Below are 55,297 nucleotides of genomic sequence, written 5' to 3'. Positions count from 1 at the left end.
CCGGGCTCGGCCGTGAGCTGGGACGCCAGGGGCTCGATGCCTTCCGCCGCTCGAAGATGGTGATCATCGACCACAAGCCTGCGATCCAGGACTGGTGGTACCCCTATCCCGACAGCTGGTTCCGCGAGACCGGCGGCCGCAGGCACGTGTGAGCGAAGGCGCAGACGGTCGGCGTCGACCTGGTGCTCCAGGGCCACTCCACGGAATCGATCGCCCGGGCCATGTGCATCGTGCCGGGCACGGTAAAGGTCCATCGCCGCAACATCTACCGCAAGCTCAAGATCAAGTCGCAGGCCGGCCCTTTCGCCCGCTTCGTCGAGATTATTGATGCGCGGATAAGATAGTTCACCCTTGTCCGAGCGCTGGCGCCGCCCCTCACCTGCCTGCCGGCATCCTCCCCGTATAGTGACGGGGAGAGGGGCGCTCTCATCGCTGATTTCGCCAATCCCCAATGTCGCAAGAAAAGCGCCGAGGTTGCGACCAGTCCCCTTCTCCCCGTCACTATACGGGGAGAAGTGCCCGGCAGGGCGATGAGGGGCGGCGCCGACTTCGGCAATTGATCGTCTCCGACACAAATTGGAAACTGTCGTTGGTCCGAAGCGATTGCCCATGGCCCTCGATCAGGCCGTCGAACCAGTCTCCCAGACACCGGTCTCGGCCATCCGCTTCAGCAGCGAGGCCGGCTTGAAAACATCCTTGCCGGTCCGCTGATGCCAATACTCAAGCCGCTCGATGATCTTGGCCGCACCTTCGAGACCGGCCCAGAACATCGGGCCGCCCTTGCCGATGGGAAAGCCATAGCCATTGACCCAGACGACATCGATGTCGGAGGCGCGGGCGGCTATCCCCTCCTCCAGGATCTTTGCGCCCTCGTTCACCAGGGGATAGAGCGTGCGCTCGATGATTTCTTCCGCGCCGATGCAGCGCGGTGCGATGCCTTTCTCGGCTGCCTTGTCACGGATCAGCGCCTCGACCTCCGGATCGGGAACGCCCGCCCGCGCGCCGGCCTCGTAGAGATAGAAACCACGGCCGGTCTTCTGGCCGAAACGTCCTTGTTCGCACAGCGTGTCGGCAATGACAGCTGTCAGGCCGCGTGCCTTGCGGTTGCGCCAGCCAATGTCGAGACCGGCGAGATCGCCCATCTGGAACGGTCCCATCGGCCAGCCGAAATCAACAAATGCCTTATCGATCTGGCTGGGGGTCGCGCCCTCCAGCAGCAGCGCCTCGGATTCCGAGCCGCGAGCGGCCAGCATGCGGTTGCCGACAAAGCCGTGGCAGACACCGACGACGACGGCCACCTTGCCGATCCGCCTCGCCATATCGACTGATGTCGCCAGCGCATCGGGCGCAGTCTTCTGCGCCCGCACGATCTCCAGCAGCTTCATGACATTGGCCGGCGAAAAGAAATGCAGGCCGAGCACATCCTGCGGCCGCGAGATCGAGGCGGCGATTTCGTTGATATCGAGATAGGAGGTGTTGGTGGCGAGAATGGCGCCGGGCTTGGCCACAGCGTCGAGCTTGCCGAACACTTCTTTCTTGACCGCCATGTCCTCGAACACCGCCTCGACGATAAGGTCGCAGTCGGCGAGGTCGGCATAACAGGTCGAGCCCTTGAACTGGGCGAGCCGCTCACGCTTGGCGTCTTCGCTCAATGAGCCGCGTGTGACGGACACCGCATAATTCTTTTCGATGGTCGCCAAGCCGCTCTGCAGTGCTTCATGGCTGGTTTCCAGCAAGGTCACGGGATAGCCGCCATTGACAAAGGCCATGGCGATGCCGCCGCCCATCGTGCCGGCGCCGATGACGCCGACGCGGCCGATCCTGCGCTTGACGACATTCTTTCCGGGAAGTTTTGCCGCCTCACGTTCGGCGAAGAACAGATGACGCTGCGCGCGTGATTGGTCGCTGGCGACCAGTTTTGTGAACAGCGCGCGCTCCGCTGCCAGCGCCTCGTCGAACAGCAGCGTGACGGCATTGCGCACCGCTTGCGCGCAGGCGATCGGCGCTTCGAGGCCCCGCGCCTTCCTGCCGAGATCCGCGGCCTCGGCCTCGAAGACCGTGAGGTCGGTTTCCTCAAGGCGGTCATTGCGGTCGCGTACCGGCGTGAAAGGACCGCCCTTGCGCGCGATTTCCCCAGTGAAGTTCACCGCATGCGTGATCAGATCGCCTTCGAAGACGGCATCGACCAGACCCGCTCCGTGCGCCTCATCAGCGCCGATCGGCGTACCCGAGACAATCATCTTCAGCGCTTTCACCGCCCCAACCAGGCGTGGCAGCCGCACCGTGCCGCCGCCACCCGGCAACAGGCCGAGTTTCACCTCCGGCAGGCCGAGCTTGGCGCCCGCATCGGCGACACGGAAATGGCAGCCGAGCGCCAGTTCCAGGCCGCCGCCGAGCGCGGTGCCGTGGATGGCCGCGACTGTCGGCTTGGTGATGGTTTCCAGCAAGGCCACGATGGCGCGCAGCTCAGGCTGCCGCACAGGCTTGCCGAATTCCGTGATGTCGGCCCCGGCGACAAAAGTCCGGCCGGCGCAGGCAATCACGATGGCCGCGACCGAGGCGTCGTCGCGCAAGGCAACCAGCGCCTGCATCAGCGGTTCGCGGACGTGAAAACTCAGCGCGTTGACCGGTGGGTTGTCGATGGTGACCACCGCCACGCCGTTGTCGTTCGCGACGTTGACAGAACTGGACAAGCTGAATCTCCCGAGACCGGCTGCGATCGGGAGGGTTTACTAGGCCGCGCCGCGAATGGGAACCGCGTGTCGCACTGGCACAATGCTTGCCCAGACAGGCTGTAGGGCGGCACGGTGGCGAGTTGCGGTTGAAAAGGAGCTTCGTCCCGGCGAAGCAAGGAGCGCAGCGATGCAGCGCAGACCCGAGGATGACGAAGGCGCGAAATATTACCGAACCGCCTTCTCCCCACCCGCCGCCGTGATCACGCCCACGATGATCAGCCCTGTCAGCAGCAGGCGCACGCCGGCGCTGACGCCGAAGGTGTTGAGCATGGTAAGCAGCAGCACCAGGAACAGCGCCGCGCCCCAGACGCCGGGCACATTGGCCTTGCCGCCGGCAACCGACGTGCCGCCGATGACGACGACGGCGATCGAGGCCAGCAGATATTCATTGCCGATGTCGACATTGGCGCCGCGGAAATAGCCGGCGAGCAACGCGCCGTCGATGCCGCCGAGCGCCCCCGACAGCGTGTAGGTGAGGAAGCGGATGCGGCCGACATTGACGCCGGCGAGCCATGCGGCGCGGATGTTCTGGCCGATCGCCAGCACCGAGCGGCCATAGATCATCCGCTGCAGCGCGACGGCCGCACCGACGGTGAACAGCACGGTCAGCATCGCCAGCACCGGAACGCCCGATATCTGCCAGTTGGCGAAATCGGCGAAGCCCGGCGGCGGCTTGATCTGCAGCCCTCGCCCATAGCTGATGTCGACCGACTGGATGATGAAGCTCGCCGACAGCGTGGCGATGATCGGCGGAATGCGCAGCGCCCAGATCAGCAGGTAGTTGACAATGCCGATCGCAGCGCCGCAAGCGAGTGCCGCCAGCAGGCCGACCACGATCATGGAATCGCTGCCGCCCATCACCTTCATGGCGACGGCGCTGGCCAGCCCGATATTGGCCGGCAGCGACAAGTCGACATTGCCCGGCCCGAGCGTGATGACGAACATCTGGCCGACGCCGACGATGACCGTGAACACCGCGAGCGACAGCGCTGCCGTGACCATGCCGCCGCCTCCGTAGCCGCCGGTGAAGGCGATCGTTGCCAACCATACCAGCAAGGCGCCGACAAACGACCAGATCCAGGGCTTGGCGACCAGCGACTTCATCAATGCCATCGCTTACCTCTCCCTGCGGCTGATCAGCACCCGTGCCGCCAGCACGATGATCAGGATGGCGCCGTTGGCGGCCACCTGCCAGTCGGGCGGAATGTGCATGAAGGTGAGCAGCGGCGAAGCCGCCAGCGCCAGCGTCAGCGCGCCGATCACCGCGCCGATCGGCGACACTCGGCCGCCGACGAATTCGCCGCCGCCGAGAATGACGCCGGCGATCGCCAGCAGCGTGTAGCCATTGCCGATATTGGCGTCGGCCGAAGTGGTGATGCCGATCAGCGCCATGCCGGAGATCACGCCGAACAGGCCGGCCAGCGCAAACAGCACGATCTTGGTCTTGAGCAGCGACCAGCCGGCGCGCCGAAGGGCCGCCGGATTGCCGCCGGAGCCGCGCAGGATCACGCCATAGGAGGTGCGCATCAGGCCGAAATGGACGATGAGCCCGATCAGCAGCGCCGCGATGATCGGGAACGGCACGAAAGGCGGCTTGAAGGACATGATCGCCAGCAACCAGTCCGGCGCCTTGCCGCCCGGCTTGGGCAGCACGAGAATGGCCAATCCCTGCCAGACGAAGCTCATGCCGAGCGTCACCACGATCGAAGGCAAATTGCGCAGATGGATCAGCGCCCCGAGCAGCGCGTAGATGCCGATCGACCCGAGCAGGATGGCGACGCCGACCAGCGGCGCGTCCTTCAGCCAGGTCGCGGTGACGCAGCCGACGAAGCCGACAAAGGTGCCGATCGACAGGTCGAGTTCGTTGCCTGATATGACGAACATCTGCGCGATCGTCGCCAGCGCGATCGGGATCGCCAGGTTCAGCATCAGGCTGAAGCCGAAATAGCTGATGGCGCGCGGGTTGAGCCAGGCGATGGCGAGCAGCACCAGCGCCAGCGACAGCGCCGGCAGCAGCCCGCGCAGCAGGCGGGCGCGTGCCGCGCTACCGCGCGCCGAGGATGCCTTGAGGCTGTTGTCGAGAGTCGCTGCCGTCATCTCAGGCCGCGTCGCCGAAGGAGGATTGGATGATCTTCTCGTCGGTCAGTTCGTCGCGCTTCAGATTGGCGACGATGCGGCCGTTCTTGAAGACGTAGATGTGGTCGCAATTGTCGAGCTCTTCGGTTTCCGTGGTGTACCAGAGGAAGGTGCGGCCGCGGCTCGCCTCTTCGCGCACGAGATCATAGACCTCGAGCTTGGTGCCGATGTCGACGCCGCGCATCGGATCGTCCATCAGCACGATCTGAGCATCCGAGCCGAGCGCGCGGGCGAACAGCGTTTTTTGCTGGTTGCCGCCTGACAGCGAAAAGATGTTGTTGTTCATGTCGGGCGTGCGGATGCCGATCTTCTTCTGCCAGAACTCGGCGAGTTCGGCCTCGCGTTGCGGCGAAATAAGCAGACCGTTGCGCAGGCGTGCCAGCGACCGGATGCCGATGTTTTCGGCTATCGACCATTGCGGGAAGATGCCGTCCGACTGGCGGTCGCCTGCCACCAGCGCCACCGGCGCGGTCACCTCGATGCCTGCCTTGGCGCGCGATGCGGCACCGAAGATCGCCAGCAGCAGGTCGGTCTGGCCATGGCCCGCCAGCCCGGCAAGGCCGATGATCTCGCCGGCACGGGCGACGAGGTCGGTGCCGTCCTTCTGTGTGGCGGGCCGCGCCCGGACCCGCAGCGGACTGGCTCCGGGCTTTGCGGCAGCGGCTTGCGCCGCGATCTTCTGGCGTGCTTCCGCCCCGCCCATCGCCATCACCAGGCGGTCGCGGTCGAAGGCGTTTGCCGCGTCGGCCACAACCACCTTGCCGTCGCGCATCACCACGATGCGGTCGGCGTTGTTCAGCACCTCGCCAAGCACATGCGAGATCAGGATGCAGCTTTTGCCATCGGCGACGAAACGGCGCACGAACGCCAGAAGTTGCCCCGCCGTATGCGCGTCGAGCGACGATGTCGGCTCGTCGAGGATAACGAGGTCGAGCCGGTCCTGCGTCACCGTGAAAGCGCGCGCCACCTCGACCATCTGGCGCCGGCCGATCGACAGGTCACCGACGATATCCGACGCCGAGATGCTGTGGCCGGGAAAGATCTCGTCGAGCTTGGCCGCGATCAGCTCGGCCGCCTTGCGCCTCCAGCCGAAGCCGGTGAGCGAGGCGTGGTTGATGCGCGTGTTCTCGGCGACCGAGAGATTGGGGCACAGCGACAGTTCCTGGAACACGCAGCGTATGCCGAGCTGCTGCGCCCGCGACACCGAGTAGTTGTCCTCGATGCCGCCATGCACGCCGATCTTGCCGCTGTCGGGCGTCAGCGTGCCCGCCACCATGTGCATCAGGGTCGATTTGCCGGCGCCGTTGTGGCCGACCAGGCCGACGCACTCGCCGGGCCCGACATGGAAATCCACCCCGTCGAGCGCGCGAACGGCGCCGAAATGTTTTTCGGCGCCGTTCAGTCTGATGATGTCGACGTTCCCTGCGGGCATGCTCAACGATATCCGGTCGGCCATGCAGGCGGCAACGGGGCAGCCATCACTTGATGTTGGCTTTGATGGCCGCGATGGCTTCTTCCTGCGTGTATTCGTGCGTGGCGACGCCGCCCTCCTTGATCTTCGGCAGCGCGGCCTCGAAATCGTCCTGGGTGAAGGCGAGATAGGGCACCAGGAGATCGTGCGGAATATCCTTGCGGCCGTCGAGCACCTGCTGTGCCACCCAGAAGGCGAGCGTCGACACACCTGGCGCGATCGAGGCCGACCAGGTCTTGTAACCGTCCTTCTCCTTCTGCTCCTTCCACCACTTCAGCTCGTCCTGCCGGTTGCCCATGATGATGGTCGGGCGCGGCTTGTTGGCGGCGGCGAAAGCCTGTGCGGCGCCATAGCCGTCACCGCCCTGGTCGACGATGCCGACGACATCGGGCAGCGACGGCAGGATGGTCGCCACCGCCTTCTGCGCCGTCGTCTGGTCCCAATCACCGGTCACCGAGCCGACGATCTTGAATTCGGGATGGGCGGCGACGCCTTCGAGGATGCCGGCATGGATGGCATCGTCGATCGAGGTGCCGGCAAGGCCGCGGATTTCCAGCAGGTTCCCGCCCTTGGGCTGGAACTTGGCCATCTGCTCGACTTCCTGCTTGCCCATGTCCTTGAAGTCGACGACGACGCGGTAGGCGCAGGGTTCGGTGACGATGCCGTCGAAGGAGACGACGACGATGCCCGCGTCGCAGGCCTGCTTGATGGCACCGTTGAGCGCGTCCGGCGAGGCGGCGTTGATGACGATGGCATCATAACCCTGCAGGATCAGGTTCTGCACCTGCGCCGCCTGGGTCGGCACTTCCTTGTCGGCGGTGGTGAAGACGTCGGCGGCCGCGACAACCTTGTCGTCGACCGCCTTCTTGGTGACGATGCCATAGCTGTCGAGCATCGCCTGCCGCCACGAATTGCCGGCGTAATTGTTGGAGAATGCGATCTTCTTGCCGCTGGTGTCGGCAAGCGCCGTGCCCGAGGCGAGCATCGCGGCAAGGGCGCCCAAGACGAACAGTTTCTTCATGTCATACTCCTCCCAAGAGTTGCTGGTGCTGCTGATTCCGCTGAAATCGTGCCTATGTTCCTGTTTTTTATCTATTGTCAGACAAATGCAGATGGCCGGCAAGCTGTCAACTGCAATCCGTGATCAGCCGCCGATCAACTTGCGGTGCAATGATTGAAATGGCTTCGGTGGATGGGTTAGGCATGCTCACAGGAGGCCAAACAAGCATGCCAGTGACGCCGATCGTTCCCCCGGGCGCACCGGGAATTCCGGCGCGCTGGACGTCGAGCGCCAAGAGCGGCGTCGGCACTTCGCTGTCGCCGGCTGGCCGTGTCTGGTTCACCATCAGCCACGGCATCCTGAACGAGGTGTACTATCCGCGCGCCGACAGCGCCTGCACCCGCGACCTCGGCCTGATCGTCACCGGCCCGAACGGCTATTTCAGCGAAGAAAAGCGCGATGCCGCGCATGCCATCGAACCCTTCGAGGACGGTGTGCCCGCCTATAGGCTGGTCAACACCGCGGATGACGGCGCCTACCGGATCGAGAAGCGCATCCTTGCCGATCCGGCGCGTCCGACCTTGCTGCAAGAGATCACCTTTGTTCAGCTCAAGGGCACTGTCGGCGACTACCGCGTCTACGCGCTTCTGGCGCCGCATCTGGTCAATGCCGGCATGGGCAACACCGCCTGGGTCGGCGACCACAAGGGAACGCCAGTGCTGTTCGCCTCGGGGCGCGGCACCTGCCTGGCGCTGGCCTCGTCGCTGCCCTGGCGAGACTGTTCAGCCGGCTATGTCGGCTTCTCCGATGGCTGGCAGCAGCTCAACCACACCGGCAAGCTCGATCCGGCTTGCCGGCGCGCCGAGGACGGCAATGTCGCGCTGACCGGCGAGATAGGCTTCACATCAGCAAAGACAAAGGCGGTGCTGGCGCTCGGTTTCGGCGCAACATCAAACGAGGCGGCTGAAAATGCCTTCGCCAGCCTGAGGCGAGGTTTTGAGCCGGCAGCGAAGTCCTACGTCCAGAATTGGCGCGAATGGCAGGCGGGGCTTTTGCCTCTGGACCGGCACGCGGCGTCGGGGATCGACAGCTACCGCGCCAGCACCGCCGTTCTGGCGACGCACCGCTCGATCGCCGTGCCGGGCGCGGCGGTCGCCAGCCTGTCCATCCCCTGGGGCTTCAACAAGGGCGACGACGACCTCGGCGGCTATCATCTGGTCTGGCCCCGCGATCTGGTCGAAACGGCGGGCGGCTTCCTCGCCGCCGGCGATGCCGCCTCGGCGCTGCGGATTCTCGAGTATCTGCGCTCGATCCAGCAGCCGGACGGCCACTGGCCGCAGAACGCCTGGCTCGACGGATCGGCCTATTGGCCGGGCATCCAGATGGATGAATGCGCCTTTCCGCTGCTGCTGGCCGACGCCTTGCATCGCGCGGGGCACCTGCCGCGCGCCAGGCTCGCCGGCGTCCTGCCGATGATCGAGCGCGCCGCGGCCTATGTCGTGCGCAACGGACCCGTTACCGGCGAGGACCGCTGGGAAGAGGATGCCGGCTACAGCCCATTCACGCTTGCCGTCGAGATCGCCGCATTGCTTGCCGCCGCCGACCTGCTCGACGCCAGCCGCAAGCCGGACGCGGCAACCTATCTGCGCGAGACCGCGGATGTCTGGAACGACCAGGTCGAGCGCTGGACCTATGTCACCGGCACGGCGATCTGCAAGGCGGCCGGCGTCGACGGCTATTATGTCCGCGTCGCGCCGCCCGACAGCGCCGACGCCGGTTCGCCGAAGGATGGCTATGTCCCGATCAAGAACCGGCCGCCCGGCGACACCGACCGGCCGGCGCAGGAAATCGTCAGTCCGGACGCACTGGCGCTGGTGCGCTTTGGCCTGAGGGCGGCCGACGAGCCGCGCATCGTCGACACGGTCAAGGTCATCGACGCGCAATTGCGCTGCGAATTGCCGCAAGGCCCGCTGTGGTACCGCTATAACAATGACGGCTACGGCGAGCACGAAGACGGCGCACCGTTCGACGGCATCGGCCAGGGTCGTCCGTGGCCGCTGCTCGCCGGCGAACGCGCCCACTACGAACTGGCGGCAGGGCGCAAGGATGCGGCGGTCACCCTGCTGGCGGCGCTGGAAGGCTCAGCCGGGCCGTGCGGCCTGTTGCCGGAGCAAGTCTGGGACGGCGCCGACCTGGCCGAGCGCGAATTGCGGCATGGCCGCCCCTCGGGCAGCGCCATGCCCCTGGTCTGGGCCCATTCGGAGCACATCAAGCTGTTGCGTTCGCTGCGCGACGGCGCCGTCTTCGACATGCCGCCGCAAGGCGTGAAGCGCTACATCGAGGACAAGACCGCGTCGCCATTCAGGACGTGGCGACCCAACAACAAGATCCGCACACTGCCCGAGGGCAAGACGCTGCGTATCGAACTGCTGACGGCGGCGACCGTCCACTGGAGCACCGACGACTGGGCGACCGCCCACGACAGCCATACGGCGCAAAATGCTTTCGGCATCCATCTTGCCGATCTGCCTGTCGCCAGCCTCCCGAAGGGAAGCACGCTCATCTTCACTTTTTTCTGGCCCGGAACCGGTGATTGGGAGAATGTCGACTTCTCCGTCATGTCAGTCGGGCAGGGATAGCCAGTAGATTCATCCTCGATATCCAGCAAATCTCCAGGAAAAACAGGGACGAAACCATGCAGATCGGAATGATGGGACTCGGCCGGATGGGCGCCAACATGGTCCGCCGCCTGATGCGCGACGGCCATGAATGCGTCGTCTACGACATCAACCCCGCCAGTGTCGCGGCCCTGGTCAGCGACGGCGCCTTGGGGGCGGCCTCCCTGACGGAATTCGTCGGCAAGCTCGCCAAGCCGCGCTGTGTCTGGCTGATGCTGCCGGCGGCGATAACCGGCAAGATCATCGATCAGGTCGCCGCCCTGATGGAGCCTGGCGACATCGTCATCGACGGCGGCAATTCCTACTATCACGACGCCGTCGACCAGGCCGCGAAACTGGCCACCAAGGGTATCCACCTTGTCGATGTCGGCACCAGCGGTGGTGTCTGGGGCCTTGAGCGTGGCTACTGCCTGATGATCGGAGGTCCCGACGTGGCGGTGCAGCACCTCGATTCGGTCTTCGCCACGCTGGCACCGGGCGCCGATGCCGGCTCCAATCCGCCCAGGGATGCCGGGACCGCGCCCTTCGGCTACCTGCATTGCGGACCGAGCGGCGCCGGCCACTTCGTCAAGATGGTGCACAATGGCATCGAATACGGCGTCATGGCCGCCTATGCCGAAGGCATGAACATCCTGAAATCGGCCAATGCCGGCAAACGGCAGCGCACCGCGGACGCCGAGACCAGCCCGCTGGAAAACCCGCAATACTACCAGTTCGACATCGACCTTCCCCAGGTGGCCGAGGTCTGGCGGCATGGCAGCGTCATCGGTTCCTGGCTGCTCGATCTCACCGCCGGCGCGCTGAAGGGCGATCCGGGCCTGGCGCAGTTCGGCGGCCGTGTTTCGGATTCCGGCGAAGGCCGCTGGACATTGAAGGCGGCCATCGACACCGGCGTGCCGGCGCCGGTTCTGTCCTCGGCGCTGTTCGACCGCTTCTCCTCGCAAGGCGAATCCGAATTCTCCGACAAGCTGTTGTCCGCGATGCGCTACGCCTTTGGCGGCCATGTCGAAAAAACGAAGGCCGGCAAGTGAGGGCGGCAGGGGAGACGCGCGTGAGCCAGGAACGGTCCGATACGCTGGTGCTCTTCGGAGCGACCGGTGACCTCGCCCACAAGAAGATATTTCCGGCCCTTTACCAGATGGTCGCCAAGGGCACGCTGACGGAACCTGTGATCGGCGTCGCCTTCGACGCCTGGGATTTGAAGCAGTTGCAGGCGCGCGCCCGCGACGGCATCGTCAATGCCATTGGCAAGATCGACGAGAACGTGTTCGCCAAGTTCGCCTCGCTGTTGCGCTATGTCAGCGGCGACTACCGCGATCCGGCCACGTTCGAGAAGCTGAAGACCGCACTTGGCAGCGCCCAGCGGCCGATGCACTACATGGCTGTGCCGCCGACCATGTTCGAGACCGTCGTCCAGGGTCTGGAGCAATCGGGCACCGCGCATGGCGCGCGGCTGATGGTGGAAAAGCCGTTCGGCCACGATTTGCAGTCCGCGCGCTGGCTGAACCGGGTGCTGCACCTGGTGTTCGACGAGCAGTCGATCTTCCGCATCGACCACTATCTCGGCAAGGAAGCGATCCAGAACCTGCTCTATTTCCGCTTCGCCAATTCCCTGCTCGAGCCGATCTGGAACCGCAACTTCGTCGAGAGCGTGCAGATCACCATGGCCGAGGATTTCGGCGTCGAGGGGCGTGGCCGCTTCTATGACGATGTCGGCTGTATCAGGGATGTCATCGAGAACCATCTGCTCAACATCCTCTTGCTTCTGGCCATGGAGCCGCCGGTCGGCCGCTCGGCCGACGATCTGATCGACGAAAAGGTGCAGGTGCTCCGAGCCATCCGCACCCTGACCAAGGACGATGTCGTGCGCGGCCAGTTTACCGGCTATCTCGCCGAGCCCGGCGTGGCGCCGAACTCGCCGGTCGAGACCTTCGCGGCGGTGCGTTTCTTCGTCGACACCTGGCGCTGGCAGGACGTGCCGTTCTTCATCCGCGCCGGCAAGAACATGCCGGTGCATGTCACCGAGGTGGTGGTGCGGCTGAAGCGGCCGCCGCTCGACGTCTTCGACCCGATCAAGCCCGCCGACCAGAATTACGTGCGCTTCCGCATCGACCCGCAGGTGGTGATCGCCATCGGCGCCCAGCGCAAGGCGTCCGGTGACGACATGGTCGGCGAGCAGGTGGAATTGACGGCGCTCGACGACAGCAAGGGCGACATGCCGCCTTACGAAAGGCTGATCGGCGACGCCATGAACGGCAATGGCCAGCTCTTCACGCGCCAGGATGCGGCTGAGCTTGCCTGGCGCATCGTCGGTCCGGTGCTCGGCGACACCACGCCGCCGCACCTTTACGAGCCGAAGACATGGGGACCGGCGGACGCCATGTCCGGCTTCGGGCCGCCCGATGGCTGGATCGACCCGGTGGCATGAGTGGAGGGGACGCGATGGCCAAGGCGGTGAAGCAACCAGCATCGGGCACCGAGAAGATCGTGCTGGCGATCGACATTGGCGGTTCGCACGTCAAGATCCTGACAAGCGACGGGGGCACCGAGCGCCGAGCCGATTCCGGACCGGATCTGACACCACAGCAGATGGTCGACACGGTGAAAAAGCTCGCCGAGGGCCTGTCCTACGACGTCATCTCAATGGGCTATCCGGGCCCGGTGCGCCACAACAAGCCGGTGCTCGACCCCATGAACCTGGGCAAGGGTTGGGCCGGCTTCGATTTCGCCGCGCAGTTCGGCAAGCCGGTCAAGGTGGTCAATGATGCGCTGATGCAGGCCATCGGCAGCTATGAGGGCGGGCGCATGCTGTTCCTGGGCCTCGGAACCGGCCTTGGTGCGGCGATGGTCTTCGACAATGTCGCCCAGCCGATGGAACTCGCCCATCTTCCCTACAGAAAAGGCAGGAGTTTCGAGGACTATGTCGGCGAACGCGGCCTGGAAAAGCGCGGCAAGAAGAAGTGGCGAGGATATGTTTTCGACGTCGTCAACCGGCTGCGCGCCGCCCTGCAGCCGGATTATGTCGTCATTGGCGGCGGCAATGTCGACAAGCTCGACGAACTGCCCGCCGACTCCAGGCGCGGTGACAACACACGCGCCTTCGAAGGCGGATTTCGTCTGTGGCGAGACAAGGCCTTGATCGTCTGATATTATTACAGTTTAGTATAGTTGTTCAAAATAATGTGTGACGCCACGCTAAATCATTGCGTTGTGCAGATTTGCCGACTAGGAATTCCGCCGCACGGCCCGGCGTGCTCCAACGGATACGCTAAAAACGCTTCAGCATTTTGATTTGTGCGTCGTCCTTTCGAAACGATCCCGATTTTCGAGGCCGCGCGCCATAGACGGAGGAAAGATTGACCGACGATAGCAACGACGCTCGCAAAGACATCGACCTTCTCGAGCTGACCGCTCACATCGTGTCCGCTTACGTCGAGAAGAACCGCTTGCCCGCCTCCGGCCTGGCTGACCTCATCGCCAGCGTCGCCACCTCGATCGGCAGCCTCGGCAGGCCGGCCGTGCCGGTGGCAGCACCCTTGGTTCCCGCGGTCAACCCGAAGAAGTCGGTGACGCCGGATTTCATCATCTGCCTCGAGGACGGCAAGAAGTTCAAGTCGCTGAAGCGTCACCTCGGCGTGCATTTCGGCCTGACGCCGGACGCCTACCGCGCCAAATGGGGCCTGCCGTCGGATTACCCGATGGTTGCCCCCAACTACGCCGCCTCGCGCTCGCAACTGGCAAAGTCGATCGGCCTCGGCCGCAAGGCCGCCGAAGTGGTGCCCGCCAAGGGCAAAGGCCGGAAGACCAAGGTTTCGGCCTGAGGCTAATTAGCCACACCCGCACGGCCAGGCGAATCCATCCAACGCCTTGCAGGGCGCTGCATCCATCATAATGCGGTCCGCTCCCGCATATATCGCGTCGGTGGCACGCCGACGTGGCGGGTGAATGCCACGCTGAACGTGCTTGCGGAACTGTAGCCGACACGTTCCGCGACTTCGCCGACACCTCCTTCGCTTCGGCGCAACAGATCCTTTGCCAGCGCCATGCGCCAGGCGAGCAGATATTCCATCGGGGCGACGCCCACCGCGCGCCTGAACCGCTCGAAGAAGGCTGAGCGGGAGAGAGCCGCCTCCCTTGCCAGTTGCACGACCGTCCAGGGCCGGGTCGGGCTTTCGTGCATTCGCCGCAATGCCACCGCAAGGCGCCCATCGGCAAGTCCGCGCAGAAGGCCCGGCGACGCCGCCGTCTCGGCCGTGGAGCGGAGCGCTTCGATGAGCAGAACCTCAAGCAGACGCGCCAGTATGACATCCCGCGCCGGCCGCTGCTCGCAGGATTCGTCGCCCACCAGCTGCACCAGCGTGGCGAGCCTGCGTTCGCCGCGAATGTGCACGAGTTGCGGCAGCAGCGAAACCAGCAAGGCGGCGTCGGGCGAGTCAAAGACGCAATAGCCGACGAGCAAGCGCACATCAGGCGGGCCGGTTTGAATACCGTGCCTGAATTCGCCATGCGGCAAAGCGACGGGCGAAGTCTCGAAATCCTCCGATTCCGGCGGCTCGAGGCTCGACATGGCGAAACCATAGGCCGCGGGAACCAGGACGAAGTCACCCGCCTGCAGTGTGATCGGCTCGTGCCCGTCGACAGCGAGGCGGGAGGAACCTTCGAGGATCGCACAGTAGAAAGGCTGCCCGGCTTCGGAGCGGCGAACACGCCAGCACCCGGCTCCAATGACGAGTTTGGAGAACCGGGCTTCGGGTTGCAGCAACGTAACCACCTCGGCGAGCGGATCGATCACTTCCGGACTCCTGCAAACGAAAGCTGGACTTCCAATTGTAGCAAGTCCTGCCATCGCCATCTACCCTCCTTGGCATTGCAATCGGCTGAAGGAGTCCCCCCATGAAAACCGTCCTGATTACCGGATGCTCATCCGGCTTCGGCCTCGAAACCGCTCGCTACTTCCTCGACCATGATTGGAAGGTCGTCGCATCGATGCGCACGCCACGCGAAGGCGTCCTGCCACGCTCCGAACATCTGCGGCTGCTGGCCCTCGATGTCACCGATTCCGAAAGCATTCGTCTGGCTGTGCAGGCCGCGGGGCCGATCGACGTCCTGGTCAACAATGCAGGCATCGGCGTTCTGAATGCCCTCGAGGGCACGTCGATGGAAATCGCCCGCGAGGTCTTCGAGACAAACACTTTGGGAACGATCGCGATGACGCGAGCCGTGTTCCCGCAGTTCAGGCAAAGGCAGGCCGGTGTGGTGGTGAACGTCACGTCGAGCGTGACCTTGAAGCCGCTGCCGCTGCTTTCCGTCTACACCGCGAGCAAGGCGGCTGTGAATGCGTTCACGGAGTCGCTTGCGCTGGAACTCAAGCCATTCAACATTCGCCTGAACCTGGTGTTGCCGGGACGGGCTCCGGAGACTCGCTTCGGTGAAAATGCACAGGCCCATCGGATGCAGGGTGGCTTCCCCGATGCCTATGCCGGCTTCGCACAAGGTGTCTTCGCCGAACGCGGGCCGTCTTCCGCCGTCACTCACGCGCTTGATGTCGCGGAAACGGTGTGGCGCGCGGCGAACGATCAGTCATGCCCGATGCGCTTGGCCGCCGGCGCCGACGCCGTGGCGCTGGCCTAGTCCTGCCAGGGCAACTGGACAGAAGCCTGCCGGCGAATCCGCCTTGGCAGGCCTCATGCTTTTGTGGCTTGGATGGAGCCGACAGGTTCTTGAGGGGAAGCCATGAACTACACCAGGATGGTGATCGAGAAAGAGGCGCCGGAGGAGTATGGCTATGACCGTATCCGCTACAATCTCTCCGAAAGCTCGATCGCCGACCAGAAACTCTCCGACATCGGCCTGTCGCTGCCGGATCTGACGCTTTTCTACGGCGAGCATCGCGGCGACAAGGACTTGCGCGCGCTGATCGCGGCGCAGGATGCCGGCGTCTCGCCCGATGACGTGCTGGTCACGGCCGGCGCCGCCGGCGCGCTGTTCATCATCTCGACCTCGCTTTTATCCGCGAGCGATCACCTCGTCGTCATCAGGCCCAACTACGCCACCAACATCGAAACCCCGAGGGCGATCGGCTGCGCCATCAGCTTTGTCGACCTGGCCTTCGAGCACGGCTTTGCCATCGATGTCGAGGCCATCAAGGCCGCGATGCGTCCGAACACCAGGCTGATCAGCGTCACCTGCCCGCACAACCCGACCGGCACGATGATGAGCCGCGCCGAACTTGACGCACTGGTGGCGCTGGCCGAGGCCAGCAACTGCCATCTGCTGGTCGACGAGACCTATCGCGACCTTTCCTATGGCAGGCGGCTGCCGTCGGCGGCCTCGCTGAGCAGGAAGGCGATCAGCGTCTCGTCGCTGTCAAAAGCCTTCGGTATTCCGGGCATCCGCATCGGCTGGCTGGTCACCAGGGATGCCTTGCTGCAGGAGACATTCCTCGCCGCCAAGGAGCAGATCGGCATCTGCGGCAGCGTCATCGACGAAGGCATCGCGCGCGGCATGTTGGAGCGCCGGGACGCCTTCCTGGCGACGCTGCTGCCCGAAATGGCCAACCGCCGCGACATCGTACAGGCCTGGATCGACCGCGAGCCGCTGGTCGACTGGGTGCGGCCCGAAGGTGGCGTCGTCGGCTTCCCGCGCCTGAACGTCGAAGCCGGCTTCGACCTCGACCGGTTCTATGTGAACCTGCTGGAAAACCATGGCACCTATGTCGGCCCCGGCCACTGGTTCGAAATGGAGAAGCGCTTCTTCCGCGTCGGCTTCGGCTGGCCGACGGAGGCCGAGTTGAGGGGCGGCCTTGACGCCATTTCTGCTGCGCTGAGGCAGTAACTTCATTGTGCGATCAACGGAACGGATCGAAAGTCCCTTGATCCAGGCTTAATTTTAACGCATATGCCCGCCGAACTTTATTAAGTTTCATTGGTCGGAACAGCGCCCACTTGGGAAGTGCCCCGCCGGTCAATGCTATCGCAACGGGGCCATATACATGACATCCCAATCGCAGATATCACCTGACCAGCGCTATGCCGCGTTCCGCCACCGCTCCTTCCTGAGCTATTGGGCGGCGCGGTTCCTCACCACATTCGCCACCATGATCGTGTCCGTCGCGGTCGGCTGGCAGATGTACGACCTGACCGGTGACCCGCTCGATCTCGGCCTGGTCGGCATCGTCCAGTTCCTGCCATCGCTGTTGCTGGTGCTGGTCACTGGCGTCGTTGCCGACCGCTTCGGCCGCCGCCTGATCATGGCGCTGGCGGTGGTGGTGGAAGCGATCTGCGCCCTGGCGCTGCTGCTTCTGACGCTGCGCGGCGTCAGCGGACCGCTGCCGATCTTCTGCGTGCTTGCCATGTTCGGCGTCGCTCGCGCCTTCTTCGGTCCGGCCTCGTCGTCGCTGTTCGCCAATCTGGTGCCGCCTCAGGATTTCGCCAACGCCATCGCCTGGAACTCGTCGGCCTGGCAGACGGCGACCATCGTCGGTCCGGTCGCCGGCGGCCTGCTCTACGGCGTATCGGCTGAGGCCGCCTATGGCACCGCCGCCGTCCTGATGCTGTTGGCCGGGCTGCTGATCTTCACCATCCCGAGGCCGGCCCAGCGCAGCGAAACCGACAAGCCTACCATGCAGACCCTGTTTGCCGGCTTCAGTTACATCTGGAGCGAGAAGATCGTGCTCGGGGCCATCTCGCTCGATCTCTTCGCCGTGCTTCTCTCCGGTGCCTCGGCATTGCTGCCGATCTATGCGCGCGACATCCTGCAGCTCGGCCCCTGGGGCCTCGGCCTGCTGCGCTCGGCGCCCGGCGTCGGCGCCATCTGTGTCGCCATCTGGCTGGCCGGACATCCGATCCGCAACCATGCCGGCATCATCATGCTCGGCTTCGTGGCTGCGTTCGGCGCCTTCACCGTGCTGTTCGGCCTGTCGACCATCACCTGGCTGTCGATCGCAGCACTTGCCTTCCTTGGCGCCACCGACATGTTCAGCGTCTATATCAGGGAGACCCTGATCCAGCTGTGGACGCCGGACCATGTCCGCGGCCGCGTCAACGCGGTCAACCAGGTCTTCGTCGGCGCCTCCAACGAGGTCGGCGAATTCCGCGCCGGCACGATGGCGGCGCTGATCGGCACGGTGCCCGCGGTCGTTATCGGCGGCGTCGGCGCGATCGCCGTCGCCGGACTGTGGATGGTGCTGTTCCCGCAACTGCGCAAGGTGCGCCACCTCAACGGGCGAAACTGATGCTTTCTCGCTGACGGTCGGCACGATACATCGCCCCTATCACAGGACCCCCAATGATCACCTGTTACCTGAAATATGTCATTGACCCGTACAAACTTGCCGAGTTTGAAGAATATGGCCGTCGCTGGATCGGCCTGGTCAATCGCCTCGGCGGAAATCATCATGGCTATTTCCTTCCGAGCGAAGGAGCGAGCAATCTCGCTTATGCCATGTTCAGCTTCCCGAGCCTCGCTGACTACGAGGATTATCGCAAGCGCATGGCTGCCGACCCGGAATGCCAGGATGTGTTTGAAATGGAAAAACGCAATCGCAGCATTCTGAGCTATGAGCGCAGCTTCCTGCGGCCGGTGCTCGAACCCTAGAGCCGGACGATTCCAGGTCGAATTTGACCTGAACCCGCCTCCAAATCGAAAAGATAGAGCTATCGTGCCGGCTTGCCGAAAACCGTCCGCAGGAACTCGTCCAGCCAGCGCTTCAGATGTAAGTCCCAGATCAGCCGGCCGCCAAGGTGATCGCGGCCTGGCTGCGCGCCCGGCAGCTCGAAGCGATGCGCGCCGCGCACCACCCAGCGCTGCATCATCACCCTTGTCAGTTCGCCATGGAACTGGAGGCCCCAGGCATTGTCGCCATAGCGGAAGGCCTGGTTGGGATAGGTGTCGGCTGTCGCCAGCAGCGTCGCGTCCCTGGGCAGCGAAAACCCCTCGCGGTGGAACTGGTAGACCATCTCGGGCCAATGCATCAGCCTCTTGCCCGCCTCGGTCGCCCTGAGCGGATACCAGCCGATCTCGACCAGCCCTTCGCCGTGCCCCTCGACCCGGCCGCCGAGATGGTTGACCAGCATCTGCGCGCCAAGGCAGATGCCCAGCAGTGGCCGGTTTTCCCTGAGCGGGATTTCCAGCCAGTTGGTCTCGCGGCGGACGAACTCGTCCTCGTCATTGGCGCTCATCGGCCCGCCGAACACCACCGTGCCGGCATGGCCATCCAGCGTTTCCGGCAAGGCGTCACCCAGCGGCGGGCGGCGGATGTCGAGCTCGAAGCCCTCTTCCAGGAGCATGTGGCCGACGCGTCCGGGGCTCGAATTCTCCTGATGCAGCACGATCAGGATTTTTGGCTTCGAACGCGTCCTGGGTGACATCGTTGCGCGAGATCCCTTCTATTCGTCGCTCGAGGTTCCACGGGCGCCCGGCGCGTGCGCTGCCGCCTTCTGGCGCGCCTCGACGCGGTCGCGGCGTTCGACGCCGATCAGTTCGGCGACGCGCCACACCGTGTTGTCCTCGAGTTCGTGCAGCTCGCCATCGGCATAGACGATCTCCCACATCAAGCCGATGAACGCCTTGCGGCCCTCCGCGTCGAGATGGCGCTTGAGCACGCTGGTGAAGGCATAGAGATCGATCGCCTCATTGTCCGCCCGCTCGCCGGCGGCCGCGAGCGCTTCGACTTCGGCGCCGCTGATCGAATAGCTCTCCGCCAGCACCGCCTTGAACCGCTCCCACTCGACATCCTGGCGCACGCCGTCGGCATTCATCACATGATAGAGCAGCGCAGAGGCGGCGACGCGCGGATCGTCGGCGCTGCTGCGCGCGCCGGCGCCGGCCGGCAAATCCCTGAGAAACGACAGAACGCGCTCGAACATCAATCCATTCCCGACGGCCCCAATGGCCGAATCAAAACAGCCGGAACCGGCGTGGTGACTTTTCCGCCTCGTCGTCCGGATCGACGCCCGGATCGTCAGGTAAGCGCGTCAGCTCTTCGGCCGGCTCGACGGCCTCGGCATCGGCCGGCACCGCCGCGAACGCCGCCGCGGTGACCGGGGTGACATGGTCCTCCCGGCTTTCGGCGTCCTTGCCTGTTGCCTCGTCACCTGCCGTCGCATGATCGATCGCGTCGATCGGCTTTTCGCTGGCCGGCTTCGCCAACGCTTCGATGACCGGCACGGCGGCGTCAGGCGCATCGTCGTGGCTGTCGATCAGCTGGCCAATCCGCTCCATCGGCGCGCGCCACTCGAAGGCGTCGAGCCGTCCGGTGACCGGCGATACCGGCCCCCAGCGCTCCGAAACGACGCCGTCGGCCACCCAGGCCGGATCACGCGGCGCCCGCACCGCCTTGGAGAGCAGCTGCCGCACCTTGCCCTGGTCGCTGGTCTCGGCCTCCTCGATATCGGCCAGGAGCAGATAGGCGCCTTCGCGGCGGTCCATCCGGATCGCAGCCTCGGCCTCGCGGCGGGCGGTCGAAAAATCCTGCGCGTCGAGCGCGGCACGCGCCACCGTCATCGACGATTCGGCGTGGTTCTTCTTCATCTCCTGCAGCTTCTTCGCCCGGTTGAGGCGGTCGAGCACCGCGTCGCCCGGACGGGCATGGGTGTAGAGTTCGGCGATCTCGGGATGCGGCTCGGCCTTCCACGCTGCTTCGAGGATCTTCGAGCCCTTGCGTACATCGTTCTGCTTGAACAGCGCGGCGGCGGCGGCAACGGCGGCGGGCGCGAAATCCGGCCGCAGCTTGTTCGCCTCCAGCGCTGCGGTCCTTGCAGCAGAAGGATCGCTGTCGGCGAGCGATTGCGCCTTGGCGGTCAACAGCACGGCACGCCGGCGGTTGGCGGCGTCGCGTTCGATCTGCCGTGTCGACTTCTGCGCATCGACGAGTTTCAAGGCACCGTCCCAATCACCGCGCGCGGTCAGCTCCTCCAGCGTCGATTCGGCCGCCCAGGCCAGTTGCGGTGCCATTGCGGCGGCACGCCCGGCATAGTGCCGGGCGGCATTTCGGTCGCCCAGCCGTTCGGCTTCCAGGTAAAGCCCGCGCAGGCCGAGCAGCCGCATTTCGGGATCGTCGAGCATGCTCTCGAATTTCTGCCGCGCGCCCTCATGGTCGCCCTCGAGCAGCGACGCCTGTGCCTCGAGCAGATGGATCAGCGGTTCCTGGTCGGAGCGGATCAGCTTGGCCGCTTCCTTGGTCTTCTTGCGGGCCAGCGCGCCGTCGCCGGCGCCGGCGGCGATCATGCCGGTCGACAGCGCCTGATAGCCGCGGTCGCGGCGGCGCACGCGGAAATAGCGCGAGATGGTGTAGGGGCTGTTCCACAGCGACTTGATCAGCCACCACAGGATCATCACCGCGGCGACGACGGCAACGACGGCCACCGCCGCCACCATCAGACTGACCTGGTACTGATAGCCGTTGAAGGTGACGACCATGTCGCCCGGCCGGTCGGCCAGCCAGGCAAAACCCAACCCGAGCGCAAAGACGACGATGAGGAAGGCGAGCAGGCGGATCATCGTGTTGCCCTCATGCCTTCATCGCGCCGGAGATCAGTGCGTCGACCTGTGTTTCGACCTCGATGCGCGCCTTCAGTTTGCCGGCAAAGTCGGCGCCCGCGGCCTTCGCGGCCTCCGGCAGCGTGTTGTATTCGCTGAGCGCCTTGGCGTAGTCGCCCTGGTTGACCGCAACTTCGATGCGCGCCACGGTTTCCGGCGCGCCGGCACCTTCGACCGCGCCGATCGGCCGGACCTTGACCAACGATTCGGCGCTCGACATCAGGTTCTGCAGGAAGCCGGCGTTCTGGTCGACCGGCGTCGCGGCTGCGATCATGGCATTGGCGGCGGCATCCATCTGCGAGGCGATCTCGGTGCGGGTCGGGACGCCTTTCTCGGCATAGGGGCGCAGCGTCGCGATTTCCGGTGCGTTCGGCGAAATCGCGGCCAGCGTATCGAGTTCGGCCGAGAACGGCGCACCGCGTTCGAGCGCCGCCGCCTTCAGCGCCGAAGCGGCGATGGCGAGCGCGATCTTCGGCTGAGATGCCTGGGCATCGACCTTGCCGGAGAGCTGCGACACCGATTGTTCGAGCGCGGCAAGCCGGCCTTCCTGCGCCTTCGCCGCCTCACTGGTCGACTTCACCAGCGCATCGAGGCCGACCATTTTTTCGTTGAGCGGGCCAAGATCGACCGGTGCCGTGCTGCCGGCCTTGCCCAGCGCTGCAACCGCCGTCTCGATCTGCTTGACCTTGTCGCCCAGTGCGGCAAGCCCGGCATTGTCGCCCGCGCCGCCTTTTTCGACCGCCGATTTCAGGGCCGCGACATCGCTCTTGACCTGATCGAGTGCCGTCGACAGGCCGTCGACCTTGGCCGACGCGTCGGCGTTGCCGCCGGTTTCCTTCAGGCCGGCGATTTCGCTCTTCAGCGTGGCGATCTCGCCGTTGACGGCGTCGAGCGAGACGCGGGCGCCGGAACCCGGCGCGCCGAGCAGGCCGGCAAACTGCAGGCCGCCGGCGCCGACCAGCGCGATGACACCGCCGATGATACCGGCGGCGATGCCGTTGAGGCCGCCACGCTTCGGCTGCGCTGCCATCGGTTGGCTCCTTGCCTCGGTTTTTCCCGAAGCCGCCTTGGTCTCGCCGGTCTTCGTGCTAGCGTCCTCAAAACTGTAGTCGCGGCTGGGCGGCGCATCCGAACCGGGATAGGGCATTTCCGGTTCGGCGGCCTTGCCCTCTGCCGGCGCGTCGGCCGCGGCGGCATCAGAATGCTCCCAGGGTTCGAGATCGGCCTGGTCGGCATGCACCGGCTCTTCCGGAGCCTCCGGCTGCGAGGCGTTCGCGGCTTCCTCGGCCTTCGCTTCGTCGGTCTGGGCCGCATTCCCGTCCCCGGCATCCTTGCCGGTATCCTCGTCGACGATGCGGGAGACGGCGCCGGGTTCGAGATCGATCGTCACCGGCTCGCGGCGGCTTTTCGAGTGTCGCATCTTCGGCGTCTTGACCATGGCTGGGCTCCGCAAAATTCGCTTCGTCTCAACGCCTGGCGGCGCGTGATGGTTCGGAAAGGGTCTAGCACATCACCAAGCGGTGAAAAGGGGTGGTGTGATGACGCGGCTCAGACCCGCATATCCAAAAGGGCCAGCAGCGCCTCCTCGTCGGGCCGTGCGGCAATGCCGATTGCTTTGCCGGCGCTGTCGCCAAACGCGGCCGCAATGCGGGCGGAAAGCGCCAAAAATCGTGTCTTTTCAAAGAGCCCTTTCAAAGCAGGCCTGCTGGTCAAGACCTGCATGGCGGCAGCTGCGTTAGCCGAATAGAGCAGCACCGCATCGACCGGCTGGCCTGACGTCAGCGCAAGGATGGTCTCGTCCGGGTACCACACCGCTGATGTGTCGTATGTTTCAATGGCGAAGACCTGGACTCCAGCCGCGTCCAGCCTCTGTTCGAACACCGCAAACCGTACGCGCCCGCAGAGATAGACGATCACCTTGCCGGGAAACGCCGCCGCGATGCTTTCGGCCAGCGCCTCGGCATCCCCCGGACCCTCGGTCACGGACAAGAACCCTGCATTGCGCGCGGCCTCGGCCGTCCGCTTTCCCACGGCGTGGCAAGGCAAGGCAGCAAGAGCCGCCATTACCTCTTTTGCGGCATGGCGCACGGCGTTGGCGCTGGTGACGGCAACGGCGACAGCGTCACCCGGAACCTGTCCGGCGTCCACGGGCAAGGCCACGGTTTCGGTCAACGGCAGGAGAACCGGCTGAAAACCCGTCTCCAGAAGCCGCCGTGCCGTGCGCGAAGCGCCCGGTTCCGGCCTGGTCACCAGGACGCGAAGCATTTCAGAGCCAGCCGGCGAAGAACTCTTCGCCGGCTTTGGCCCGCACCGTTCTCGCGGCTTCCGTGCCGATGCGGGCGGCGTCCTGCGCCGCTCCCTGCAGCTCGACCGTGTGCGACTGCGTGCCGTCGGGCGAGATGATCAGGCCGGCAAAGGAGAGTTTTCCGGCCTCGATGGCCGCATAACCGGCGATCGGCGTCCGGCAGGAGCCGTCGAGCGCCGCCAGGAAGGCGCGCTCGCAGGCGAGCGCCTGTCCGGTCGGCACATCATGGATCGCCACCAGCATCTTTTCGACGGCGCGATCGCCGATGCGGGTCTCGATGCCGATCGCGCCCTGGCCCGGCGCCGGCGGAAAGATGTCGAGCGGCATCAAATCGCTGACAACGTGTTCCAGGCCCAGCCGTTTCAACCCGGCATAGGCGAGTATGGTACCGGCGGCGACGCCTTCGTCCAGCTTGCGCAGGCGCGTCTGCACATTGCCGCGGAACATCACCACGTCGAGATCCGGCCGCATGCGGCGGATCAGCGCCTGCCGCCTGAGCGACGACGACCCGACCTTGGCCCCGCGTGGGAGTTCGGCGATGGTTTTCGCCGCCTTGCCGACAAAGGCGTCGCGGGCATCCTCGCGCGGCAGGAAGGCGGAGAGCTCCAGGCCGTCGGGCAGCTGCGTCGGCATGTCCTTGGACGAATGCACGGCAATGTCGATCGCGCCCGCCAGCAGCGCCTCCTCGATCTCCTTGGTGAACAGGCCCTTGCCGCCGGCTTCCGAAAGCGGACGGTCCTGGATACGGTCGCCGCTGGTCGAGATGACGACCACCTCGAATGCCTCCGCCGGTAGGGCATGGGCGGTCATCAGCCGCGCCTGCGTTTCATGCGCCTGCGCCAGTGCGAGCGGGCTGCCGCGTGTTCCGATTTTGAAGATTGTTTGCATGGCGCGCCGTCCGTGATAACCCCCGACCGTAGCATTTGCAGCCAAGTGGAGCCACTTGGCGTCGCAGAAATGCGACTGAGATAACCGAGGCGTTCGGGGCTTTCTCCTAGCGGGGAAAGCCTCACGACACAATCTTCGAGGGCAGCGACGAATTGATCCGCGTTCTGGGCATTGAGACGAGTTGCGACGAGACCGCCGCCAGCGTCGTGGCGCTGGAGGGCGACGCCGCGCCGAAAATCCTGTCAAACGTCGTGCTCAGCCAGATCGAGGAACATGCCGCTTTCGGCGGCGTCGTGCCCGAAATCGCCGCACGCGCCCATGTCGAGGCGCTGGACGGCATCATCGAGGCCGCCCTTGCCGATTCGAGCACCGCGCTTGCCGATATCGATGCGATCGCGGCCACCGCCGGCCCCGGCCTTGTCGGCGGCCTGATCGTCGGGCTGATGACGGCCAAGGCGATCGCGGCGGCGGCGGGCAAGCCGCTGATCGCCATCAATCACCTTGAAGGCCATGCCTTGACCGCCAGGCTGACCGACGGGCTCGATTTCCCCTATCTGCTGCTGCTGGTCTCCGGCGGCCACACGCAGATCCTGGCCGTGCGCGGCGTCGGCGACTATCAGCGCTGGGCGACCACCATCGACGACGCGCTCGGCGAAGCCTTCGACAAGACGGCCAAAATGCTCGGTCTGCCCTATCCCGGCGGTCCGAACGTCGAAAAGGCGGCACAACCGGGCGATGCCTCGCGCTTCGCCTTTCCGCGTCCGATGAAAGGCTCGGCGCAGCCTGATTTCTCCTTCTCCGGTTTGAAGACTGCGGTGCGGCAGGCGGCGACGGCCATCGAGCCTCTGAGCGATCAGGACGTCGCCGACATCTGCGCCTCGTTCCAGGCGGCGGTTGCCGATGCGCTTGCCGACCGCGTTTCTCGCGCGCTGGCACGGTTCAGCGAAACATTTCCCGGCACAGAAAATCCGGCACTGGTGGTTGCCGGCGGCGTTGCCGCCAACCGCACGATCAAGGCGACGCTTGAGCGGCTCTGCACTGACGCCGGCTTCACCTTCGTCGCGCCGCCGCTGAAACTTTGCACCGACAATGCGGCGATGATCGCCTGGGCCGGCATCGAACGCCTGCGCGAAGGCATGGCGCAGGAGAACGGCTTCGACTTCGTGCCGCGTTCGCGCTGGCCGCTGGACAGCATCTCGGCGCCGATGGTCGGCTCCGGCCGGCGCGGAGCCAAGGCATGACCGAGGCGAGCATGATCGAGGGAGGCATGAGCGGCAGCGGCACTGCGCCAACCGGCTGGCGCGTTGCCGTGCTCGGCGGCGGGGCCTGGGGCACCGCTTTGGCGCTGGCCATGCTGCGCGCCGGCCATTTCGTCCGCCTTTATGCGCGCGACCCCGACACCGTCGCCGCGATCGACCGCGGCGAAAATCCACGCTATCTGCCGGGCGTCGCGCTCCAGGCCGGCATCGTGGCGACGAGCAACGTTCAGGCGGCGCTCGACGGCGCCGATTGCGTGCTGGCGGTGGCGCCAGCGCAATCGCTGCGCGCCATGCTGGCAGCCACCAAGCCGCATATGCCTCCCGGCATACCGCTTGTTCTCTGCGCCAAGGGTATCGAGCGCGACACCGGCGCCTTGCTGTCGGCCATCGTCGAAGAGATCCTGCCGCAAAACCCGGTCGCGGCGTTATCCGGCCCAAGCTTCGCCAGCGATGTCGCCCGGGGATTGCCGACGGCGGTGGTGGTCGCCGCCCGCGACGAGACCTTGGCCGCCGACATTGCCGCCCGCTTTTCCGCGCAAAACCTGCGCTGCTATTCGAGCGACGATCTGATCGGCGTCGAGATCGGCGGCGCGCTGAAGAATGTCTTTGCCATTGCCGCGGGTGCCGTCACCGGCGCCGAGCTCGGCGCCAGTGCCCAGGCCGCCATGGTGACGCGCGGCTTCGTCGAACTGCGCCGCATCGGTGCCGCCTTCGGTGCCAGGCCCGAAACCTTGATGGGACTTTCCGGCCTTGGCGACCTGTTGCTGACCTGCTCGTCGGCGCAATCGCGCAATTTCGCCTATGGGCTGGCGCTCGGGCAAGGCAAGCCGCTTTCCGGACTGCCGCTGGCCGAGGGCGTGCCGACGGCAGCCATCGCCGCCCGCATCGCCGCCGAGCGCGGCATCGATGCGCCGATCATCGCCGCCGTGGCGGCCATACTGGATGGCAACATCACCATAAGCCAGGCTGTGACGGCCTTGATGACCCGGCCGCTGAAGACCGAAACCAACGATTGATCCCCCCAACCTCGACCCTAAGACCAGGAGAAAGACCATGCTGTTTGCGTTGATTTGCAAGGACAGGCCGGGAAAGCTGCAGGTGCGCCTCGACACGCGGCCCGAGCATGTCGCCTTTCTCGAAGGATTGAACGGCGAGAAGAAGCTCGCCTTTGCCGGTCCGTTCCTTGATGCCGAAGGCAAGCCCAACGGCAGCCTGGTGGTCGTCGAGGCGCCTGATATGGCCGGCGCCCAAGCCTTGTCGGCCGCCGACCCCTACGCCAAGGCCGGGCTGTTCGAAAGCGTTGAAATCCGCCAGTGGAACTGGACCTTCAACAAGCCTGCGGTTAGTTAAATCCTGCTCGCTGGAGCGCAAGGAGGAGCAAAGACATGAACTACTGGCTGTTCAAATCCGAACCTTCGGTCTTCTCCTTCGAGGCGCTGAAGGCCAAGGGCAAGGCCGGCACGCAATGGGACGGCGTGCGCAATTACGCCGCCCGCAACAATATGAAGGCGATGCAGATCGGCGATCTCGGCTTCTTCTACCATTCCAATGAGGGGTTGAACGTGGTCGGCATCGCCGAGGTCTGTGCGCTGGCCCATCCTGACAGCACGACTGACGACCCGCGCTGGGAATGCGTCGACATCCGCGCCGTCAAGGACATGCCCAACCCGCCGACGCTGGAAGAGGTCAAGGCCAATCCCAAGCTTGCCGACATGGCCCTGGTGCGGCTCGGCCGGCTTTCCGTGCAGCCGGTCACGCCGGCCGAATGGAAGGAAGTCTGCCGCATGGGCGGCCTGACGCCAGCTCCGTGACGGCGCTCACCCCGCACGGCGCGAGGCAGTTCATCCTCGACAACACGGCGCTGATGGCGCCGCCGCACGTGCCGGAAATTCTTCTGCACCTCGCCGATGAAGCGCACGAATTGTGGCAGCGGACCGAGGACGAACTTGTTGAGATCGGCCTGCCGCCGCCCTTCTGGGCGTTTGCCTGGGCCGGCGGCCAGGGCCTCGCCCGCTATGTCATAGACAATCCCGACAGGGTGCGGGGCAAGCGCGTGCTCGACTTCGCCTCGGGTTCCGGCCTCGTCGCCATTGCCGCCGCCAAGGCGGGTGCCGCCGCGGTAACCGCCGCCGATATCGACCCGTTCTGCGCCACCGCGATCCGCCTCAACAGCGAGGTCAATGATACCAGGATCGAATTCCTCGGCACGGACTGCGTCGGCACCGATGCTGGCTGGGACGTGATCCTGGCCGGCGACGTCTTCTACGACAAGTCTTTCGCCGACCGGCTGACGCCGTGGTTCGCGACGCTCAAGGCGCGTGGCGCCGATGTCCTGGTCGGCGATCCCGGCCGCTCCTATCTGCCGCGATCGGGGCTGGAGCCGTTAGGCCTCTACGAGGTGCCGGTGACGCGGGCACTCGAGGATGCCGAGATCAAGCGCACCACTGTCTGGCAACTTGCTTGACGTCATCGCCGAACAGGCGTTTCCATAAATCTGCATCTGGAGGGGGAAGCTCATGGACTTTTCAGCAGTGAATTGGCTGGCGGTCATCGCCGCCGCCGTCGTCGCCTGGCTGTTCGGCGCAGCCTGGTACATGGCCTTGAGCAAGCCGTGGCTCAAGGCCGCCAAGCTCGATCCGGCGACGATGAAGAAATCGCCATTGCCGTTTGTCATCAGCTTCATCGCCGAACTGCTCATGGCCTACATCATGGCCCTGGTGGTCGGCGCGATGACCGGCGGTGAGCCGACATTGCTCGCCGGCGTGATCTTCGGCTTCGTGCTCTGGCTGGGTTTCATCGCCACCACGCTTTCGGTCAACCATCGCTACGAGAATTTCGGCTGGGACCTGACCCTCATCGATGGCGGTCACTGGCTGGGTGTCTTGCTGATCGTCGGCGCGGTGATCGGCTGGTTCGGCGCCGCGGCTAGCTGAGACGGTGCGTTGATGATGGCGAAAGGCGAGTTCGGCGCGGGCCCGCCTATGCCTTGTCCGTGCCGTGCGTCTTCGCCGCCTCCTCGAGAAGCCATTCGCGAAACGCGGCGATGCGTGCGTCATCCTTCACGGCTTCCGGATAAACCAGGAAATAAGCGAACTCCGGCGCGACCTTGATGCCGAGCTCGAAGGGGCGGACAAGACGCCCTTGCGACAGGTCGCTGGCCACCATGGCGAAGTCGGCCAGCGCCACCGCGTTGCCGTCGAGTGCTGCCTGCGTGGCATCGGTCGAGGACCCGAAGACAAGGGTGCGGCTGTCGTCGTAGTCGTCGACGCCGGCCGCCTGCATCCACATGCTCCAGTTCGGCCAGGTGACGCCTTGCCGCGACCATTCGATATGCGCGAGCGTGTGCTGGAAGAGGTCGCGCGGTTCATTGAGCGGCGGGCCTGAGGCGAGCAGCGCCGGGCTGCACACCGGGATGATGATGTTTTCGAACAGCCGGTGCGCGCAAAGCCCCGGATATTTGCCGGCGCCGAAGCGAATGCCGATATCGACGTCGTCGCGTTCGAAGTCCCTGACATCATAGGTGATGTCGAAGCGCAACTCGATGCCCGGTTTCTGACTGCGGAAATCGTCGATGCGCCGCATCAGCCATTTTGTCGCAAACTGTGCGTCGAGCGTCACTTTCAGCAGCGTCGTGCCGCGCGTCACCTTGCGGGCGCGGGACACTGCCCGGTTGAGCAGGTCGAGCGCGTCGATCGAGGCCTCGAACAGCACGTTTCCGGCTTCCGTCAGCCTGATGGTGCGGCTGGTGCGCGTGAACAGCACCAGGTCGAGCTGATCCTCGATTTCCTTGATCTGGTGGCTGACCGCAGCCGGCGTCAGCCCAAGCTCGTCGGCGGCGCGGGTGAAATTAAGATGGCGCGCCGCCGCCTCGAAGGTCCTCAGCGCACGCGTCCCAGGCAGGAGACGGGACATCAGATCTCCAAATAAAACTTGATGATCTGAAAAGAACTACTCGTTTCCTGTTTATTTTTCAATCCGGCATGATTGCAGCATCAAAACACCTTCAAACCGGATTTGATATCCGGGGAAAGCGGATAAAGCCATGACCGAGATCGTTCTGAAGTCCCATACATCCCGCTCCGGCATGGCAGTCTGGCTTCGCGCTGCGATCGATTGGCTCCGTCAGGCGCGGGCCGCCCTCCGCCTTCCGCACGAGTCGCTGGAGGGTCTCTCCGACAGTCAACTGCGTGACATCGGCGCCGAGCGCCGGGACGTCGCACAGGCGATGGATCGGGAGCTCCGCGAAATCGGCCTGCTGGGTACGGGTTGGCAGCAGCCGGGGCGGAATAGGCAGTAGGCAGTAGGCAGTAGGCAGTAGGGAAAATATGCTCTTTTCGCCTAATCCCTACTCCCCACTGCCTACTCCCCACTGCCTACTCCCCACTGCCTATTCCCTACTGCCTATTCCCTACTACCTCACCACCCTCATCACCGTCCGATCCGACAGCAGCGGCAGCAGCCGGGCCATCGTGCGCGCGGTCACCGCCACGCAGCCTTCCGTCGGTGTGAAACCCGGACGCGCCAGGTGGAAGAAGATGGCGCTGCCGCGCCCCCTGCGGCGTGGCGCGATGTTCCAGTCGAGCACCAGGCAGGCGTCATAGAGCCGATCGTCGCGCCGCATGCGTTCATGGCTGGCGCCATAGGGAATCTTGACCGGCCTGTTATAGTTGCGGTCGTCAGGCACCTCGCACCAGCCCAGATCAGGCCCGATCGGCGTCATCGCCAGCCGCGTCCCGCGGCCGGCGGCAAACTGATCTCCGCGGAAATAACCCGACAGGATCCGCATCGGACCGAGCGGCGTCGCGCCGTCGCCCTCGCGCTTGCCGGCCGAGATGCCGCCGCGCCCCAGCGCACACGCAAACACCATTTTCCCGGCCTGCAGCAGGCCTTGGCTTGGGTGGCCCGGCCTTGCCCGCACGGTCAGCACGCGCAGCCGTTTTGGCAAAATTGCGCCGGCTGCATTGCGATCGCGTTTTTTCTTGTATGATCGTGCCACGGAACAAATCACTGTGATCGGCTATTGTGTCGGCCAGCTTCCGCATAAATACGCAGCGGTCAACTGAATTCACTTTTTAAAACAACGGATTGATCCATGACTTCACGCACCATCCTGATCGTCGATGACGATGACGACCTGCGCGGCACACTGGTCGAGCAACTGGCCCTCTACGAGGAATTCGACGTTCTGCAGGAATCGACTGCGGCAAAAGGCGTCGCCACGGCACGTGGTGGCCTCATCGACCTGCTCATCATGGATGTCGGCCTGCCCGACATGGATGGCCGCGAGGCCGTCAAGATCCTGCGCAAGGGCGGCTACAAGGCGCCCATCATCATGCTGACCGGCCACGACACCGATTCGGACACGATTCTGGGTCTCGAGGCCGGCGCCAACGACTATGTGACGAAGCCGTTCCGCTTCGCGGTGCTGTTGGCGCGCATCCGCGCCCAGTTGCGCCAGCACGAGCAGAGTGAGGACGCCACCTTCTCGGTCGGCCCCTACACCTTCAAGCCCAGCCAGAAGCTGCTCATCGACCCGCGCGGCGGCAAGGTGCGGCTGACGGAGAAGGAAGCCTCGATCATCAAATATCTCTATCGCGCCGACCAGAAGGTGGTGACGCGCGACGTGCTGCTCGAGGAGGTCTGGGGCTACAATTCAGGCGTCACCACGCACACGCTGGAAACCCACGTCTACCGGCTGCGCCAGAAGATCGAGCGTGATCCTTCCAATGCGGAAATTCTTGTGACAGAAAGCGGCGGCTACAAGCTGGTTCCTTAAACATTTCATTGTTCAGTAAGCGGTCTGGGCGGGGCCGCTTTCGGGTACGATCCGGTTGGAGGAGATTCTGGATCGTATCGCAGAGGGAGGGATTGGACTGACCGTTCGGGGACGCAGCTAGAGATGGCGCTGGATGACGATATCCGCATCCTGTCAGGCGTGAGGCTTTTCGAAGGCTTCACCCAGGAACAGTTGCGCCTGCTCGCCTTCGGCGCCGAGACCACCTTTTTGCAGGCCAACCACAAGCTCTATCGCGAGGACGACATGGCTGACTCGGCCTATGTCGTCGTCAGCGGGCTCATCGTGCTCTATCGCGAACAAAACGGCGACCGCATCCCGATCGGCGAGGCTGGCCCCGGCACCATGCTCAGCGAACTGGCGTTGATCGCCGACACCAACCGGCTGACCAGCGCGTCGGCCGAAATCGATTCGGAAGTGATCCGGCTCAGCCGCAAGATGTTCCGCCGCATCCTGGAGGAATATCCAGAAGTGGCGGTGAAACTCCACCAGCGCATCTCGGAGGAATTCCAGGCCCTGATCCGCCGCATCGAGGAACTCGCGCCACGCTTTTCGGAGTGAGTGCATTACCGCTCGGTGCAGACCTTTTCGATGCTGGCGGGACGGATCGCGGCATAGCAGCTTCCAGTCGTCGGACCTCCACCTTTCAGATTCTAATCCAGATCGAACCGTGCGATGACGGGCACATGGTCCGACGGCCGTTCCCAGCCGCGCGCCGCCCTCAGGATTTCGTAGCCGGCGAAATCGGGCACCAGGTTTGGCGACGACCAGACATGGTCAAGCCGCCGGCCGCGATTGGAAAGCTCCCAATCCTGAGCGCGATAACTCCACCAGGTGTAGAGCTTCTGTTCGAGCGGCACGTTGAGCCGCATCAGGTCCACCCAATCGCCGGCGAGCCGCATCGCCTCGAAATTCTCGGTCTCGACCGGCGTGTGGCTGACCACGTTGAGCAATTGCTTGTGCGACCAGACATCGTGCTCTAGCGGCGCGATGTTGAGGTCGCCGACCAGCACCGAGGCCGATACTTCGCTGTGCTCGGCGCGGATGGCGTTCATCTCGGCGACGAAATCGAGCTTGTGCTTGAACTTCTTGTTGATCTCGGGATCCGGTTCGTCGCCGCCCGCCGGAACGTAGAAATTATGCAGCAGGATCGTCTTGCCGCCGGCCCGTACCGTCACCGACAAATGCCGGCTGTCCTCGATCTCGCAGAAGCGGCGCTTCTCGACCACCGCGATCGGCCGTCGCGCCACGGTCGCCACGCCGTGATAGCCCTTCTGGCCATAGAAGGCGATGTGCCCGTAGCCGAGCTTGCGGAACGCCTTCTCCGGAAACAGCTCGTCGGGAACCTTGGTTTCCTGCAGGCAAAGCACGTCGGGCGCATGCTCCAGAAGCAGGCGCTCGACGATCGGCATGCGCAGGCGAACGGAATTGATGTTCCAGGTAGCGATGGAAAAGGGCATGCAAAGATTCCGGGACCGCGCAAAACCCGCCACCGCCGGGTGGCTCGAACAGGTGATGACGCCTTTTTTGAAAGAAGTCGGTCCGGAAACTGCCAGCCGCGCGCCGCAAAGACAAGCCAGGTGCCAATTATTGATCTCGGCGCTGCCCCTCATTGCCCTGCCGGGCATTTCTCCCCGTAAACGGGGAGAAAGAAGCTGGCCGGACCGCGGCGCCTTCTTCCAACACTTGCAATTGGCGAAATCGTCTATGCCGGCGTCCTTCTCCCCGTTCACGGGGAGAAGATGGCGGCAGCCAGATGAGGGGCAGCGCCAGCGCCCGAAAACTTGCCGCAGCGACGGAAACTATCTTGTCTTCGTGTTCAGCTCGCGGTTGGCCGTATAATCGATGGCAAAGGTGTCTGGCGCGAAGCTGACGCCTTCCTTGGTGTTGAAGATCATCACCGTGGTGTCCTTGCCTTGCGCGTCGGTGATCGTCCACTGGCGCAGATCATAGGTTTTCGGATCGAACATCATGGTGATCCGCGCATTGCCGAACACCGATTTGTCGGCGAGCTGGATGGTGGTGAGATCGTCCTCTTCCTTGACGCTCTTGACGCGGTCGCCGGAGAGATCGATGCGATCATCGAGCAGCAATTTCAGCGGTGTCTTCGACAGCGGATAGAGATCGGACGTGTTCATTTTCTTGTTGAGGATGACCACCGACTTGCCGTCCGAAATCACCTTGAAATTCGATGCCCCGTCATAGTTGAAGCGGATCTTGCCCGGCCGTTCCAGGAAGAACTTGCCGCCGGTCTGCTCGCCCTTGGGGCCGAACTGGACGAATTCGCCGCTCATCGATTTGACCGCGGAGAAATGGTCGGCGATCTTCTGCGCGGCCGCCGGCACGGCCGCCTGCGCCGAGGCCAGCAACTCGAATCCGGGCGCCACATTGATGGCGGCGGCACCCGCAACCACAAGGCCGAGGCCAAGCAGCTGGCGGCGGGTGGGCGTAAAACCGCTGAGCGCGGAAAGATCGTTTTTCATGTCGGTCACTCGCATGGTGATTCCTATACCTGTGGCTGTCCTGGACCCCCAGTTGGGCTGAAGTTTGGCGGCTGAGTGGCGCGGTGTCGCTTCAACGCGCCGGACGGTTCAAGGTTGCCGTGAGCCGTCAGAACTTGTCGTCTTCGGTTGGCACCAGGATCTCGCGCTTTCCCGCGTGGTTGGCCGGGCCGACAATGCCTTCCTTTTCCATCTTCTCGATGATCGAGGCGGCGCGGTTGTAGCCGATGCCGAGACGGCGCTGGATGTAGCTGGTCGACGCCTTGCCGTCGCGCAGCACCACGGCCACCGCCTGGTCGTAGGGATCGTCGGAATCCTCAAAATTGCCGCCACTACCGCCACCACCGGAGCCGCCCTTGCCGGACGGTTCGTCATCGTCCTCGTCGTCATCCTCGGTGATGGCGTCGAGATATTCGGGCACGCCCTGCAGCTTCAGGTGCCCGACGATCTTCTCGACCTCATCGTCGGAGACGAACGGGCCGTGCACGCGCTGGATGCGGCCGCCGCCGGCCATGTAGAGCATGTCGCCCATGCCGAGCAGCTGCTCGGCGCCCTGCTCGCCCAGGATGGTGCGGCTGTCGATCTTGGATGTGACCTGGAAGGAGATGCGGGTCGGGAAATTGGCTTTGATGGTGCCGGTGATGACGTCGACCGAAGGTCGCTGCGTCGCCATGATGACATGGATGCCGGCGGCACGCGCCATCTGCGCCAGGCGCTGCACGGCACCTTCGATGTCCTTGCCGGCGACCATCATCAGGTCGGCCATTTCGTCGATGATGACGACGATATAGGGCATCGGCTCAAGATCGAGATCCTCGGTCTCGTAGATCGCCTCGCCGGTCTGGCGGTCGAAGCCGGTCTGCACGGTACGCGAGATTTTTTCGCCCTTTTTCTCGGCCTGTTGGACGCGTGCGTTGAAACCGTCGATGTTGCGCACGCCGACCTTCGACATCTTGCGGTAGCGGTCCTCCATCTCGCGCACGGTCCATTTCAGCGCCACCACCGCCTTCTTCGGATCGGTGACGACGGGCGTCAAAAGATGCGGGATGCCGTCATAGACCGAGAGTTCCAGCATCTTCGGATCGATCATGATCAGCCGGCATTCCTGCGGCGTGAGCCTATAGAGCAGCGACAGGATCATGGTGTTGATGGCGACCGACTTGCCCGAGCCGGTGGTGCCGGCCACCAGCACGTGCGGCATCTTGGCGATGTCGACGATGACAGCCTCGCCATTGATGGTCTTGCCCAGCGCCAGCGCCAGCTTGGCCTTGGTGGTCTCGAAATCGCGGCTGGCCATGATTTCCCTGAGATACACCGTCTCGCGCTTGGCGTTCGGCAGTTCGATGCCGATGGCGTTGCGGCCCGGCACCACGGCGACGCGGCAGGCGATCGCGCTCATCGAGCGGGCGATGTCGTCGGACAGGCCGATGACACGCGAGGATTTGATGCCCGGCGCCGGTTCGAGCTCATAGAGGGTGACCACCGGACCCGGGCGTACGGCGATGATCTCGCCCTTGACGCCGAAATCCTCCAGCACGCCTTCGAGCAGCCGCGCATTCTGTTCCAGCGCGTCCTTCGACAGGCTCGGGTCGCGCGCCACGTTCTTCGGCTCGGACAGGAAATGCAGCGACGGCATTTCGAACTTGTCCGAACCGATCAGCGAGGTCTGTGCCTCGCGCTGGACGCGCGCGCCCGGCACGGGGCGCGCCGCCGGCGCCTCGACGCGGGTGGCGGCATCGGAACGGAACTGCTGCACCTTGGCGGTGGAGGCCGTCCGGCGCCGGACGGGCTCCTCGTCGAAATCCATGTCCTCGTCGTCACGGGCGAAGACATCGTCATCATCCGGATCGACGGAAACGCTGCGATCATTGACCATGGCCGCGAAGAATTCCGGCTCGACGCGGGCGCGGCCGTCATGGCTCATGCGCGATTCAGCGAACTCGGCCGATTCGACCCGTTCGGCGGCGCGGCGCCAGGCGCTGGCGCGCGGCTCCACCTCCTGCTCGTACTCGTCCCGTTCCTGCTGGCGGCGCACGGCGCGCCGATGCATCCACGCGCGCAACGAGAGCCACCAATGGGTGATGGCGCCGAGCGCCAATATGCCCTCGTCGCCCTCGTCCTCGTCATTGTCGAACAGAAGATCGTCCTCGCGCGGGTCCGCGGCCGTCGGTTCTTCCATGACGGCAAAGCCGTTCTTGCGGCCGATCAGCGCCGAACCATAGGCGAACAGCCAGAGCGCCGGACCGGCCAGCAATATTGCGAGCACGCTGGCGATCAGCCCGGTCGGATAGCCACCGATGAGGAGGCCGGGAATCTTGAGCACCATGTCGCCGAACACGCCGCCGAGGCCGGTGGGCAGCGGCCAGGTCTTGGGCGGAACGATGCAGCCGGCGATCGCGGCGGCGAGCAGCGCGAAACCGAACCAGAACAGGCCGCGCTTGGGCAGCCTGTCGACTCCGCGCGCCGAAAACAGCAAATAGCCCCAGATCACGGCCGGAACCAGCGCGGCAACGGCGGCGAGGCCGAAGAACTGCGTGGCCAGGTCGGAGAACACGGCGCCGGCATAGCCCATGGCGTTGGTGACGATGTTGTTCGTGGCATGCGAGAAGCTTGGATCGGCGACGTTCCAGGTGGCGAGGCTGGCTACCCCGAAGGCGACCGCCAGGAACAGGCCGGCACCGACGAGGCGGCCGGCCTGGCGCCGCGCGAAAGCCTGGATGCCGTGCCCCGTATCGGCCAGCGCGAGCGGTGCTGAAGCCCCTGAACGCATGCTCTTCCCCGTCAGTGATTGCCTGGCCCGAGCGCATGACGCACTCCGGGAGATTCGGATGCCAGACTAGCCGTGGGAAGGTTAAGGCTGCATTAACTATAAGGCTGCCGGTGACCATCCTCTTGACATGGAGATCTCCCGGCGCACGTACCCCGCATGAAAAATGGCGGGCACCGCGGCCCGCCATCCGTTCGTTTGGTCAGGCAGCGTGTTACTTGTTGGCGCCGCCGAGCGCCTTCACATTGGCGCAGAACTCGGCGTGCGGCTTGCTCATCGCCGCGTCCTGGCATTCCTTCATCATGGCGTCCTGCTTCTCCTTCGGCATGGCCATGAAGGCTGCCTTGAATTCCGCCATCGGCTTCATGGTTTTCATGCTGGAATCGGTGAAGAACGGCGCCATATTGTCCGGTTCATCAAGAGCGCCGGCAAATGCCACGCCGCCGATCATGGAAAGAGCAAGCGCTCCCAGGCAGATATTCTTGAGATTCATGAGAAAATTCCTTCCCTGTGTTTAAAAAACGATCGTCAGAAACGGCGATCGTTCCCACAGTTCGGGACCAGGGCGGTCAATGTTTCCTCGAAAAGCTTGTTCACGCGAACGTGATTGCGCGGACTTGGGCCGACCAGGATGAATTTGCCAAAAAAGAGGCCCGGATGTGATCCGGGCCTCAAGGCGTGAACTCCTTTCGGGAGCATCACGACGGGATCTTTTTCAGGGCGACGTGCAACCGTCTCCGTTCAAAATTGCGAGAAAGAAACAAGAGGCCGGCGGGAGGAGGATCCGCCGGCCTCTTGGCGAGGCTGGCCTTACGGCACCACTTCGCCATGCTGGGAGATGTCGAGGCCTTCAACCTCTTCCTGGGTCGACGGACGCAGCCCGACGAGTGCCTTGACGACATAGAGGATCACGAAGGTGGCGATCGCTGTCCACACGATGGTGACAGCGACGCCGTAGAGCTGCTTGCCGAGCGAAGCGCCCGACGACAGGCTGTTGATCGCCGGATCCGCGAGCACGCCGGTGAGCAGCGCACCGATGATGCCGCCGATGCCATGCACGCCGAAAGCGTCGAGCGAGTCGTCATAGCCGAAGATGTGCTTCACCTTGACCGCTGAGATGTAGCAGACCACGCCGGCGACGATGCCGACGATGAAGGCGCCGGTCGGGTTGACGAAGCCGGAAGCCGGCGTCACCGCGACGAGGCCGGCGACGGCACCCGAGATGATGCCGAGCACGGATGGCTTCTTGGCGATGATCCATTCGGCGAACATCCAGGCCAGCGCCGCCGCAGCGGTGGCAACCTGGGTGTTGAGCATGGCGGCACCGGCAAGGCCGTCAGCCGCCAGTTCCGAACCGGCGTTGAAGCCGAACCAGCCGACCCACAGCAGCGAGGCGCCGATCACCGAATAGACCAGGTTGTGCGGCGCCATGTTGGTGGTGCCGTAGCCTTCGCGCTTGCCCAGAACCAGCGCGCAGACCAGACCGGCAACACCGGCGTTGATGTGGACAACCGTGCCGCCGGCGAAGTCGAGCACACCAGCCGTGCCGAGGAAACCGCCGCCCCAGACCCAATGCGCGATCGGCACGTAGACGACCAGCAGCCACAGCGCCATGAAGATCAGCAGCCCCGAGAATTTGAAGCGTTCTGCGAAGGCGCCGGCAATCAGCGCCGGGGTGATGATGGCGAAGGTCATCTGGAACATCGAGAAGACGAATTCAGGAATGTTCGCGACGCCCGGCAGCCACAGCGAGGCAGTGGTGATACCGTGATGGAAGAATTTCGAGGTGCCGCCAAGATAGCTGTTCATGCCGCCGCCGTCGGAGAAGGCAAGCGAATAACCGAACATGAACCACAGCACCGTCACCAGGCAGGTGATGGCGAAGCTCTGCATGATGGTGGCGAGCACGTTCTTCTTGCGCACCATGCCGCCGTAGAACAGCGCCAGGCCCGGGACGGTCATCATCAGCACCAGAGCCGTCGAGGTCAGCATCCAGGCGGTGTTGCCGGTGTCGAGCACCGGAGCGGGCGCGGCGGCCGGTGCGGCAGCTGCGGCAGCGGGAGCAGCCTCCTGCGCGAAAGCGGCGACGCTGCCCAATGCTGCGAGAGCGAGCGAGCCCAGAAGGGCCGCCCGTCCCGTCGTCTTCAAGGTGGAAGCAATATTCATTGAACTCTCCATTGGAATACGTGTTCGCCGCTTAGAGCGCGTCGGTGTCTGTTTCGCCGGTGCGGATGCGCACCGCCTGATCGATGCCGAAAACGAAGATCTTGCCGTCACCGATCTGGCCGGTCTTGGCCGCGGCGGTGATGGCTTCGACGGCCTTGTCGACCATGTCGGCAGCGACCGCGACCTCGATCTTGATCTTCGGCAGGAAGCTGACCGCGTATTCCGCCCCGCGATAGATTTCCGTGTGCCCTTTCTGACGCCCGTAGCCTTTGACTTCGGTGACGGTCAGGCCCTGGATGCCGACGGCGGTAAGCGCCTCGCGTACCTCGTCCAGCTTGAACGGCTTGATGATTGCCATCACGATTTTCATACGGTTTCACCTTTGCTGTTGCGGTCCCCCGCGTTTGCACGACTTCACCGATCCAAAGGCCGGAGAGTGCCAACAAGGATTCAAGCTTCATGCCAATTGCGGAGGCAGGGCATTAACCCGTTGTAAACAAAAGGATTGAGAGGCCGCCGGCCGCCACGTGCACACAGGCGCGCCAAAGCGCATGCACAAAAATTGTGCAATTTTTAAAAAATGCCCATTCGAGAGGCTGCCGTGCGGGTTCGGCCGGCAGACTGCTCAACGCCTGAGCCGGATCAACCCTTCCTGGGCCATCGAGGCGATCAGCGTGCCGTCGCGCGCATAGAGCGTGCCGCGGCTGAAGCCGCGCGATCCCGAGCTTGACGGGCTGTCCTGCGCATAGAGCAGCCAGCCGTCGAGCGAATGCGGCCGGTGGAACCACATCGAATGGTCGAGGCTCGCCGCCTGGATGTCGGGATCGAACAGGCCACGCCCATGCGCGAAGGTCGAGGTGTCGAGCAGCGTCATGTCGGAGAGATAGGCGAGCAGCACCGACTGCAGCGCGCGGTCGTCGGGAACCGGCCCGGCGAGCCGGATCCAGACATTCTGCCGGGGCGGCAGCTTGTCGCGGCTTTCATAGTGCTGGAGATTGACCGGCCTGAGTTCCAGCGGCCGCTCGCGCGCCCAGAAGCGGCGCACCGCCTCCGGCACACGCTCGGCCTTTTCGAGCAGCTGCCGCTGCGTCTGCAGCCCTTCCGGCGGCGGCACGTCGTCGGGCAGCGCGAACTGGTGCTCGAGCCCCTTCTCGTCGACCTGGAACGAGGCCTCCAGCGAAAAGATCGCCTGCCCGTGCTGGATCGCCAGCACGCGGCGGGTGGTGAAGGAGCCGCCGTCACGGATGCGGTCGACCTCATAGATGATCGGCACCTTGATGTCGCCGGGCCGCATGAAATAGCCGTGCAGCGAATGCACGAAACGGTCCGGCTCCACCGTCCGCTGCGCCGCCACCAGCGCCTGGGCGATGGTCTGGCCGCCGAACACGCGCTGCCACTCCACCTGGGGGCTGCGACCACGATACAGATTGTGTTCCAGCCTCTCGAGGTCGAGAATACCCAGAAGCTCGTCCATGGCCGCCGTCATGTTTTGTGACCTCGCCTCAAAATTGCTATGGCGGTTTCCGACAGGAAGAACGAGCCGTCAAGGGCGCAGGCCCCGGCCGGCGCGCAAGGAGCCAAGACAATGGAACGCAAGGCGGACGCCAAGACCAGATCCGGGCTCGATGTTCTCGTCGCCGGCGCCGGCTATGTCGGGCTGGCCAGCGCCGTCTCATTGAAGCAGGCGCGGCCCAACCTTGCCGTGGCGCTGGTCGATGCCGCGCCCGCCGGCGCCTGGCAAAGGGACGGTCGCGCTTCGGCCATTGCCGCCGCCGCCTGCCGCATGCTCGACCAGCTCGGCGTCTGGGCCGAGATCGCGCCGCAGGCACAGGCGATCACCGAGATGATTATCACCGATTCGCGCAGCGCCGATCCGGTGCGCCCGGTCTTCCTGACCTTCGGCGGCGAAGTGGCGCCGGGCGAGCCCTTTGCGCATATGGTGGCCAACAAGGCCTTGAACGGCGCCTTGCGCGCCAGAGCCGAAAAACTCGGCATCGACATCATCGAAGGCCTCGCGGTGCAAGGCTTCGAAACCAGCGGTGCCGGCATCACGGTGCATCTGGCCGACGGCGCCGCGCTGACGGCGCGGCTGCTGGTCGCCGCCGACGGCGTCAATTCGAAGCTGCGCGACATGGCCGGCATCAAGACCGTGAAGTGGGAATACGGCCAGTCGGGCATCGTCTGCACCGTGGCGCATGAACGTCCGCACAATGGCCGCGCCGAAGAGCACTTTTTACCGGCCGGCCCCTTCGCCACCTTGCCGCTGAAACCCGGCGAGGACGGCACCAACCGCTCGTCGATCGTCTGGGTCGAACGCGCGGAAGATGCCAAAGCGCTGGTGGAAGGCGACGATCTCGTTTTCGAGCATGAACTCGAGCAGCGCTTCGGCCTGAAGCTCGGCGAAATCCGCGTTGCCGACAAGCCGCGCGCCTGGCCGCTCAGCCTCACCATCGCGCGCGCCTTTGTCGCACCGCGTATCGCGCTTGCCGGCGACGCCGCCCACGGCATCCATCCGATCGCCGGCCAGGGCCTCAATCTCGGCTTCAAGGATGTGGCAGCCCTTGCCGAGGTGATCGTCGAGGCCGACCGGCTCGGCCGGGACATCGGCGCGCTCGACGTGCTGGAGCGCTACCAGCAATGGCGCCGTTTCGACACGCTGCAGATGGGCGTCACGACGGACGTGCTGAATCGGCTGTTTTCCAACGACATCACCCCCCTGCGCACCGTCCGCGACATCGGCCTCGGCCTGGTCGAACGCATGCCGCGCCTGAAGGAATTTTTTATCCGGCAGGCGTCGGGATTGTCCGCCGGCACGCCGAAGCTGTTGCGAGGCGAGCCGATCTGATCCGCCTGCGTCCTAATTGACCTCAAAACCCAGCTTCTGCCGCAGCCTCAGCATCCTCTGATCGGCGATCTCAAGGCGTTTCTCGCCGCCCTGGGCCGCGCGATTGACCATCTGCAGCAGATCGTTTCGCTCCGCCACGTCGAGACGCTCGCGCAGGAACGGCGCCAGCTTGTCGATGACAACAGTCGTGTCGTCGATCTGTGAGGCCGCCCATTTGGCGTAGATCACCGCCTCGTCGGTCTTCTTCTTGTCGGCGATTTCCGAGATCACCGCGCGGATGACGGCCTCGCGCTGCGGCAGGATCGGCCCATTCTCGGAGACGATGGATGCAATCAGCGTCGCGGCGGCCACCACCGGATCGTCGATCGCCGTCAGCGGCGACAGGGCCGCCTGCTTGCGCAGCTTCTTGCGGCGTACGGAGCCCTGGACACGACCGATGACATCGGCAACGTCACGCGCGGCCTCGTTCATGGCCTTCATCCGGTACCACCAGAGTGCCGCCGCTCCGAGCACGCCAAGAATAGCAATCAGGAAAGGCATGTCGGATTCCCCCAAACTCCCGGCGAGGATAGGAGAACTCTCGGCCTGCTTCAACGGCGAAGAAACATCGGTCGCTCCGCCAGGCGCTCGGGCCGCACGCAAACAATCGTCCCTATGATCCCGGCACATTGTAGATCGCGCGTACCTCGACGGTGCCGATTTCGGCCAGCGGGATCTCGCCGGCGATCTCCAGCGCCTCGTCCAGATCTTTCGCCTCGATCATCACGAAACCGAGCAGCTGCTCCTTGGTTTCGGCAAAAGGGCCGTCGGTGACCAGGCGCTTGCCCCCGCGCCGCCGCACCGACTTCGACGTCTTCACCGATTGCAGCGCCTGCGCGATGATCAGCTTGCCCGCTTGGTCCAATGACCGGTCATGGGCCATCGAATCGGCGTCGAGCTTGGCCAAACGCTCCGGCGTCATGGCATGGAGGTCCTTTTCCTCGCCGTAGACCAGGCAAACATATTGCATCTTCTATCTCCCTTATCGTGACGAATCATAGGATGAGGCGATCAGGCTGTCAGCCGGGCCTTTGCCCGCTGCTTGGTCGAGAACGCACACCCCGATCCCGATGATGGCAACCGCCGCAAGCAGCCGGCCGAAGCCGGAAGGCGGCGGATGCAACCAGTCGACTTCTTGTTCACCAGCCTTGCGGCCGGTGCTTATCCAATGAGCAGAAAACAGATTGTTCATGTGAACCTCCATCCGCCACGAAATCCGTGGCCGCCCGCAGGACGGCCGGGGCAGATGGAAGTCGACATTTTTGCACGCGCTTTTTTTTCAAAGAATCGAAATTACCGCAGCCAACACCGAGCAAGGGTTCAAAGAGCGCAGTGGTCTTCGTGTCCGCGCGCGCTATAGTTGACCTGACGCCGGGCTCACCCAGGCACCAGCCACGACAACCAAGGAGGACTTCATGGACCGCACCGCAAACGCCGTCTGGAAAGGCAATCTGAAAGAAGGCAAGGGCACGATCGACACGCAGAGCGGGACCCTGAAGGGCACCCCCTATTCGTTCAAGGCGCGCTTCGAGGATGAAAGCGGCAAATCCGGCACCAATCCGGAAGAGCTGATCGCGGCGGCGCATGCCGGCTGCTACGCCATGCAGCTTTCGCATTTCCTGGCCGAGAACGGCACGCCCGCCGCCGAACTCGACGCCAAGGCCGTGGTGACGCTGGTTCCCGGCACCGGCATCACCGGCAGCGCCATTGCGCTGGTCGGCAAGGTGCCCGGCATCGATGCGGCGAAATTCAAGGAATTGGCCGAGAAGGCCAAGGCCGAATGCCCGGTTTCAAAGGCGCTCGGCGCCATCAAAGTATCGCTCGACGCCAGGTTGGGCTGAGCAGGGTGACTATGATTGCGAGCGCCAGCCTGCGGGCTGGCGTTTTCATTACGGACGACGGCGTCGCCCTGCGCGGCAACGTCTGGAACGATCGCTGGCGGCCTCAGCCGCCCAGCGCGTCAAGCCGGGCGCGTAGTGCGGCGACTTCCTGCTCCAGCGCCTCCAATCTCGCTTCCAGGTCGAAGTGAGGCATGGCCGGCGCACTCCGTTGCGCCGAAAGGGCTGCGACATCCACCGGACCAGCGAGAAGATGCAGGTAGCGGTCCTCGCGCTGGCCTGGCCCGCGTGGGATCTCTTGGAGCAGCGGCGGCCGGCGGCCGATCAGCATGTCGAGTTCACCGCGCAGGTCTTCGATCGACGAAAACCGCGCCATGCGCTCAGCTCGCGCCAAGAGTTCATGCGCCGTCTGCGGCCCGCGCAGCAGGAGCAGGCCGAGCAAGGCAGTTTGCGGTGTCGTCAGCGAAAATCGCTGCGCCATTTGATGCTCATAGCGCTCGACACGCGAGCCGAACATCTGCCGCACCAGCCCCTTCTGCTCGAGCAGCTTCAGAGCCCGATGCACCTCCGTCTGTTCCAGCGCCATTACCGGGTCGCGCGCCGTCTTCTGGTTGGCGGCGGCAAGTGCTGCATTCAGCGTCAGCGGGTAGACATCCGGCGTCAGCTCCTTCTTCTCGATCAGGCAGCCAAGCACGCGCGCTTCGACGGGAGAGAGGATGGGAAGGTCGTCGCTCATTGGGTTGCAATCCTTTTCTGACGCTGGCGGGACAGCGCCCCCCTCTGTCCTGCCGGACATCTCCCCCACTTGGGGGGAGATCGGCAGCTTCGCCGACGGCGCCTCATCCTTCAACCTTGGCGATTGACGAAAGCCGCGATGACAGCCGATCTCCCCACTTGTGGGGGAGATGTCCGGCAGGACAGAGGGGGACGCGAAGGGTTCGCCGCGTTTGAGATTGCCGCGGCGAACCGCCCTAAACCCGTCTCTCCACCATCATCTTCTTGATCTCGGCGATTGCCTTGGCCGGGTTCAGGCCCTTGGGGCAGGTCTGCGCGCAGTTCATGATGGTGTGGCAGCGGTAGAGCCGGAACGGGTCTTCGAGATTGTCGAGCCGTTCGCCCGTGGCCTCGTCGCGGCTGTCGATCAGCCAGCGGTAGGCCTGCAACAGGGTCGCCGGGCCGAGATAGCGGTCGCCGTTCCACCAGTAGCTCGGGCAGGAGGTCGAGCAGCAGGCGCACAGGATGCATTCGTAGAGTCCGTCGAGCTTCTCGCGATCCTCATGGCTCTGCAGCCATTCCTTGGCCGGCTGCGGCGACACGGTCTTCAGCCACGGCTCGATCGAGGCATGCTGGGCATAGAAATTGGTGAGGTCGGGCACCAGGTCCTTGACCACCTGCATGTGCGGCAGCGGATAGACCTTGACCGCGCCGGAAATGTCGTCGCAGCCCTTGGTGCAGGCCAGCGTGTTGGAGCCGTCGATGTTCATGGCGCAGGAGCCGCAAATGCCTTCGCGGCAGGAGCGGCGCAAGGTCAGCGTCGGATCGATCTTGTTCTTGATCCACAGCAGCGCGTCGAGCACCATCGGCCCGCAATCGTCCATGTCGACGAAATAGGTGTCCATGCGCGGGTTCTCGTCATCGTCCGGCGACCAGCGGTAGATGCGGTATTCCCTGAGATTCGTGGCGCCTTCCGGCTTCGGCCAGGTCTTGCCCTGCTGGATCTTCGAATTCTTGGGGAGCGTCAGTTCGACCATTACCTCAGGTCCTTTCGGATGACGAGCTTCAGCCCGGACCAGATTTCATTGACGGCGGCGACCTTGACGTCGACAAGGTCGCGCTTCAGCGCCTCGGCGCGGACAACGCCCTCGGTGACATCGGTCGGCACTTTCGATGCCTTCTTAGGCCAGGATACCCAGACCATGCCGTCGCGCTTGATCGCCGCCTCGACATCGCCGAGGCTATCCTCGATCTCGGCGCGCTGCCGGGTGAAGGCATGGACGGCGTCGTATCTTTGATGGCTGCCTGAAATGTCGGACCATTCGGCAAGCCGGTCGACCTCGGCAAAATCGACGGCGCCGGCCAATGCATCGAGTTCCGGCGGCAGAGCGATGAAGGCGGCGGTCATGCCGTCCTTCAGGCCGAGCTTGGCCGGAAGGGGGGTGCCGGAATATCCCGCTGCCACCAGCGTCATGGTCAGTACACCCTGGCCTTCGGCGCGATCTTGGCCGGGTTGATGCCGCCGTCGGCTTCCTTGAGCTGTAATTCGGTGTGCACTGGCCGATAGCTGAGCGTCACCTCGCCCGCTTCGTTGAGCCGCGCCAGCGTATGCTTGCGCCAGGTCACGTCGTCGCGCGCCGAAAAGTCCTCGCGGGCGTGTGCGCCGCGGCTCTCCTTGCGCGCCGCGGCGCCATAGACCGTGGTGATGGCATTGGCCATCAGGTTTTCCAGCTCAAGCGTCTCGACCAGGTCGGAGTTCCAGATCATCGAGCGGTCGAACACTTTGACGTCCTTGAGCTCGCCCCAGATCTGCGAAATACGCTTGCAGCCATTGTCCAGCGATTCCTGGGTGCGGAACACGGCGGCGTCTTCCTGCATCGCCTTCTGCATCTTCTCCCGCAGCACCGCCGTCGGCGTCGAGCCATTGGCATGGCGCAGCCGGTCGAATCGATCCATGATCTTTTCGACAGAGGCCTCGTTGGGCGAAGGAATTGCGGACGTGCGGTCGATCACCTGGCCGGCGCGGATCGCCGCCGCGCGGCCGAAGACAACAAGGTCGATCAGCGAGTTCGAGCCAAGCCGGTTGGCGCCGTGCACCGAGGCGCAGCCTGCCTCGCCGACAGCCATCAGCCCGGGCGACACCCGGTCCGGGTTCTCCGCCGTCGGGCTCAGCACTTCGCCCCAGTAATTGGTCGGCACGCCGCCCATATTGTAGTGCACCGTCGGCAGCACCGGGATCGGCTCCTTGGTCAGGTCGACGCCGGCGAAGATCTTGGCCGATTCCGAAATACCCGGCAGCCTTTCATGCAGTACGGCCGGGTCGAGATGGTCGAGATGCAGGAAGATGTGGTCCTTCTTCGGGCCGACGCCGCGGCCCTCGCGGATTTCCAGCGTCATGCAGCGCGAGACGACGTCGCGTGAGGCAAGATCCTTGGCCGACGGCGCGTAGCGCTCCATGAAGCGCTCGCCTTCGGAATTGACGAGATAGCCGCCCTCGCCGCGCGCGCCTTCGGTGATCAGGCAACCGGCGCCATAGATGCCGGTCGGGTGGAACTGCACGAATTCCATGTCCTGCAGCGGGAACCCCGCCCGCGCGGCCATGCCGCCACCGTCGCCGGTGCAGGTGTGTGCCGAGGTCGCCGAAAAATAGGCGCGGCCATAGCCGCCGGTGGCCAGCACCACCATCTTGGCCGAGAACCGGTGGATGGTGCCGTCATCGAGATTCCAGGCGACGACACCAGTGCAGGTACCGTCCGGCTCCATGATCAGGTCGAGCGCGAAATACTCGATGAAGAACTGCGCATTGTGCTTCAGTGACTGGCCGTAGAGCGTGTGCAGCATGGCATGGCCGGTGCGGTCGGCCGCCGCACAGGTGCGCTGCACCGGCGGGCCTTCGCCGAAATTCATCATCATGCCGCCGAACGGCCGTTGATAGATCTTGCCCTCTTCGGTGCGCGAGAACGGCACGCCGTAATGTTCGAGCTCGTAGACGGCGGCGGGCGCCTGCTGGACCATGTATTCCTGCGCGTCGATGTCGCCCAGCCAGTCCGAACCCTTGACGGTATCGAAGAGATGCCATTGCCAATTGTCGGGACCCATATTGGCAAGCGAAGCGGCAATGCCGCCCTGGGCCGCCACTGTGTGCGAGCGGGTCGGGAACACCTTGGTGATGCAGGCGGTGCGCAGGCCCTGTTCGGCCATGCCGAGCGTGGCACGCAGGCCCGCACCGCCGGCGCCCACGACCACCACGTCGAACTTGTGGTCGACAAAGCTATAGCCTGCCGTGTCGGCTGATTTCGCGTCCTTGGCCAACTCAGCCTCCGAATGCCAGCTTGAGCAGGGCGAAGATCGAGGCGACGCCGACCGCTATGGTGAAAAAAGTGTTGAGCGCGATGAGCGCCAGCTTCATGCCTTCGCCATGCACGTAATCCTCGATGATCACCTGCATGCCGATACGCATATGGGTGAGACCGGAAACGAGCACCAGCGCCAGCACCAACGCCACGAACGGATTGGCGAGCGCCGCCCGCACCTCCGCATAGCCGCGACCGTTGAGCGCGATGAGAAAGCCGACGAAGAACAGGATCAGCGGAATGTTGGCGATCGCCGTCAGCCGCTGGCGCCAGAAATGCCCGGTGCCTTCGCGGGCGGAGCCGAGGCCGCGGACCCTCGCCAGCGGCGTGCGCATGTCGGTGTTTTTCACGGTCATCACAAAGCTCCCCGCGCCATATAGCCGGCGACCCAGATCAGCAATGTCAGCAGGATCGAGCCGGCCAGTGTCGCCCAGGCGATCTTCGAGGCCGTATGCTTTTCGAGGCCGGCGCCCGTATCCCAGATCAGGTGGCGCACACCGCCCAGCATGTGGTGCATCAGCGCCCAGGTGTAACCGAACAGGATGAGCCGGCCGAGCCAGGTGCCGAAGGCCCAGTTGACCCAGTCGAAAGCGCCCTGCGAGCTTGCCGCCGCCATCAGCCATGCGGCGACCAGCAGCGTGCCGAAATAAAGCGCGCCGCCGGTGATGCGATGGATGATCGACATCGTCATCGTGATCGGCGGCCGGTACACGGTCAGATGCGGCGAAAGCGGCCGTTCACGTCTGGCAAATTCGCGGGTGGCTGGTGATTTGCTCATGGCTCCCCCAGTTCGGCGTCTCCTGCCTCAGGTGGAACTGCGGCATTGCCGCTTCCGGTTGCGACTTCGGACAGGCGGTTTCTAATGCTCTTTTTGCACCGCGTCAAAGCCAGAAAACCGTTTCGAAAACGTAATTTAGTCTGACAAATCGGCGGCCTTTCGCCTCAATCGATTAACAAGCGATCCGAAGCCGGCATTGCGTTTGCTGCAGTGCGGTAAACCGCCGCAATTTACGCAATCCTTATTGCGTACAGGTCTGCGGCGTCGACCCCTTCTTCATCACCAGCGCCTCGCGTCCGTCGATCACGATTGCGTCATGCGTGACCGCCTGGTAGCGGCTGCTCTGGTTGGCCGGTGACGCCGCGAACTCCTCGGTCGCGCCATCGGGCCCAACCACATGCAACGACATGCCGAGATTTTGGATGGTGATCATGCCGTTATTGCCGCATCTGTAGGTGGCCATGCCTCTGCCGGATCGCGGCGCGGTAAGGTCGGTGATGACCTTGGTTGCAGGTGCCGGGGGCGCCGCGGCTGCGATGGACTGCTGAGCCGGCGCAGGCGAGACGGTATTGGCCGCCTTCGGCGCGCCATCTTGCGGCACGCAGGCGGCAACGATAGCGAGCAACGGGAAAACGGACACCCAAATCGTCCGGCGTAACGCCATATTCTGTCCTCCCGCGCGGCAAGCTAGCCGCGATGCTCGGCCAAGATCAAGGGCACCCGCTGCCGTCGCGTTCGGAGCCGGCCGCGATGGTGTTGCCAAGCATGGCCGAATGATGGCCGTCGGGTTTTCCCTCCAGTCGGAAATTAACCATGTTTGACGAGACATCGCCGCGCAGCGCGCCGGCCTCTTAACAAAGGTTAAGAAAAGGTTAATTTCCGATTCGAGGAGGCGTGCATGCCGCCCGAACCGTGTCAGCGGTTGGACAACGGCATGCACCCGGTCAGGCCTCTAACATGGAGGATGCCATGCATTCGAACTCTGGCAAATCACGCCTTGCGGCGCTCATTGTGGCGGCCGCCGTCACCGGCCTGGCGGCCCCGGCACTCGCCGGCGCGCGCCATCAGGATCGCGTCTACGCCGATTCCTTCGGCAATCTCGTCATCGACAGCGCCGCCGGCTACAAGCGCATCATCGTCGGCGAAGGCAAGCTGGCCAAGCAGCTGTCCGACTACACCAGCGCCGGCCAGCCCAAGGTGATCTACCAAAACGAATCCGACGAAATCACAGGCTACGGCGATTGCTACCGGCCGCCGGTGTTCGTGAAGGGCCGCAGCTACATGTACGGGCTTTCCGACGGCGAAATGCCGGAGCTCAGCCCCTGCCGCTAGAACTAGTTGCATGACGCAGAATTTTTGACAGGCTGGATGTTTTTGCGTGACAGATCGCCTCGACCATGAACGGAGACATCAACCGTTTCGTCATCCACGGGCGGAGCAAGGAGCGTAGCGACGCGGCGCAGACCCGAGGATCCATGCCGCGACTTTGAAGCGCCGCCGCGGCGCAGAATTCTGACCCGCTGCACTCCTTGGCTGATGTCACGGAATGGATCCCAGGGTCTCCGCGACGGAGCTTCGCTCCTGCTTCGCCCTGGGATGACGACCTTGGGAGGCTTCCGCCACCCCGCCAATGATGCTTCACCGAGACGAACAACGAAATCGTTGACAGGCCGCCAACCCGTCAAATCCCTTGCGCAACGCTATTAGCTGATGATTGGCCGCCAGCCGGCCCGGCCGAGACGCGTACGCAGTCGCGCCCGGCATTCTTCGCCCGATAGAGCGCTTCATCCGCGCGCCGCATGAGATCGGCAATCTCTTCGCTCGGATGAAGTTCGGCAACGCCGAAGCTCGCCGTGCAGCGATTATCCGCCGGCAGTCCGTCTATCGGCAACGCGCCGAAAGCGCTGCGCGTGCCTTCGGCGAACAGCCGGGCGGCGGCAATGTTGGTTCCCGGCAGGATGATGGCGAACTCCTCGCCGCCGATACGGCCCGCGACATGGTGCCCGGCGGCCGCCTCGCGCAGGAAACCGGCGAAGGTCTCGATCACGCGATCGCCGGAGGCATGGCCGAAATTGTCGTTGATGCTCTTGAAGTGATCGAGGTCGGCGATGACCAGCGCGACCGGCACGCCCTGCCGCATGGCGCCAAGCACTGCAAGCTCGGCCTGGCGAGTGAAGGCACCGCGGTTGAGCAATCCCGAGAGCGTATCGGTCTCCGACTTCGACGTCACTTCGGCCAGCACGTCGCGAACCAGTATGGCCAGCATCAGCAGCGCCAGCGCCAGCCCGAAGACGGTGCCGAGCGACTGCGAGACGAGCGCGTAGCTGCTTTGCAGATAGGCCTGCGGATCGGCACCCCAGCCGCCGAGCGCATGCGCGATGAACGGTTTCGAGGCAAACTGCAACCCACTGGCAACCAGAACGGCCATCAAGATGCGATCGAGCCGGCCACGCCTTTGCCTGGACGACCAGACGATGGCCAATCCTACGAATTGCATGACGGCATAGGGAAGCTGGTAGGCCATCATGCGGGCCAGCGACTGACGCGGCAGGTCCTGCACGACATAGACGGCAATGGTGGCGGCGGCCAGGAAGAACAGCATCGATGGCCACGGCGGCGCCACGCCGTATTTGCCGGCCAGCCCGACGTTGAAGGCGATTGTGGCGCCAAGGAAGACCGCGAAGGCGGCAACCACCGGAAGCCGGGCATCGGTGAATGCCGGGATGCTGAATTCGATGGCGAAATAGGCTATGCCCAGGAGATAGCCGGACGCCAGCCAGCGCGCCGGCGCGCGCCCGACATCATGGAACGCAACCGCCATGAAGGCTGCCGCCAGCAGTCCGGCAACCGACAGATTGATCAACAGGATGAAATTCGCGCCGCTCATCTCTTTTCGCACCCCCGCCTCAGCTAAACATCGACGGGCGAAAAAGACGTTAACGCAAGGCCGGGACGTACGGTGTCAGCCGGGCCTAGCGCATCATGCTCATCTCTTTTGATGCAGACTTCAGGTCGATTCGACCTGAAGTCATCCGGCTCTGGACGGCTCCGGGACGAATACCGTTTCGGGCCGCTCGTAGGAGAGGCGCACACTGTCGCGGCCGTTCTTCTTGGCTTTGTAAAGCGCCTCGTCGGCACGGCGCATCAACGGCTCCAGCGCCTCCTCGCCGCTGCGGGCCGCCACGCCGAAACTGGCGGTGACCCTGGTGCCGGCGGGAAGCCCGTCGATGCCGCCCGCCGAGTAGAGCGTGCGCACCGCCTCCGCGAACAATCGCGCGGCGGCGAGATCGCTCAAGGGCAGGAGTACGGCGAACTCCTCGCCGCCAATGCGTCCGGCGGCCCCCCGCGTGCCGGCGGCGGACCGGAGCTTGGCGGCGAAATCGGCGATCACCCGATCGCCGGCCGCATGCCCGTGCACATCGTTGAGCGCCTTGAAATGGTCGAGGTCGGCCAGCACCAGTGCAACCGGAAACTTCGCCGCCGCGCAATGCTGCAGCAGGAACTCAGCGCGTTCCTCGAACCCGCGCCGGTTGAGCAGGCCCGACAGCGGATCGGTGTGCGTCTCGGCCTTCAGCGCCTTCATCACGTCGAGAGCGGCGGCGGTGAACAGGCAAAGCGCGATCAGCAGCGACAGCAGTGCATGCGACAGCAGCGCCGTCGTCCAGTAGGAAGAGCCGTAGAAACCGTCATAGCTGGTGAACGGCCCATGCGCGATGACGACGACAAGAGTGCGCACGAAGAAGTTGAGGCCCGACAGCAGCGACAGCACGAACAGGATCTTTTCGGTCGGGCCGTTGTTGCGCACAGGCCGCAGTTCGGCGGCGACCACTAGGCTGAGGCCGCCGAAGGCGAAATTCATTGCCAGGATGCGCCAGGTGAGATCCGGCTCAACGAACAGGAACCAGCAGAACGATGCCAGGCCGCCGGCCGCAAGCACGCCGATCCCCACATAGGGCACCTTGCGGCCATGGCGGGCGACGACGGCACTGGACAAGCAGCAGCCGGCGATGGTGAAGCAGATGATGGAGACCAGCTTGGTCAGCACCATGCCGATGGGCAAGGTGAAGTACTGGAACAGAAAACCGAGTGCCGAAACGCAGTAGCTGAGCGCCAGCACGGCGAGGTAGGGACGGTGGCGCTGATAGGCCCATAGCACGAGGAAGGCCGCGCCGAGGGCCAGCGCGATCGTCGGATTGAGCAGCGCTATCAACAGACCGGTGTCCAAAGGACGGTGACTTCCCCTCGCTGACGTCGGGAAAACCTTAGAGGGCAAGCCCAAACAAGCGGTTAAGCAGGGCCAGTCTCTCGACATATTGTCAGGGAACCCCAACCTCCGGCCAGCGTTCCTGAGTTCACAATCGGGAGCAGCCCATGGCCGACACGATCACACTGACCGACCACGACGCGATCCGCTCGTGGGCTGCCGGGCGCGCCGGCTTTCCCGCGATTGTCGACATATCGCCCGAAGCGGGAACACAGCCGATGTTGAGGCTGGTCTTCGGCCAGCATGCCTACCAGGATCAAGACCAGCCGGAACGGCCGGTCAATGCCGGAGGTTATGAACTCGTCGAATGGGACGAATGGTTCAAGCTCTTCGAGGAGCAGCAGCTTGCCCTCGTCGTCGCTGCCGACCAGCCGGGACGCCGGGAGGAATTCCACGAACTCATCCGCCGCGACGGGTCTTGACCCGAGCCGCTCACGGCTCGGGCACTGTCGAAGCTGGGATTATTTCCAGTCGCGGATGTCGACGAAGTGGCCGGCGATCGCCGCCGCCGCCGCCATCGCCGGCGACACCAGATGGGTGCGGCCCTTGAAGCCCTGCCGGCCCTCGAAATTGCGGTTCGAGGTCGAGGCGCAGCGTTCATGCGGCTTCAGCCGGTCGTCGTTCATGGCCAGGCACATCGAGCAGCCCGGCTCGCGCCAGTCGAACCCGGCGGCGAGGAAGATCTTGTCGAGACCCTCGGCTTCCGCCTGTTCCTTGACCAGGCCCGAGCCCGGCACGATCATGGCGTTGACGCGCGGATTGACGGTCTTGCCCTCTATAACCTTGGCGGCCGCGCGCAGATCCTCGATGCGGCCATTGGTGCAGGAGCCGATGAAGACGCGGTCGAGCGCGATGTCGGTGATCTTGGTGCCCGGCGTCAGCCCCATATAGTCGAGCGCGCGCTGCTTGGAGGTGCGCTTGTTCTCATCGGTGATATCGTCCGGGTTCGGCACGATGCCTTGCACCGAGACGACATCCTCGGGCGAGGAGCCCCAGGACACGATCGGCGGCAGTTTCGCCGCGTCAAGCACGATCACCTTGTCGAAATGCGCGCCCTCGTCCGACTGCAGCGTTTTCCAATATTCAAGGGCGGCATCCCAGGCAGCGCCCTTCGGCGCGCGCGGCTTGTCCTTGACATAGGCGAAGGTCGTTTCGTCGGCCGCGATCAGGCCGGCACGCGCGCCGCCCTCGATCGACATGTTGCAGATCGTCATGCGTCCTTCCATCGACAGCGAGCGGATCGCCTCGCCGGCATATTCGATGACGTATCCGGTGCCGCCGGCGGTGCCGATCTCGCCGATGATGGCCAGGATGATGTCCTTGGCGGTGACGCCTTCCGGCAACCGGCCGTCGACGCGCACCAGCATGTTCTTGGCCTTGCGCTGGATCAGCGTCTGCGTCGCCAGCACATGCTCGACCTCCGAGGTGCCGATGCCATGCGCCAATGCTCCGAAAGCACCGTGGGTCGAGGTGTGGCTGTCGCCGCAGACAATGGTCATGCCGGGCAAGGTAAAGCCCTGCTCCGGGCCGATGATGTGGACGATGCCCTGGCGGATATCGTTCTCGGAATAATATTCGACGCCGAAGTCCTTGGCGTTCTTGGCAAGCGCCTCGACCTGGATACGGCTTTCCTCGTTCTTGATGCCGAACTTGCGCTCGGGCGAGGTCGAGACGTTGTGGTCGACCACGGCCAGCGTCTTTTCCGGATGCCGGACCTTTCTGCCGCTCATGCGCAGCCCTTCAAAGGCCTGCGGGCTGGTCACTTCATGGACGAGGTGGCGGTCGATGTAGAGCAGACAGGTGCCGTCATCCTGGCGGTCGACGACGTGGTCGTCGAAAATCTTGTCGTAGAGGGTGCGCGGTGCGCTCATGTGCGTATATCCGTCGATATGAGAATGGGAAAGAGCAGACGCCGGCAAGTCTTGGTCCGGCGCAACGACCTGGACAGGTCGGCCTAGCTAAGTCGGCTGGTGAGCGCGCCGGAAACGCGCGCGGAGAAGCGCGACGGCAGGCGTTTTCTGTCCTGCAGCACGAACCCTTTGTAAGCCGGATCGCCAAAAAGCTCTTCCATGGCGTGGCTCATACCAATGTTTTGGCTTTTCGGCAATTGCGGCGTCCAATGACTCGGGACGGCCATTCAGATCCTTAGCCGCTCCAGGCGTCGGCGCTGCCCCTCACCTGCCTGCCGGCACCCTCTCCCCGTATAGTGACGGGGAGAGGGGCGCTCT

Annotated in this window: 57 protein-coding genes and 1 pseudogene (1 of these 58 cut by a window edge); 24 read left to right on the top strand and 34 right to left on the bottom strand. The window is 64.4% G+C overall.

What is annotated here, in order from left to right; translation table 11 throughout:
- On the top strand, positions 1 to 152 hold the 3' portion of the coding sequence (locus JT360_RS23735; RefSeq protein WP_214474577.1) for an aldehyde dehydrogenase family protein. 1,357 nt of this gene lie to the left of the window's left edge; 152 of the gene's 1,509 nt are visible here — the last part of the coding sequence; its start codon lies off the left edge, out of view; it ends in the stop codon at positions 150 to 152.
- A 9-nt stretch (positions 153 to 161) separates the two neighbouring features.
- Positions 162 to 344 (top strand): annotated as a pseudogene (locus tag JT360_RS23730) (helix-turn-helix domain-containing protein); the annotation flags it as partial.
- A gap of 276 nt (positions 345 to 620) precedes the next feature.
- On the opposite strand, the gene JT360_RS23725 reads toward JT360_RS23730, so the two are convergent.
- The 5 genes from JT360_RS23725 to JT360_RS23705 form a co-directional block, all read right to left on the bottom strand.
- Entirely contained in the window at positions 621 to 2,693 is a 2,073-nt protein-coding gene (locus JT360_RS23725) for a 3-hydroxyacyl-CoA dehydrogenase NAD-binding domain-containing protein (protein WP_214474576.1), read from the bottom strand.
- A gap of 207 nt (positions 2,694 to 2,900) precedes the next feature.
- Positions 2,901 to 3,848 carry an ABC transporter permease gene (locus tag JT360_RS23720; RefSeq protein WP_214474575.1) on the bottom strand — a complete coding sequence of 316 codons (948 nt, stop codon included), beginning with the start codon at positions 3,846 to 3,848 and terminating at the stop codon, positions 2,901 to 2,903.
- Positions 3,849 to 3,851: 3 nt separating this feature from the next.
- Positions 3,852 to 4,832 (bottom strand): ABC transporter permease, encoded by a 981-nt coding sequence (locus tag JT360_RS23715; RefSeq protein WP_214474574.1) that lies wholly within the window; start codon positions 4,830 to 4,832, stop codon positions 3,852 to 3,854.
- Between the two features lies 1 nt (position 4,833).
- Complete coding sequence (locus JT360_RS23710; RefSeq protein WP_214474573.1) at positions 4,834 to 6,303, bottom strand: sugar ABC transporter ATP-binding protein; 1,470 nt, start codon at positions 6,301 to 6,303, stop codon at positions 4,834 to 4,836.
- Positions 6,304 to 6,349: 46 nt separating this feature from the next.
- Positions 6,350 to 7,363, bottom strand: a complete 1,014-nt coding sequence (locus tag JT360_RS23705) for an ABC transporter substrate-binding protein (protein ID WP_214474572.1) — start codon at positions 7,361 to 7,363, stop codon at positions 6,350 to 6,352.
- A gap of 206 nt (positions 7,364 to 7,569) precedes the next feature.
- On the opposite strand from JT360_RS23705, the gene JT360_RS23700 reads away from it, so the two are divergent.
- From JT360_RS23700 to JT360_RS23680, 5 genes are all read left to right on the top strand, one after another.
- Positions 7,570 to 9,981 (top strand): glucan 1,4-alpha-glucosidase, encoded by a 2,412-nt coding sequence (locus JT360_RS23700; protein WP_214474571.1) that lies wholly within the window; start codon positions 7,570 to 7,572, stop codon positions 9,979 to 9,981.
- Positions 9,982 to 10,037: 56 nt separating this feature from the next.
- Positions 10,038 to 11,051, top strand: coding sequence for a phosphogluconate dehydrogenase (NAD(+)-dependent, decarboxylating) (gene gnd / locus JT360_RS23695; protein ID WP_214474568.1), 1,014 nt, complete (start codon positions 10,038 to 10,040; stop codon positions 11,049 to 11,051).
- A gap of 20 nt (positions 11,052 to 11,071) precedes the next feature.
- A complete protein-coding gene (gene zwf, locus JT360_RS23690) occupies positions 11,072 to 12,448 on the top strand; it encodes a glucose-6-phosphate dehydrogenase (RefSeq protein WP_214474567.1) in 1,377 nt (458 codons plus the stop codon).
- Between the two features lie 14 nt (positions 12,449 to 12,462).
- Positions 12,463 to 13,167, top strand: coding sequence for an ROK family protein (locus JT360_RS23685; protein WP_214474607.1), 705 nt, complete (start codon positions 12,463 to 12,465; stop codon positions 13,165 to 13,167).
- Between the two features lie 209 nt (positions 13,168 to 13,376).
- Complete coding sequence (locus JT360_RS23680; RefSeq protein ID WP_214474565.1) at positions 13,377 to 13,841, top strand: Ros/MucR family transcriptional regulator; 465 nt, start codon at positions 13,377 to 13,379, stop codon at positions 13,839 to 13,841.
- 65 nt (positions 13,842 to 13,906) lie between these two features.
- Here the strand turns inward: JT360_RS23680 and JT360_RS23675 are convergent, their stop codons facing one another.
- The gene (locus JT360_RS23675; protein WP_214474563.1) at positions 13,907 to 14,812 is read right to left on the bottom strand and encodes an AraC family transcriptional regulator; all 906 of its coding nucleotides are present in this window, start codon (positions 14,810 to 14,812) and stop codon (positions 13,907 to 13,909) included.
- A 101-nt stretch (positions 14,813 to 14,913) separates the two neighbouring features.
- Between JT360_RS23675 and JT360_RS23670 the strand changes: the two genes are divergently transcribed.
- The 4 genes from JT360_RS23670 to JT360_RS23655 all read left to right on the top strand — a co-directional run bounded on the left by JT360_RS23670 (position 14,914) and on the right by JT360_RS23655 (position 18,615).
- On the top strand, positions 14,914 to 15,651 hold the full coding sequence (locus JT360_RS23670; protein ID WP_214474562.1) for an SDR family oxidoreductase: 738 nt from the start codon (positions 14,914 to 14,916) through the stop codon (positions 15,649 to 15,651).
- 102 nt (positions 15,652 to 15,753) lie between these two features.
- On the top strand, positions 15,754 to 16,854 hold the full coding sequence (locus JT360_RS23665) for an aminotransferase class I/II-fold pyridoxal phosphate-dependent enzyme (RefSeq protein WP_214474561.1): 1,101 nt from the start codon (positions 15,754 to 15,756) through the stop codon (positions 16,852 to 16,854).
- Positions 16,855 to 17,011: 157 nt separating this feature from the next.
- Entirely contained in the window at positions 17,012 to 18,253 is a 1,242-nt protein-coding gene (locus tag JT360_RS23660) for an MFS transporter (RefSeq protein ID WP_214474560.1), read from the top strand.
- A 53-nt stretch (positions 18,254 to 18,306) separates the two neighbouring features.
- Positions 18,307 to 18,615, top strand: coding sequence for an NIPSNAP family protein (locus tag JT360_RS23655; RefSeq protein ID WP_214474559.1), 309 nt, complete (start codon positions 18,307 to 18,309; stop codon positions 18,613 to 18,615).
- A gap of 59 nt (positions 18,616 to 18,674) precedes the next feature.
- On the opposite strand, the gene JT360_RS23650 is transcribed toward JT360_RS23655, so the two are convergent.
- From JT360_RS23650 to hemC, 6 genes are all read right to left on the bottom strand, one after another.
- The gene (locus JT360_RS23650) at positions 18,675 to 19,388 is read right to left on the bottom strand and encodes a glutamine amidotransferase (protein ID WP_214474558.1); all 714 of its coding nucleotides are present in this window, start codon (positions 19,386 to 19,388) and stop codon (positions 18,675 to 18,677) included.
- A gap of 18 nt (positions 19,389 to 19,406) precedes the next feature.
- Positions 19,407 to 19,886, bottom strand: a complete 480-nt coding sequence (locus JT360_RS23645; RefSeq protein ID WP_214474556.1) for a tellurite resistance TerB family protein — start codon at positions 19,884 to 19,886, stop codon at positions 19,407 to 19,409.
- Positions 19,887 to 19,917: 31 nt separating this feature from the next.
- Positions 19,918 to 21,519: a heme biosynthesis protein HemY gene (locus tag JT360_RS23640; protein WP_214474554.1), complete on the bottom strand. Its 1,602-nt coding sequence runs from the start codon at positions 21,517 to 21,519 to the stop codon at positions 19,918 to 19,920.
- Positions 21,520 to 21,529: 10 nt separating this feature from the next.
- On the bottom strand, positions 21,530 to 22,996 hold the full coding sequence (locus tag JT360_RS23635) for a COG4223 family protein (RefSeq protein ID WP_214474553.1): 1,467 nt from the start codon (positions 22,994 to 22,996) through the stop codon (positions 21,530 to 21,532).
- 110 nt (positions 22,997 to 23,106) lie between these two features.
- Complete coding sequence (locus JT360_RS23630; protein ID WP_214474552.1) at positions 23,107 to 23,823, bottom strand: uroporphyrinogen-III synthase; 717 nt, start codon at positions 23,821 to 23,823, stop codon at positions 23,107 to 23,109.
- 1 nt (position 23,824) lies between these two features.
- Positions 23,825 to 24,751, bottom strand: coding sequence for a hydroxymethylbilane synthase (hemC, locus tag JT360_RS23625; protein WP_214474551.1), 927 nt, complete (start codon positions 24,749 to 24,751; stop codon positions 23,825 to 23,827).
- A 155-nt stretch (positions 24,752 to 24,906) separates the two neighbouring features.
- Between hemC and tsaD the strand changes: the two genes are divergently transcribed.
- Genes tsaD through JT360_RS23595 form a run of 6 tightly spaced genes read left to right on the top strand, consistent with a single transcriptional unit; the run spans position 24,907 to position 28,943 of the window.
- Entirely contained in the window at positions 24,907 to 25,992 is a 1,086-nt protein-coding gene (gene tsaD, locus JT360_RS23620; protein ID WP_214474606.1) for a tRNA (adenosine(37)-N6)-threonylcarbamoyltransferase complex transferase subunit TsaD, read from the top strand.
- An 11-nt stretch (positions 25,993 to 26,003) separates the two neighbouring features.
- Positions 26,004 to 27,026, top strand: coding sequence for an NAD(P)H-dependent glycerol-3-phosphate dehydrogenase (locus JT360_RS23615; RefSeq protein ID WP_214474605.1), 1,023 nt, complete (start codon positions 26,004 to 26,006; stop codon positions 27,024 to 27,026).
- 37 nt (positions 27,027 to 27,063) lie between these two features.
- Complete coding sequence (locus tag JT360_RS23610) at positions 27,064 to 27,360, top strand: YciI-like protein (RefSeq protein ID WP_214474550.1); 297 nt, start codon at positions 27,064 to 27,066, stop codon at positions 27,358 to 27,360.
- A gap of 35 nt (positions 27,361 to 27,395) precedes the next feature.
- A complete protein-coding gene (locus tag JT360_RS23605) occupies positions 27,396 to 27,821 on the top strand; it encodes an EVE domain-containing protein (protein ID WP_214474548.1) in 426 nt (141 codons plus the stop codon).
- Positions 27,776 to 28,474, top strand: coding sequence for a class I SAM-dependent methyltransferase (locus JT360_RS23600; RefSeq protein ID WP_214474546.1), 699 nt, complete (start codon positions 27,776 to 27,778; stop codon positions 28,472 to 28,474). Before JT360_RS23605 ends, JT360_RS23600 begins: the two co-directional genes overlap by 46 nt.
- A gap of 52 nt (positions 28,475 to 28,526) precedes the next feature.
- Complete coding sequence (locus JT360_RS23595; RefSeq protein ID WP_214474544.1) at positions 28,527 to 28,943, top strand: DUF1761 domain-containing protein; 417 nt, start codon at positions 28,527 to 28,529, stop codon at positions 28,941 to 28,943.
- A 46-nt stretch (positions 28,944 to 28,989) separates the two neighbouring features.
- Here JT360_RS23595 and gcvA read toward each other — a convergent pair whose 3' ends face one another.
- On the bottom strand, positions 28,990 to 29,922 hold the full coding sequence (gene gcvA, locus JT360_RS23590) for a transcriptional regulator GcvA (protein WP_214474542.1): 933 nt from the start codon (positions 29,920 to 29,922) through the stop codon (positions 28,990 to 28,992).
- 130 nt (positions 29,923 to 30,052) lie between these two features.
- On the opposite strand from gcvA, the gene JT360_RS23585 reads away from it, so the two are divergent.
- Positions 30,053 to 30,307: a hypothetical protein gene (locus JT360_RS23585; RefSeq protein WP_214474540.1), complete on the top strand. Its 255-nt coding sequence runs from the start codon at positions 30,053 to 30,055 to the stop codon at positions 30,305 to 30,307.
- Positions 30,308 to 30,421: 114 nt separating this feature from the next.
- Here JT360_RS23585 and JT360_RS23580 read toward each other — a convergent pair whose 3' ends face one another.
- A complete protein-coding gene (locus tag JT360_RS23580; protein ID WP_352128205.1) occupies positions 30,422 to 31,018 on the bottom strand; it encodes a L,D-transpeptidase family protein in 597 nt (198 codons plus the stop codon).
- A gap of 84 nt (positions 31,019 to 31,102) precedes the next feature.
- Here JT360_RS23580 and JT360_RS23575 point away from each other — a divergent pair, with 84 nt between their 5' ends.
- Together JT360_RS23575 and JT360_RS23570 are read left to right on the top strand one after the other, a co-directional pair.
- On the top strand, positions 31,103 to 31,786 hold the full coding sequence (locus JT360_RS23575) for a response regulator transcription factor (protein ID WP_214474538.1): 684 nt from the start codon (positions 31,103 to 31,105) through the stop codon (positions 31,784 to 31,786).
- 123 nt (positions 31,787 to 31,909) lie between these two features.
- Positions 31,910 to 32,365, top strand: coding sequence for a Crp/Fnr family transcriptional regulator (locus JT360_RS23570; protein ID WP_214474537.1), 456 nt, complete (start codon positions 31,910 to 31,912; stop codon positions 32,363 to 32,365).
- A 92-nt stretch (positions 32,366 to 32,457) separates the two neighbouring features.
- Here JT360_RS23570 and JT360_RS23565 read toward each other — a convergent pair whose 3' ends face one another.
- From JT360_RS23565 to tesB, 7 genes are all read right to left on the bottom strand, one after another.
- On the bottom strand, positions 32,458 to 33,264 hold the full coding sequence (locus JT360_RS23565; protein WP_214474536.1) for an exodeoxyribonuclease III: 807 nt from the start codon (positions 33,262 to 33,264) through the stop codon (positions 32,458 to 32,460).
- 342 nt (positions 33,265 to 33,606) lie between these two features.
- Entirely contained in the window at positions 33,607 to 34,287 is a 681-nt protein-coding gene (locus JT360_RS23560) for an outer membrane lipoprotein carrier protein LolA (protein WP_214474602.1), read from the bottom strand.
- Between the two features lie 127 nt (positions 34,288 to 34,414).
- Positions 34,415 to 37,075, bottom strand: a complete 2,661-nt coding sequence (locus JT360_RS23555) for a DNA translocase FtsK (RefSeq protein ID WP_214474535.1) — start codon at positions 37,073 to 37,075, stop codon at positions 34,415 to 34,417.
- Positions 37,076 to 37,286: 211 nt separating this feature from the next.
- Positions 37,287 to 37,565, bottom strand: coding sequence for a hypothetical protein (locus JT360_RS23550; protein ID WP_214474534.1), 279 nt, complete (start codon positions 37,563 to 37,565; stop codon positions 37,287 to 37,289).
- A 317-nt stretch (positions 37,566 to 37,882) separates the two neighbouring features.
- Positions 37,883 to 39,238 carry an ammonium transporter gene (locus JT360_RS23545; RefSeq protein WP_214474533.1) on the bottom strand — a complete coding sequence of 452 codons (1,356 nt, stop codon included), beginning with the start codon at positions 39,236 to 39,238 and terminating at the stop codon, positions 37,883 to 37,885.
- 31 nt (positions 39,239 to 39,269) lie between these two features.
- Positions 39,270 to 39,608 carry a P-II family nitrogen regulator gene (locus JT360_RS23540; RefSeq protein WP_127280023.1) on the bottom strand — a complete coding sequence of 113 codons (339 nt, stop codon included), beginning with the start codon at positions 39,606 to 39,608 and terminating at the stop codon, positions 39,270 to 39,272.
- Positions 39,609 to 39,863: 255 nt separating this feature from the next.
- On the bottom strand, positions 39,864 to 40,724 hold the full coding sequence (gene tesB / locus JT360_RS23535) for an acyl-CoA thioesterase II (RefSeq protein ID WP_214474532.1): 861 nt from the start codon (positions 40,722 to 40,724) through the stop codon (positions 39,864 to 39,866).
- A gap of 99 nt (positions 40,725 to 40,823) precedes the next feature.
- Between tesB and JT360_RS23530 the strand changes: the two genes are divergently transcribed.
- Positions 40,824 to 42,083, top strand: coding sequence for a ubiquinone biosynthesis hydroxylase (locus JT360_RS23530; protein ID WP_214474531.1), 1,260 nt, complete (start codon positions 40,824 to 40,826; stop codon positions 42,081 to 42,083).
- A 12-nt stretch (positions 42,084 to 42,095) separates the two neighbouring features.
- Here the strand turns inward: JT360_RS23530 and JT360_RS23525 are convergent, their stop codons facing one another.
- From JT360_RS23525 to JT360_RS23515, 3 genes are all read right to left on the bottom strand, one after another.
- The gene (locus tag JT360_RS23525; RefSeq protein WP_214474529.1) at positions 42,096 to 42,623 is read right to left on the bottom strand and encodes a hypothetical protein; all 528 of its coding nucleotides are present in this window, start codon (positions 42,621 to 42,623) and stop codon (positions 42,096 to 42,098) included.
- A 112-nt stretch (positions 42,624 to 42,735) separates the two neighbouring features.
- Positions 42,736 to 43,092 carry a YciI family protein gene (locus tag JT360_RS23520; protein ID WP_214474528.1) on the bottom strand — a complete coding sequence of 119 codons (357 nt, stop codon included), beginning with the start codon at positions 43,090 to 43,092 and terminating at the stop codon, positions 42,736 to 42,738.
- Between the two features lie 12 nt (positions 43,093 to 43,104).
- The gene (locus JT360_RS23515) at positions 43,105 to 43,314 is read right to left on the bottom strand and encodes a hypothetical protein (RefSeq protein WP_214474526.1); all 210 of its coding nucleotides are present in this window, start codon (positions 43,312 to 43,314) and stop codon (positions 43,105 to 43,107) included.
- Between the two features lie 223 nt (positions 43,315 to 43,537).
- On the opposite strand from JT360_RS23515, the gene JT360_RS23510 reads away from it, so the two are divergent.
- Positions 43,538 to 43,963, top strand: coding sequence for an OsmC family protein (locus JT360_RS23510; RefSeq protein ID WP_214474524.1), 426 nt, complete (start codon positions 43,538 to 43,540; stop codon positions 43,961 to 43,963).
- Positions 43,964 to 44,066: 103 nt separating this feature from the next.
- On the opposite strand, the gene JT360_RS23505 is transcribed toward JT360_RS23510, so the two are convergent.
- From JT360_RS23505 to JT360_RS23475, 7 genes are all read right to left on the bottom strand, one after another.
- The gene (locus JT360_RS23505; RefSeq protein ID WP_214474522.1) at positions 44,067 to 44,696 is read right to left on the bottom strand and encodes a YceH family protein; all 630 of its coding nucleotides are present in this window, start codon (positions 44,694 to 44,696) and stop codon (positions 44,067 to 44,069) included.
- Between the two features lie 235 nt (positions 44,697 to 44,931).
- Positions 44,932 to 45,711, bottom strand: coding sequence for a succinate dehydrogenase iron-sulfur subunit (locus tag JT360_RS23500; protein WP_214474520.1), 780 nt, complete (start codon positions 45,709 to 45,711; stop codon positions 44,932 to 44,934).
- A complete protein-coding gene (locus JT360_RS23495; RefSeq protein WP_214474517.1) occupies positions 45,711 to 46,148 on the bottom strand; it encodes a DUF3052 family protein in 438 nt (145 codons plus the stop codon). Before JT360_RS23495 ends, JT360_RS23500 begins: the two co-directional genes overlap by 1 nt.
- A gap of 2 nt (positions 46,149 to 46,150) precedes the next feature.
- A complete protein-coding gene (gene sdhA, locus JT360_RS23490; protein ID WP_214474515.1) occupies positions 46,151 to 47,986 on the bottom strand; it encodes a succinate dehydrogenase flavoprotein subunit in 1,836 nt (611 codons plus the stop codon).
- Position 47,987: 1 nt separating this feature from the next.
- Positions 47,988 to 48,383, bottom strand: coding sequence for a succinate dehydrogenase, hydrophobic membrane anchor protein (gene sdhD, locus JT360_RS23485; RefSeq protein ID WP_214474513.1), 396 nt, complete (start codon positions 48,381 to 48,383; stop codon positions 47,988 to 47,990).
- Complete coding sequence (gene sdhC / locus JT360_RS23480; RefSeq protein ID WP_214474512.1) at positions 48,383 to 48,805, bottom strand: succinate dehydrogenase, cytochrome b556 subunit; 423 nt, start codon at positions 48,803 to 48,805, stop codon at positions 48,383 to 48,385. The genes sdhD and sdhC overlap by 1 nt, the downstream gene beginning before the upstream one ends.
- A 241-nt stretch (positions 48,806 to 49,046) precedes the next feature.
- Positions 49,047 to 49,469 (bottom strand): hypothetical protein, encoded by a 423-nt coding sequence (locus JT360_RS23475; protein WP_214474510.1) that lies wholly within the window; start codon positions 49,467 to 49,469, stop codon positions 49,047 to 49,049.
- Positions 49,470 to 49,774: 305 nt separating this feature from the next.
- Between JT360_RS23475 and JT360_RS23470 the strand changes: the two genes are divergently transcribed.
- The gene (locus JT360_RS23470; RefSeq protein ID WP_214474508.1) at positions 49,775 to 50,137 is read left to right on the top strand and encodes a hypothetical protein; all 363 of its coding nucleotides are present in this window, start codon (positions 49,775 to 49,777) and stop codon (positions 50,135 to 50,137) included.
- 349 nt (positions 50,138 to 50,486) lie between these two features.
- Here the strand turns inward: JT360_RS23470 and JT360_RS23465 are convergent, their stop codons facing one another.
- Together JT360_RS23465 and JT360_RS23460 are read right to left on the bottom strand one after the other, a co-directional pair.
- Positions 50,487 to 51,692, bottom strand: coding sequence for a GGDEF domain-containing protein (locus JT360_RS23465; RefSeq protein ID WP_214474506.1), 1,206 nt, complete (start codon positions 51,690 to 51,692; stop codon positions 50,487 to 50,489).
- Between the two features lie 141 nt (positions 51,693 to 51,833).
- Entirely contained in the window at positions 51,834 to 53,030 is a 1,197-nt protein-coding gene (locus tag JT360_RS23460) for a GGDEF domain-containing protein (RefSeq protein WP_214474504.1), read from the bottom strand.
- Positions 53,031 to 53,176: 146 nt separating this feature from the next.
- On the opposite strand from JT360_RS23460, the gene JT360_RS23455 reads away from it, so the two are divergent.
- The gene (locus tag JT360_RS23455; RefSeq protein WP_214474502.1) at positions 53,177 to 53,491 is read left to right on the top strand and encodes a hypothetical protein; all 315 of its coding nucleotides are present in this window, start codon (positions 53,177 to 53,179) and stop codon (positions 53,489 to 53,491) included.
- 39 nt (positions 53,492 to 53,530) lie between these two features.
- Here JT360_RS23455 and leuC read toward each other — a convergent pair whose 3' ends face one another.
- A complete protein-coding gene (leuC, locus tag JT360_RS23450; protein WP_214474500.1) occupies positions 53,531 to 54,940 on the bottom strand; it encodes a 3-isopropylmalate dehydratase large subunit in 1,410 nt (469 codons plus the stop codon).
- Positions 54,941 to 55,297: the final 357 nt, after the last annotated feature.

This window comes from Mesorhizobium sp. dw_380, assembly GCF_018588885.1.
GTDB lineage: Bacteria > Pseudomonadota > Alphaproteobacteria > Rhizobiales > Rhizobiaceae > Mesorhizobium.
The sequence above is the reverse complement of the archived record's forward strand: the minus strand, read 5'-3'. Positions and strand labels throughout refer to the sequence as shown.

Coding starts and splice junctions, on each gene's coding strand:
- JT360_RS23540 (WP_127280023.1), bottom strand. CDS start 39,608: ATGAAAATCGTGATGGCAATCATCAAGCCGTTCAAGCTGGACGAGGTA.
- JT360_RS23605 (WP_214474548.1), top strand. CDS start 27,396: ATGAACTACTGGCTGTTCAAATCCGAACCTTCGGTCTTCTCCTTCGAG.
- gcvA (WP_214474542.1), bottom strand. CDS start 29,922: ATGTCCCGTCTCCTGCCTGGGACGCGTGCGCTGAGGACCTTCGAGGCG.
- sdhC (WP_214474512.1), bottom strand. CDS start 48,805: ATGAGCAAATCACCAGCCACCCGCGAATTTGCCAGACGTGAACGGCCG.
- JT360_RS23655 (WP_214474559.1), top strand. CDS start 18,307: ATGATCACCTGTTACCTGAAATATGTCATTGACCCGTACAAACTTGCC.
- JT360_RS23475 (WP_214474510.1), bottom strand. CDS start 49,469: ATGGCGTTACGCCGGACGATTTGGGTGTCCGTTTTCCCGTTGCTCGCT.
- JT360_RS23615 (WP_214474605.1), top strand. CDS start 26,004: ATGATCGAGGGAGGCATGAGCGGCAGCGGCACTGCGCCAACCGGCTGG.
- sdhD (WP_214474513.1), bottom strand. CDS start 48,383: ATGACCGTGAAAAACACCGACATGCGCACGCCGCTGGCGAGGGTCCGC.
- JT360_RS23640 (WP_214474554.1), bottom strand. CDS start 21,519: ATGATCCGCCTGCTCGCCTTCCTCATCGTCGTCTTTGCGCTCGGGTTG.
- JT360_RS23510 (WP_214474524.1), top strand. CDS start 43,538: ATGGACCGCACCGCAAACGCCGTCTGGAAAGGCAATCTGAAAGAAGGC.
- JT360_RS23600 (WP_214474546.1), top strand. CDS start 27,776: ATGGAAGGAAGTCTGCCGCATGGGCGGCCTGACGCCAGCTCCGTGACG.
- JT360_RS23455 (WP_214474502.1), top strand. CDS start 53,177: ATGGCCGACACGATCACACTGACCGACCACGACGCGATCCGCTCGTGG.
- JT360_RS23710 (WP_214474573.1), bottom strand. CDS start 6,303: ATGCCCGCAGGGAACGTCGACATCATCAGACTGAACGGCGCCGAAAAA.
- JT360_RS23555 (WP_214474535.1), bottom strand. CDS start 37,075: ATGCGTTCAGGGGCTTCAGCACCGCTCGCGCTGGCCGATACGGGGCAC.
- JT360_RS23670 (WP_214474562.1), top strand. CDS start 14,914: ATGAAAACCGTCCTGATTACCGGATGCTCATCCGGCTTCGGCCTCGAA.
- JT360_RS23705 (WP_214474572.1), bottom strand. CDS start 7,363: ATGAAGAAACTGTTCGTCTTGGGCGCCCTTGCCGCGATGCTCGCCTCG.
- JT360_RS23520 (WP_214474528.1), bottom strand. CDS start 43,092: ATGCAATATGTTTGCCTGGTCTACGGCGAGGAAAAGGACCTCCATGCC.
- JT360_RS23545 (WP_214474533.1), bottom strand. CDS start 39,238: ATGAATATTGCTTCCACCTTGAAGACGACGGGACGGGCGGCCCTTCTG.
- JT360_RS23660 (WP_214474560.1), top strand. CDS start 17,012: ATGACATCCCAATCGCAGATATCACCTGACCAGCGCTATGCCGCGTTC.
- leuC (WP_214474500.1), bottom strand. CDS start 54,940: ATGAGCGCACCGCGCACCCTCTACGACAAGATTTTCGACGACCACGTC.
- JT360_RS23630 (WP_214474552.1), bottom strand. CDS start 23,823: ATGCTTCGCGTCCTGGTGACCAGGCCGGAACCGGGCGCTTCGCGCACG.
- tesB (WP_214474532.1), bottom strand. CDS start 40,724: ATGACGGCGGCCATGGACGAGCTTCTGGGTATTCTCGACCTCGAGAGG.
- JT360_RS23465 (WP_214474506.1), bottom strand. CDS start 51,692: ATGAGCGGCGCGAATTTCATCCTGTTGATCAATCTGTCGGTTGCCGGA.
- JT360_RS23500 (WP_214474520.1), bottom strand. CDS start 45,711: ATGGTCGAACTGACGCTCCCCAAGAATTCGAAGATCCAGCAGGGCAAG.
- JT360_RS23560 (WP_214474602.1), bottom strand. CDS start 34,287: ATGAAAAACGATCTTTCCGCGCTCAGCGGTTTTACGCCCACCCGCCGC.
- JT360_RS23685 (WP_214474607.1), top strand. CDS start 12,463: ATGGCCAAGGCGGTGAAGCAACCAGCATCGGGCACCGAGAAGATCGTG.
- JT360_RS23495 (WP_214474517.1), bottom strand. CDS start 46,148: ATGACGCTGGTGGCAGCGGGATATTCCGGCACCCCCCTTCCGGCCAAG.
- JT360_RS23645 (WP_214474556.1), bottom strand. CDS start 19,886: ATGTTCGAGCGCGTTCTGTCGTTTCTCAGGGATTTGCCGGCCGGCGCC.
- hemC (WP_214474551.1), bottom strand. CDS start 24,751: ATGCAAACAATCTTCAAAATCGGAACACGCGGCAGCCCGCTCGCACTG.
- JT360_RS23550 (WP_214474534.1), bottom strand. CDS start 37,565: ATGAATCTCAAGAATATCTGCCTGGGAGCGCTTGCTCTTTCCATGATC.
- JT360_RS23585 (WP_214474540.1), top strand. CDS start 30,053: ATGACCGAGATCGTTCTGAAGTCCCATACATCCCGCTCCGGCATGGCA.
- JT360_RS23570 (WP_214474537.1), top strand. CDS start 31,910: ATGGCGCTGGATGACGATATCCGCATCCTGTCAGGCGTGAGGCTTTTC.
- JT360_RS23700 (WP_214474571.1), top strand. CDS start 7,570: ATGCCAGTGACGCCGATCGTTCCCCCGGGCGCACCGGGAATTCCGGCG.
- JT360_RS23575 (WP_214474538.1), top strand. CDS start 31,103: ATGACTTCACGCACCATCCTGATCGTCGATGACGATGACGACCTGCGC.
- JT360_RS23610 (WP_214474550.1), top strand. CDS start 27,064: ATGCTGTTTGCGTTGATTTGCAAGGACAGGCCGGGAAAGCTGCAGGTG.
- JT360_RS23715 (WP_214474574.1), bottom strand. CDS start 4,832: ATGACGGCAGCGACTCTCGACAACAGCCTCAAGGCATCCTCGGCGCGC.
- JT360_RS23505 (WP_214474522.1), bottom strand. CDS start 44,696: ATGAGCGACGACCTTCCCATCCTCTCTCCCGTCGAAGCGCGCGTGCTT.
- JT360_RS23595 (WP_214474544.1), top strand. CDS start 28,527: ATGGACTTTTCAGCAGTGAATTGGCTGGCGGTCATCGCCGCCGCCGTC.
- JT360_RS23720 (WP_214474575.1), bottom strand. CDS start 3,848: ATGGCATTGATGAAGTCGCTGGTCGCCAAGCCCTGGATCTGGTCGTTT.
- gnd (WP_214474568.1), top strand. CDS start 10,038: ATGCAGATCGGAATGATGGGACTCGGCCGGATGGGCGCCAACATGGTC.
- JT360_RS23665 (WP_214474561.1), top strand. CDS start 15,754: ATGAACTACACCAGGATGGTGATCGAGAAAGAGGCGCCGGAGGAGTAT.
- JT360_RS23525 (WP_214474529.1), bottom strand. CDS start 42,623: ATGCCTTTCCTGATTGCTATTCTTGGCGTGCTCGGAGCGGCGGCACTC.
- JT360_RS23530 (WP_214474531.1), top strand. CDS start 40,824: ATGGAACGCAAGGCGGACGCCAAGACCAGATCCGGGCTCGATGTTCTC.
- JT360_RS23650 (WP_214474558.1), bottom strand. CDS start 19,388: ATGTCACCCAGGACGCGTTCGAAGCCAAAAATCCTGATCGTGCTGCAT.
- JT360_RS23635 (WP_214474553.1), bottom strand. CDS start 22,996: ATGGTCAAGACGCCGAAGATGCGACACTCGAAAAGCCGCCGCGAGCCG.
- JT360_RS23565 (WP_214474536.1), bottom strand. CDS start 33,264: ATGCCCTTTTCCATCGCTACCTGGAACATCAATTCCGTTCGCCTGCGC.
- JT360_RS23470 (WP_214474508.1), top strand. CDS start 49,775: ATGCATTCGAACTCTGGCAAATCACGCCTTGCGGCGCTCATTGTGGCG.
- JT360_RS23515 (WP_214474526.1), bottom strand. CDS start 43,314: ATGAACAATCTGTTTTCTGCTCATTGGATAAGCACCGGCCGCAAGGCT.